The sequence below is a fragment of the Dactylosporangium thailandense genome (assembly GCF_059739745.1).
Genome location: NZ_AP029195.1, coordinates 4785829 through 4843499, shown reverse-complemented (window position 1 = coordinate 4843499; position 57671 = coordinate 4785829). Strand labels below are relative to the sequence as shown.

Sequence of the window (57671 nt, the reverse complement as noted above, 5' to 3'; positions counted from 1 at the left end):
CTGCGAGGCGGACAAGATGCCGAGCAGGTCGAGCGCTCCGGTGGTGACGGCGGCCCGTTGGTGCGGGACATCCCCGGCCCGGTTACCGCTCTGGTCAGCGCGCTGCGGGACGGTGGTGCCGGGTTGTGGACGCAGGGTCGGGTAGGCCCAGTCGAGTTGGTCGACTTTCGCGGTGGCGCCCCATGCGAGGTACTCCTGGCGCGCTTCGATGAGCAGGTCGTAGCCGGCGTGTTCGAGGCCGTGGGCGAGGTGGAACCGGGCCGCGCGTTCGGTGATCAGGGCCCGGTGCCATGGCCGCTGACGTTGGGCGGCCTCGCGCAGGGCGGCGTCGAAGGCGAGGGCGGCGGCGCGGAAGTCGCCGACGGCCCAGGCCCGTTCGGCCTCCAGCAGCCGCAGCAAATGCTGGAAGTTCTCCGGTGCGTCCGCGGCGCGGGCGGCCAGCCAGCGTGTCACCTCGTCCAGTTCGCACAGCGCAGCGCCGCGCTCGTCAGCGTGGCTGCCCCGGGCCTGCCCGGCAAGGGCCAGCCCGCGCAGCAGGTGGGCCAGGGCGGTCGGGTAGAGGCCCGGGGCGGTCGGCAGCAGCGGCATCGCCGCCGCGGTGTGCCGCGCCAGGGCGACCGGATCGTCGAAGATGGCGGCGGCGACCGCATGGTTGACATGCGCGTGGAACAGTGCGAACGCATCGTCGACGTGCCTGTCGGGCGCCGCCTCACCGGCTGCGGCTGCGGTTTCGCCGCGCAGCACATCGGCCAGCCACCGGTAGCTGTCGAGCCACTGGGCGGTTTGCTCGTCGCCGGTACGCCGCACGAAGGCCAGCCCCGCCTTCACCTCGGCGACGCAGACTTCCAGCGATGGCGCGCCGTCCAGCAGACCCATCACGGCCGGATAATAGGTGTAGCCGGCGCGGGTCAACTCGCCCGCCGCGATCAGCCCCTCCCGGGCCTGCCGAGCTGCTTGGACACTGTTTTCGATCGGCTCGAACCAGCAGCAGACAAGAGCGAACAGGAAGCGCGCCTGGGAGGTGTCGGGCTCGCAGCCGCGTGCCTCGCCCAGCGCCAGGATCCGGCGCAGCGCCCGGTGCCCGGCAGCAGCGTAGCCACCGCGCAGCACCACAATGTAGAAGGCGGCATGGCTGGCGGGGCCGACCAGGGTAGGACCCAGCCCGTGCTCGAGCCAGATCCGCAGCGCTTCCAGGCTCAGCCAGCTGAACGTGGCATAGTCAGCGGCGAAGTAGGCCGCCGGCAGGACCGCAGTGATCTGACGGGCCGTGGCGAGCAGCGTCGGGTCGGTGATCTCCGGGTGTGCCAGATCATCCGCGGCCTCGGTGTGGTCCAGCCACCCGGTCAGAAGCCGGTACAGAAGATCGAACTGATGGTCGACTTCGGCGGGGAGCCGGTCCGCCGCCGGTACGGTGATGCCAAGCCCGCGCAGCGACTCGACACCCAACCCGATCGCCTCCGCAAGACGATTCCGGTGGGCCAGGCTGAACACCTGCACGCACGTCGCGGCCGCACGGTCCACGGCATTGGTACACAGCCCCTCGATCGTGTGGTACTCCTCGTCCGCCTCGTCCAGGCGCCCAAGGCCGTACAGCGCGGCGTGGCGGCCGACGTGCACCTCGACAAGTGTGGCGGTCTCACCCGGGTCGATCAGCCGCAGCGCGGCCGCCAGCAGCGCGTCAACCAGCGCGTAGTCCCCGATCAACGCCGCCTGGCCGACGGCGCGCCGCAACAGCCCCACCACCCGACGCCGCTCCGCGGGTTCGTCGACCGCGTCGACCACCGCCAGGTACTGCTCCGCCGCGGCCGCGAACAACTCCGGCACCCCGGCCAGCCGCCGCGCCATCGCCAGCTGCAGGGTGCACCGCCGCTGGGGACCCACACCACGCAGAATCACCTCGCGGATCCGATCGTGGCGAAACCGTACCGCCTGGTGTATCCCGGACTCTGCCACCAGCAGGCCCTCGTCCAGGGCAGGCGCCAGCCGCCGTTCCACTACGCCCGCCCGCGCGCCGGTGGCGGTCTGCAGCACGCTCAACTCGGCTTGCCCGCCAAGACACGCCATCGCCTCCACCACCCGCCGCGACGGCGTCGGCAAGGCATCGACCCGCGCCCCAAGCAACCCGGCCACGTCGGACCGGCCAAGGTGAGCACGCACCTCCGCTGCGTCCCACTGCCACCCGGCCGCCGCCGTCAACACACCGTCGCGGCGCAGCGCGTTGAGCAGCTCCACCGTCTCGTACGGGTTGCCGGACGTGTGTGGGTTGATCACCTCGCCCAGGCCCGCCGCCTCGGCCTCGTCCACGTGCAGCATCTCCGCAACCATGGTGACGAGACCCGGGACGGGCAGGTTGGCCAGCCGCACGTGTCGCACGGGCTGGTCGCGCCACCGGGACAGCGGCGCCGCCAACGGATGCGCCGCGCTCACGTCCTCCTCGCGGTACGCACCCACCAGCAACAGGCCGCGAATTGGCTCCTTGCTCAGCACCAAGTCGACGAAACCCAGCGGCGTCCGGCCCGCCCACTGCAGGTCATCGACGAACACCACCAGAGGCCGCTCCGGCGAAGCGACCGCCCGTAGCACCTCCACCGGCACGCGTTGCGCCCGCGCCTGCGCGGTCAACGGATCCCCGGGATCGGGCGGCACCCCCAGCAACGCCGCGAACTCCGGCACCACCGCCGTCAGCAGACCCGCGTTCGGCCCAACCCCCTCCAAGATCCGCCCACGGACCTGGGCCAGCTCATCCTCCGGCTCGGCCAGCAACAACCGCCCCAACCCGCGAAACGCCAGATATACCGCGTTGAACTCCAGATCCCGCCGGTACTGGTCGAACTTGCCGGCGACGAACCAGCCATCCCGGCCCGTCACCACCGGCCGCAGCTCATCCACCAACGCCGTCTTACCGACCCCCGGCGCCCCGCTGACCAGCACCCCACGGCACCGGCCCGCCAGCGCATCTGCAAACGCCGCCTCCAGCGCCGCCACTTCCGCATCGCGTCCCACCAGCCGCGACGGCGGCAGCAGCCGCAGCGGCACATCGCGCTCGCCGACCCGCAGCCCAGCCGCCGCACGTGTTTGCGGGTCCCGCAACCGCTCCAGGTCGTAGACCACGCCTTCGGCCGTCTGATACCGGTTGTCCGGTTCCTTCTCCAGCAGATGCATGATGATCTCGGACAGCGGCGCGGGCACGACCGGGTTCACCTGCGCCGGCGGCACCGGCACCCGAGCCAAATGGTCATGCGTGAGCCGCAACGGATCGCCGGAGCCGAACGGCGGCGCACCCGTGGCCAGCTCGTACAGCGTCGCACCCAATGCGTACAGATCGGCCCGCTGATCCACCGACCGGCCGGTCCGTCCGGTCTGCTCCGGCGCCAAATACGCCAACGTCCCCACGATTTTGGTGTGATGCGTGAACTCGGGACGAAGCTCGGCCAGCGGCGTCGCCAACGCGAAATCCACCAGACACGGCGCGCCGTCACGGGAGATCACCACGTTCGCCGGCGTGATGTCCCGGTGCAGCACACCCCGCCGGTGCATCCCCGCCACCGCCCGGGCCAGCCCCACCGCCAGCCCGACCAGGTCGCCGACGGCCAGCGGCTTCGGCAACCCGGCCAGGCTCGCCTCACCGGCGTCCGCCAGCACGATCGACCCCGGGCGCCGCGGCGCCTCCACCAACTGCGCGACCCCTTCGACGCCGCGCAGCCGCTCGAGCATCGCCAACTCGTGTCGCACCCGCCGCTGGGCATCCGGTCCCAGCGGCTCCTTGCGGACGGCCGTGTGCCCATCGACACACAGCCGAGTGACGCGTGTGTGTTCACTCTCGTGCACCACGTCGCCCCGAACGAGCGAATCTCGCCGAGCCATTGTCCCAGCCGCCCCATTCGACAGCCCCGCACACCTGGTCGGAACCACCTTATGCCCTAGCTTTACCCTATTTGAGGGTAACGGCGAGGGCGCGCCGCTGACCGTGGCCGTCACCGGCTCAGGCCGGTTGGCCGAACCAGGTGCCCAGCGCACGCACCAACGTGGTGGCGTCGAGGTCCCGTCCGGTAGGCAAGGCCCAGGCCACACAGCCGTCGGGCTGGATTAGCAACTGGAGCAGCCCGGCGCCGGCCGGGCCATCGGCATGCCCAACACGAACTTCCCAACTCAGAGCCAGATCAACCCACCGCCAAACTACCTTGATCAACAGCTAACGAAAGACCGAGGCTAGTGGGAGGGGCTACGCCGGTCGTCCGGCAGCACTCCGCTCACGCACGGATGATGGAGCCGGCAGCGGGACACGCGGTTTCATGCGGCAGAGGTGTCCATCGAGACGGCGTCGTCAACGCCGATGCTGTGACCGGTTTTCGGTTTGGGGCGGGTTAGGACCAGCAGGACGAGCGCGGCCGTGAACAGCAGGGTGGCCGCGGCGTAGGTGATCGGGTCAGTGGCCGCGGTAGAGGGCGTCGATGTCGGCGGCGTACCGCTCGACCACGATGTTGCGTTTGATCTTGAGGGTGGGGGTGAGTTCTCCGTCGGCCTCGGTGAGTTCGCGAGGCAGGATCCGGAAGGTCTTGACCTGTTCCGCCTTCGACACTGCCCGGTTGGCGTGCCTGAGCGCGGGTTGGATCTCGCTGCGCAGCTGCGGGCTGTGTCGCAGCTCGGCGAGTGATGCCTCGGGCCGGCCGTGGGCGGAGCGCCAACGGGTCCACTCCTGTGGGTCGATGGTGACCAGGGCGGCCACGTACGGGCGGCCGTCGCCGACCAGCATGCACTGGCTGACCAGCGGGTGCGCCCGGACGGCATCCTCGATCGGCGCGGGGGTGACGTTCTTGCCCGCCGCGGTGACGAGGACCTCCTTCCTGCGGCCGGTGATCCGGAGGAACCCGTTCGGGTCGAGGCTGCCGAGGTCTCCGGTGCGCAGCCAGCCGTCGGCGGTGAATGTGGCGCGGGTGGCGTCCGGGTTGTTCCAGTAGCCCGGGAAGACCACGTCGCCGCGGGCCTGGATCTCCCCGTCGTCGGCGATGCGGATCTCCACCCCGGGCAGGGGGCGGCCGACGGTGCCGATGCGCTGCGCCGACGGTGTGTTCACCGTCAGCGCCGGGGAGGTTTCGGTCAGTCCGTAGCCCTCCAGGACGGTGATCCCCGCGCCGCGGAAGAAGTGCCCCAGCCGCTCACCGAGCGGCGCCCCGCCGACGATCGCTGTGCGACACCGTCCGCCGAGCGCCGCCCGGAGCTTGCGATACGCCACCACGTCGCACACGGCGTGGGCCAGCCGCAGCAGCGCGCTCGGGCCGCGTGAGGTGTCGAGGGCGTGGCTGTAGCGCACGGCCACCCGCTCGGCAGCGGTGAACAGCCGGCCGCGGCGGGCTTCGGCGGCTTGCTGCCGGGCCTGCGCGTGCATCTTCTCGAACACCCTGGGCACGGCAAGGATGAACGTCGGCCGGTGCCTGCCCAGCTGCTCCAGCACGCCGGCCATGTCGGCGCTGTGGACCATCGTTGCCCGCGCCTGCACCATCCCCACCTGGACCAGACGGGCGAACGCATGCGCGAGGGGCAGAAACAGCACCGTTGACGCCCCGGGGCGCAGCAGTTGCGGCAGTACCGCGAGCGCGCCGGCGGCGTCGCAGTGGATGTTGCGGTGCGTCAGCGTGCAGCCCTTCGGACGGCCGGTCGTGCCGCTGGTGTACACGATCGTGGCCACGTCGGCATCGGTCACCCGCTCGCGGCGCGTGTCGAGCTGTGCCTCCTCGAGGGTGCGGCCCCGTTCGGCCAGGCCGATCAGCTCTCCGGTGTCGATCTGCCAGGTCGTGCGCAGGGCCGGCAGGCGGCGCCGGAGGCCGGTGAGGGTCGTGGCGTGGTCATCGGTCTCCACGACGCATCCCACCGCGTCGGAGTCGGCCAGGATCGACTCGATCTGTTCGGGGCTGGAGGTGTCGTAGATCGGAACGGTCACCGCACCGATCGACCACAACGCGTAGTCCACGAGGGTCCACTCGTACCTCGTGCGGCTGATCAACGCAACCCGATCACCGTGCTCGACACCGGCGGCGACGAACCCACGGGCGACGGCGAGCACGTCATCGCGGAAGGCCGCACAGCTCACCGGCACTGCCGCGCCCCGCGCAGCGGGTGGTGCCGGCCAGGACCGGGGATCCGGATCGGGGCGCAGGAACTGCACCGCATCCGGGTCCTGACGGGCGTTGTCCCAGACGGCTTGCGCGAGTACGGGCACCTGCTCGCGGGTGACCACCGGCTCGACCGCCACGTACTGCACGCCGTACCTCCACTGTCGCCACGCCCGGCCCTGGTTCGGCTGTACGACCATGATGCCGCCGACAACGGCGTCGAACGGCGACGTTCCTCGCGAATGCCCAACTGGGGTGACACAGGCGAAGCGACGGTCACGGCTGCTCGCGTGACTGGGCATCGCGCCCACAGAGAGCGATGTCGGCGGAAGCGCGTCCGGCTACCGTGGTTGGCGTGTCTGGCGACGCCTTCCGGGCTGTACGTGACCGCGGGCCCCCAAGGTCGCCGCCGCCCATGACCCAGACGTTTCGGCCAATGGCGGCCGCTTCCATCTCGGCGTGTACGGTCGCAACATCACCGCTGGTGAAGACGATCGGCGCCGACGACCGCAGCGGGGGCAGTTCGCAGTGGGTGGGTCTTCATCGATGGACGCGGCGGCACCGTTCGTTACCGGTTGGCGGGTTGGTTCACGGGGGAGTGCGGTTGCCGGCCGGTGAGGACCCGGACGGCTTCGTGGGCTGCGACCGACCGTACGGTCTCGATGGATTGCTCGGAGTAGTAGGCGGCGTGCGGGGTGACGACGACGTTTGGCAGCGTGAGCAGCGCATTGTCCGGCCGCCAGTCGCGTTGCTTCGCCGGCTCCTCCTCCAGGTCGTCCAGGGCAGCGCCGGCGATGGTGCCGTGCTGGAGGGCGCTGGCGAGCGCCGCGTCCTCGATGATGGGTCCGCGGGCGGTGTTCACGAGAATCGCGGTCGGCTTCATGCGGGCGAGCGTCGTGGCGTCGAACAGGTGGCGGGTGTCCGGCGTCAGCGGTGCCTGGATGATCAGGTAGTCGGAGCCGGTGACGAGCTCGTCGAGGGTCACCGGATGCACGCCGTGGGCCCGGATGCGTTCGTCGTCGACGAACGGGTCGTGGCTGCGTAGCTCCACCCCGAACGGGCGGGCGCGGTCGGCGATGAGCTGGGCGATGGCGCCGAACCCGAGGATGCCGAACACGCGCCCGCGCAGCCGCCAGATCGGCTCACCGGTCTGCCATTGCCATTCCCCGATCCGGGTCGCGGTGTCGTACTCGCTGATCTTCCGGGCCGCGCACAGCCACAGTGCAATCGCGTGGTCGGCGACCTCCTCGGCGCACCAGTCGTTCGGCGCGTTCGTCACCTGGATGCCGTGTCGGGTCGCGGCGTCGACGTCGACGATGTCGACCCCGGTGCCGTAGCGGGCGATCACGCGGCACCGCGGGAGCCGGTCCATCGCCTTGGCGCCGATGTGGGCGTACTGCGTGAGGATGCCGTCGGCGTTCTGCCCGTGCTCGATCACCTCGTCCTCCGACTTGCACTGGTAGGCGTGCAGCGCGAACCCCGCCTCCTCGGCGATGGCCCGTTCGATGTCGACGTCACCGAAGTCGTAGTCGGCGATCATGATGGTTCCGCGGTCAGTGGGAGTCACGGGGGAGTCCCTTCGTGTGGACGACGTCCTGATACGTGACCGCCAGCTCCAGGCAGCTGCCGGTGTCCATCTGTCCCGTGTGCGCCCGGAACAGCTCCTGCCAGGGCGTCTGGTTGGTGAGCGGGGGCGGTTCGAGCGCGCGCCGGCGCTCGGCGATCTCTTCCTCGCTGAGCTCGACGTCGATGCGGTGCGCCCGCATGTCGAACCGGATGCGGTCCCCGGTGCGCAGGATCGCGAGGTTGCCGCCGACCGCGGCCTCCGGGCTTGCGTTCAGGATTGACGGGGCGTCGGCGGTGCCGCTCTGCCGGCCGTCGCCCATTGTCGGGACGGCCTCGATGCCGCGTAGGATCAGCGTGGCGGGTGGCTGCATGTTCACCACCTCGGCGGAGCCGGGAAACCCTATCGGCCCGGTGTTGCGGACGATCAGGACGCAGTCCTCGTCGATCTCGAGCGCGGGGTCGTCGATGCGCTTGTGGTAGTCCTCGGACCCGTCGAAGACGATGGCCCGCCACACGACCGGCCCCGCCTGGTAGCGGGCGAGGAGATCGTGCATCAGGACGGACATCTTCATCATGGCGGACCGGAAGAGGTTGCCGTGCAGGACCAGGAAGCCGCCGTGCAGCGCGAACGGCTTGTCGTAGTCGGCGATCACGCTCCGGTCCGCGCTCCCGGCGTCGCGCACATTGTCGGCGACGGTGCGGCCGCTGACGGTGATCGCGCCCGCGTGCAGCCGGCCGGCCTCAAGCAGCGCGTGCATCACGGCCGGCACGCCGCCGGCGCGGTGGAAGTCCTCGCCGAGGTACTCGCCGGAGGGCGCGCAGTTGGCGAGGATCGGCACGTCGCCGCCGACCTTCTCCCAGTCCGCGTCGGTCAGCTCCACGCCGACGTGCCTGGCGATGGCGATGAGGTGGATCGGGCAGTTGGTCGAGCCGGCGAGCGCGGCCGTGACGGTGATGGCGTTGTCGAACGCGTCCCTCGTCATGATGTCGCGCGGAGTGAGGCCCTCCCGCACCAGTTCGACCGCGCGCCGTCCGGTGTCGTAGGCGATCTGGCCCCGTTCGCGGTACGGCGCCGGTATCGCGGCGCAGCCCGGCAGCGACATCCCCAGCGCCTCGGCGATGCTGTTCATCGACAGGGCGGTGCCCATCGTGTTGCAGTGGCCGATGCTGGGCGCGGAGCGCGCGGCGCGGTCCATGAACTCGGCGTAGTCGATCACCCCGCGGGCGAGCAGCCGTTGCGACTGCCAGATGATGAGCCCCGACCCGGCCCGCTGGCCGTCGATGTAGCCGTTGAGCATTGGCCCGCCGGACAGCACGATCGCCGGCAGGTTGACCGTCGCGGCCGCCATCAGGCACGCCGGGGTGGTCTTGTCGCAGCCCGTGGTCAGCACGACGCCGTCCAGCGGATATCCGTACAGCACCTCGACGAGGCCGAGATAGGCGAGATTGCGATCGAGCGCCGCGGTGGGCCGCTTCCCCGTCTCCTGCAGCGGGTGCACGGGGAACTCCAGCGGAATGCCGCCCGCGTCGCGGATCCCGTCGCGGACCCGCCCGGCGAGCTCGATGTGGTGCCGGTTGCAGGGCACCAGGTCGTTGCCGGTCTGCGCGATGCCGACGACCGGCCGGCCGGACTGCAGCTCCTCCGGGGTCAGGCCGAAGTTCAGGTACCGCTCCAGGTACAGCGCCGTCATGTCCGGGCGCGCGGGGTTGCCCCACCATGCCTGGCTGCGCAGGCGCCCGTTGCCGTCAGCCGCCGTCATGAGGCGCCCTCCGATCGGACTGTCGCGGGCCCGGTCCGTCCGACCCGGCCGCGTACTCCTCCAGCGGCACCACGTCCTTGGCCCAGGCATCAAGCACCGGGGTGACGACACGCCAGGACTCCTCGGCCTCGTCGGCGCGGATCGACAACGTCGAGTTGCCGTTGAGGACGTCCAGCAGCAGCCGCGCATAGGGCGGCAGCGTGGCCGGTTCGAGGTGGGCGGCGAGTGTGAGCGGCACGAGCGCGTCGCCGCAGGCGCCGGTGCCTGTGAGATGCAGCCCGACAGTCTCGGGCTCCAGTCCGAACCGCAGCACGTTCGGCGGAGGCTCGACGCCGCCGAACGGCAGGTGCGGTACCGGCCGGAAGTGCACGGCGACCTCCCTTCGGTCGCGGCCCAGCGCCTTGCCTGTGCGCAGCCGGAAGACCGTTCCCGGCCACCGCCAGTTGTCGAGTTCCAGCCGCACCTCGGCGAACGTCTCGGTGCGATGCTGCGGGTCGACACCGTCCTCGTCGACGTACGCCGGGATCGTGCGGTCGCCGATCCGTCCGCCGGTGTAGCGCGCCCGGCGGCTGCGGTGCGCCGCATCCTCCAGGGTCAGCGGGCGGATGGAGCGCAGCACGTCAACCTTGCGATCGCGAAGGTCGCGGTCGCCGAGGCCGATCGGAGGCTCCATGGCGACGAGGCACAGCAGCTGCAGCAGGTGGTTTTGCAGCATGTCCTTCAGCGCCCCGACACCGTCGTAGTAGCTGGCCCGGCCCTCCAACGCCAGCGACTCGTCCCAGACGATGTCCACCGCCGCGATGTGCCTGCTGTTCCAGATCGGTTCCAGGACCCGGTTGGCGAGCCTGACACCGAGAAGGTTCTGCACGGTTGTCATGGCGAGGAAGTGGTCGACCCGGAAGATCGCCTGCTCCGGGTACAGCCCGGACAGCAACTGGTTGAGCTCGACCGCTCCGGCCAGGTCCTCACTGAACGGCTTCTCGAACACGACGGTGCTGCCCGGTGCCGTGCCGGCCCGGTGCAGCGCGGCGACCGCGGCGGGAAACAGCGACGGCGGCAGGGCGAGGTACGCGGCGACCGGGGCCCCGTCGCCGAGCACGGCGGCCAGGCTCGCCGGGTCGGTGACGTCCGCCCGGTGATACCCCGCCGCCGTGACCACCTCCCGCCGCGCGTCCGCCGGAAGGCCTGCCCCGTGGCGGTCGAGCTGGGCGGCCGCCCAGGCACGGAACTCGCCGTCGCTCCAGTCCTCACGGCCGGCGCCGACGAGCCGGAACCGGCCGTCGAGCCACCCGGCGGCCCGCAGGGACGCGAGCGCCGGCAGCAGGTACCGCGCGGTGAGATCGCCTGTTGCGCCGAGGATGACGAGTCGCTGGATCATGTCGCCGTCTCCGCTCCTGCTGCGGCCCGGGCCAGCGTGACACCGCTGGCGATGACACCGATGTGGCTGAACGCCTGGGGGAAGTTGCCGGTCAGCGCGCCGGTGGACGGATCGACCTGCTCGGACAGCAGACCGAGCGGGCTCGCCTTGGCGCACAGCGTGTCGTACAACTCTCGGGCCTCGTCGAGGCGTCCCTGACCGGCGAGGTTGTCGACCATCCAGAAGCTGCAGAGCAGGAACGCTCCCTCGTCGCCGGGGAGGCCGTCGGGTGACTCGTCGTGACGGTACCGGTGGAGCAGGCCGCCACCGGCGTCGAGGCGGTCGGCGATGGCTCTGGTGGTTGCCACCATGCGCGGGTGGTCCGCCGCCACCACGCGGCGCAGCGGCAACGCGAGCAGGCTGGCGTCCACGCCGCCGCCGTCGAGATGCTCGCCGAGTGTCTGGGCCTTCTCGTTCCACGCCTCGTCGAGGATGGCGCTGCGAATGCGGGTGGCCGTCGAGCGCCACCGCGGCGCAGGTCCGGGCAGGTCGAGCCGTTCCGCCATGGCCGCCGCCCGGTCGAGGGCGACGTGACACAGCGCGGCCGAGTAGGTGAACACCCGTCCTTCGCTGCGGATCTCCCAGATGCCCTGGTCGGGTTGCCGCCAGGCGTGTTCGGCGGTGTCGGCGAGTGTGGACAGTTCCGTCCAGAGGTCGGGGCCGATCCGGCCGCCGCTGCGGACCCACTGGTCGGCGCAGTCGAGCACCTCGCCGTACACGTCGTGCTGGCGCTGGTCGGCCGCGCCGTTGCCCCACCGCACTGGTGCCGAGTTGCGGTACCCGGCGAGGTCGGTGTCGATCCATTCGCCGGGCACCGGGCTACCGTCGAGGGTGTACATGATCCGCGGCGAGCGGCTCTGCTCGAAGGCGTCCAGGACCCAGCCGAGGAACGCGTCGGCCTCGTTGGCGAACCCGATGCGCCGCAACGCGAAGACGGCGAAGGCCGCATCGCGGATCCACGCGTACCGATAGTCCCAGTTGCGTGACCCGCCGACCGGCGCCGGCAGCGACGACGTCGGCGCGGCGGCCACCGAGCCGTTGACCCAGTGATCGCACAACTTCAGGGTGATCGCCGCTCGCCGTACCATCGGCTCCTGCGGCCCGGCGTATGCGAAGTTCGTCATCCACCGCTTCCACGCCGCGTCGGTCTCCCGCAGGTTCGCCTCCGCGTCGAGACGATGGTGGCGGTGGATGCGACCCCAGGACAGCATCAGGTCCAGGCGGTCGCCCTGGGCCAGGTCGTACGTGCTGTGCAAGCCGGTGAGCGGCAGGTTGGAGCGCAGATGCAGCCTGACGTTCGGGCGCGCGGATGCCTGGACCTCCAGGCCGTCGAAGGCGGCGCGGGCGCGTCCTCCACCCCGGGGCTCCATGCCCACCCGCAGCCGGACCTCCCCCGCCAGGACGACCACGGAGCGCACCAACTCGCCGCGGCCGGCGGGGCTGTCGTCGGTCAGGTCGGCGCCGGGACGCAACGTGAGTGCGTCGGTCAGGCGGACCACGCCGGTGGCGGTGCGCAGCTCGGTGACGAGTATCCCGGTGTCTTGCCCGTACCACTGCCGCGCCTCCAGCAGATCGTCCGGTGCCACGGTGAACTGCCCGCCCTTGGCGTGGTCGAGCAGGGCGCAGAACAGCGGCTCGTCGTCGAAGCCGGGCACGCACAGCCAGGGGATGCTGCCGTCGAGGCCGACCAGCGCCGCGGTCGCGCCGTCGCCGATCAGCCCGAGCTCCTCCAGCGGAAGGTATCCGTCCCGGCGCCGGATCGGGCGGAACGACGGTTCACGATCGAGCATGTCTCGCCCCCTTTCGGTGTGAGCTGCGTCAGAACGACACGAGTACCTTCACGACGTCGTCGAGTTTGCGGTCCGCGATGTCAAACGCGTGCTCCATCTCCTCGAAGGCGAAGGTGTGGCTGGTCATGTACGTGGGATCAACGCGTTTGGTCGCCAGTACCCGCAACAGCCGTTCCATGCGCAGCCGCCCGCCCGGGCACAGCCCGGTCGCGATGGTCTTGTCCGCCATGCCCACACCCCACTCGATGCGGGGGATGCGCACATAGTCGCCCTCGCCGAAGTACCCGATGTTCGAGATCGTCCCGCCCGGCTTCGTGACCTTCACCGCGGTCTGGAAGCTCACCTCGGCGCCGAGCGCCTCGATCGCCGTGTCGACGCCCTGCCCGCCGGTCAGCTCGAGAATCCGCTCGACAGGGTCCTCCGTTGCGAAGTCGACAATCTCGTCGGCGCCGTACCCGCGTGCGAGGCGCTGCCGACGCTGGACCGTCTCGACACCGACAATCAGCCCGGCGCCGCGTAACCGGGCCCCGGCGGTCGCCATGAGACCCACCGGTCCCTGCGCGAGGACGGCCACCGTCCCGCCAATCGGCACATTGCCGTTCTCCGCGCCCATGAAACCGGTCGAGAGCATGTCGGCGCAGTACACGGCCGCATCGTCCGAGACACCGTCCGGAATCTTCGCCATGTTGGCGTCGGCCTCGTTGACGTGGAAATACTCGGCGAACACGCCGTCTTTGGTGTTGGAGAACTTCCAGCCGCCCAGCGGCGCCCCCGACTGCGAAGCGTGCCCGCCCTGCGCTGCCGGATCTCCCCAGTCCGGGGTGATGGCACCGACAAGCACCCGGTCGCCGGGCCGGAAGCCTCGCACCTCACCGCCAACCTCGGCGACGACGCCGACCGCCTCGTGGCCCAGCGTCAGGTTCTCCCGCGGCCCGATCCCCCCGTGCACCGTGTGCGAGTCGGACGTGCAGATCAGCGCTTTGGTGGTCCGCACGACCGCGTCGCTCGGCCCAATCCGGGGCACCGGCTTGTCCAGGAAGCCGACCTCGCCGATCCGCCGCATCACGAAGGTTCGCATCGCAGCCCCCCGCAAGCCTCAACGTCAAGCACCGAGCCGCGGTACCCGCGGTCGCACCGCGCCTAACCTGTGGTGTCGGTCCGGATGCCTGCCAACCCGCGCTGTACAGGCCGCGGCTCAGGCATGACCCAGCGTGCTGCTGGCCGCGATGGGCCTGACGGTGAGGCCGCTCCACGCCGCAAACTGGTGCCCCATGCACCCTGACAAATTTGATTCCACATAATCGCCACCGTCATCGACCGGGTACTCCCGGCGCATCCTTGGCTACGCCATGGGCGCCCACCACGACGCCGCTCTGGAACCGCCGCCGACGCCATCCCATCTGCGACGGGCGCTCCTATCGACTACGAGCAAGCAATGGCCGAGCACTCCAGGCTCAAGCCGCATGACGGAGTCCTCCACGATTCCAGGGGATTGACGGATACCGATCACACCGGACGCGATGATTACGCGTCATGCTTGCTCGCTGAACACCCGACGCGGTCCGTCGGCTGCTCCCCGTAAACGTCCTTCCGTCGGTGACTGCGGCAGCATCTGCCTCGAGGACGGCGAGCCGCGTGAAGCGCTGCCCGAACAGCAGGACCAGCGCGGCCGCCAGGCGCGCGGGCGGGTCGTCGAGACGGTCCCGCATGAGCGTCCGGGCCAGACCCAGGCGCTGCTCGTCGTCCATCGCGATGCGGCGCTCCCGGCTGGTGCCGGGCGACACCTCCAAGTCGCGGGCCAGATAGCCGTGCACGGCGGCCCACAGCACGAACGCACGCAGGCCACGGCGTTGGCCGGGCAGTTCGGCGATCCAGGGGTCCAATTGGGCTTGCGTCACGTCGGACAGGGCGGAACCGTTGCCGGTGACCGTGGGAGATCAGCTGCCGGACGCACGGACGGATCGATGAACAAGTGTCCACCGTTCTCGCTCGCATCGCGCCCGCCGCCGACCGGGTGCGAGCCCTCGTCGATGGTGGCGATGTCGATGCGGGCCTCATGATGGTCCGCTGTTTCGACGATCCCGACGGCGGATACGGCGCGATGGGCTGGTGGCTGACTCGCGAACAGATCCAACTCCTCGCACGGATGGGCGCAACCGTCGAATCAGACGAATACGCAGGAGACTTCACGGCGCATTCGCCCCGGTGACGCACTCATCTGCCGCCGATCGCGAGCTCCAGTTCGGCGGGCCCGTTGCGCCAGTGCTGTGCGGGCTGAGGTGTCGGTGGCCACCGCGGCCTTGCTTCGGGGCGCACCGTGAAGTTCCATGATCGTGTAGCGGGCGACGAGACGTGGGTCCAGCTTGTGCTTCCCGGCATGCCTTCGCCGGAGGGCCTGCCTGATATCGATCTGTCGCTGTGGTCGCCGCCCGGCGAGCGCCGGCTGGGCCCGGGTGAGCTCGACGCGGTGTACGGCGAGGTCATGGAATCGAGCGGTCCCCTGTTCGTATGGGACAAGTGGGGCGTGGAGGTACTGATCGTGGCTGTCGGTGACAATTATTCGTACATTTCCATGTTGTATGGCGCGCGGTGGTACGAGCTTAAGGAGACCGGCGGCGAGGAGGGTGCGGCGGAGGTGGAAATTGCGCTGTGTGGCGTGGCGAGACCGTTGCCGAAGGCGTTGCTGGTGCCACGCGAACGCGGGCTTGAAGTCCTGTGGCGTGCGTCCGACTTCCCTCGGCTGCGGGCGGTCTACAGCTGGCGGGAATGAGGCCCGCCAGCACGACCAGAGACGCACGCTCATGGCTCCCCTCTAGGTCAAGGGGTTGGAGTGAGGAATGTTCTAGGCTTGGTGGTGGCGGGTTCGGTTTGTGACTTGTCCGAAGAGCCGGCTGTCGGGATTGGGCCGGTCGCGCTGGATTGCAGAGTCGTTCCCGGTTGTCCTGCTGGACCCGCCGCCTCGGTCGTCCGGGCGCGTGCGACGTCGTGGAGCATGCGCTTGAAGACGACGTCGGACAGGTGGCGTTTGAGCGCGCGGAGCGCTTCCATCGTGGTCTTGCCCTCGGCGGGGCGGCGCCGGTAGTAGGTGCGGCCGGGGGTGTCGTGGCGGAGTTGGACGATGGCCATGATGTGCAGGACCCGGTTGATGCGCCGGTTCCCGGCTCGGGACAGCCGGTGCCGTTTCTGGTCACCGGAGGAGGCGTCGATTGGGGCGGTGCCGTTCCACGACGCGAAGTGCCCGGCCGTGCGGAACCGGTCGATGTCACCGATGTCGCCGAGGAGACGGGCGGCGCTGGACGGGCCGATGCCGTTGAGCCCGGTCAGGGTGCTCCCGGCCGCGGCAACCAGGTCACGCAACTGTTTATCGGCGGCCTTGATCTTGCCGTCGATCGTGGTGAGCTCGTCGATGAGCTCGCGGGCCAGCCGGTGGCGGGTCTCAGCCACGATGCCGACCGGTTCCGGAGCGGTGCGCAGCAGGTAGCTGGCCTGGCCCCGGGTGAGGAACTTCTTCGCGCCGCCCGGCACGAGCTCGAGCAGGAACTGGTGAATACGGCTCACGGTCTCGGTGCGGGCGTAGCCGAGTTCGTCACGCCGGTCGACCAGCAACCGCAGCGCGACCGTGGCGTCGTCGGGCTGGACCTGGCGCAGGTCTGGGCTGCGCAGGCCGGCCACAGCCACGCTGTGCGCGTCGACCGGGTCGGTCTTGCGGCCCTGACCGGTGTCGAACACCCGCACGCGTGCCGACAGCTTCGGCGGCACGTCCAGCACGGTCTCACCGTCGGCGACCAGGCGTTGGGCGATGTGCCGGCCAATCCCGGCGCAGCCTTCCACCGCCCATGTCCGGTCCGGGAACCGGCGACCAGCTGCCAGCATCTGCGCGTAGCCGCCGGTGTCAGTGGCGTATCGGCCCTGCGCCAGGATTTTCTCGCGTTCGTTGATGACCTCGATCGTGGCGGACCGCTTGTGCGGGTCCATCCCGATCACCACACGACTCATCCGCTGTCTCTCCTCGTTCGTGCACTGTGGACGATCGGCGAGGAGGGCAACGCTACTTTGAGCTGGGCATACCCCTCTTGAGCCACTCCAGGCCACGGTGACCGGCGGGTGCAAGCCATGAGAGAGTCACACCCACGTGCAGTGGACAGCCGCTTGTGAGAGCCACCCGCCGATCACCTCGACCCAGCCTGGCCGGGCACAGGTCGTAGATCAAATTAGATAGGTAGCCGCTGACCTTGCACGTAGGTCGGCGGAGCCTGTGACGCAGCGTGCCGGCTCGTAGTCGGCGGTCGCATGTCCTGCCGATGTGCGGCTCAACGTCGCGTCGCCCGTACAGGCGCGGCGACCAGATCCTGGTCGTTGACCACGAACGATAATGTCCGGCGTGACGCCCTTAGAATTTTGCGACCGGTCAGGCACGGTCGCGCCCCGGGGTCTGCGCCCACTGCGGATCGTCGTCGCGGTGACACTCGTGGTCGTTCTCGTCGCGGTTGGCGGCTTCCTCTGGGTTGCTGCGCAGACACCGACAGGCGGTTCTCCCTGGAATGTGCTTGGGTTCGGTTCGTTCCGCACCATCGGGGCTGTCATGCTCAATCCGGGCGAATACTGGCCCGCGTTGGACCCGTTGGCGGACCCGGCTTCGGATGTCCGCGAGTGCGCGGGGGACGGAGAGTTCACCGACCTGCATGCCGGCGCTCGAGTCGCCGCGCTTGACGGAGCTGGCGCCGTGCTCGCGGTCGCTGAGCTGGGCCGCGGTTCGCTCGTGTCCGAGACGTGCATGCTGTATTTCGAGTTGTTAGCCGTGCCGGCCGGGCACGCTCTCTACGGCATCCAGATCGGCGACAGGCCGCCGTACGAGTACACCGAAGAGTCCATGCACCGCCCGAAGGGCATCGGATTCGCATCCGAGTAGGTTCGGGCGTGGCCGAGTGGCGGGTTCCTTGGTGAGACAGGTCGTCACCGAACAGCTCGTCGAGGGTCGCCGGCCGGCCGGTCATCGCCTCCGGTTGCTGGAACGTCTCGGTAGGACGGCCTATCAGTCGAGCGGGTCCCAGTGTCCGGCGTACCGCAGCAGCGAGCGCGCCAGGTCCGGATGTGCGGCCGCCCAGGCGGTGTCGAACAGGAACCATTGCTGGTAGCCGAACGGCTCGTTGCAGTGCATCGCCAGCTGGGCGAGGTGCTCGGCGACCTGGAGCAGGGACGCGCCGGGGTTTCGCTCATGGGTGCACTCGCCAACCTCGATCAGTTCGACAGCCTCACGGTGTACGGCGGCGTGCGCGTCCGGCATGCCCCGCGGCCACGGGGTGTCGTTGAGGTTGAAGCCCGGCCAGTGGTTGCACCGCTGCAGCGCCGGCTCGACGGTGGTTTCGTCCGGCGCGACGAGCGCCCGCAGCACGAGCAGTTCCTCCGGCCAGTCTTCGCCGGGGTCGGCGGTGCGCAGGTGACCGGCCACGCCCGGCAGGTCGACGCCGGGGAACGCGAGCGGCGCCATGCGGGCCAGGGTCCTGCCGTCGTAGTGAGTGAGGAACACCGCGTACGTCGTGGCGTCGCTGTGACCGGCCGGTGTCGCGACGGTCACCGGGCAGCCCGGGTCGAACGCCGCCGGCGCGCCCGCGTCGCCGGGCAGCGGCCAGGAGTGCAGCAGGTAGGCGAGCCGGTCGCCGCGGGCTGCCACCACCACCTCGTCGTCGAGGAAGAAGTAGGCCAGTTCGACCTCGTCGTCGTCGTCACGCACGCGCAGACTGTGCTCGTCGAGCCGGACGTCGTCGGTGCCGCCTTCGACGTACCGCTGAGCGCGCAGCAGCGTGCCCAGCTCGCCGACCGTCTGCGGCGGGGGCTGTCCGTTCGCGCGCGCAGCCTCGAAGATCGAGCCGAGGCCGTACACGTGGCCGCCGAGCTCCGCGTCGATCCAGTCCCACGGGTCGTCGCAGTCCCAGCCCCGCCGGAACCAGCCCAACACGCTGGCGTCGGGGATCTGCCGGACCCGCAGGCTCAGCGGACCCTCGTAATGCGTCCGGTAGACGAAGAGCACGCCCGCGACAGTACGTCACGGCCTGGTAGAAGGTGACGGGGGAAATCCAGTACGTTGCGCCGCCGATCGAGCGTCACGGCCGTCAAAGCCGCTTGATCGGGTGCACGGACATGCCGCTGATCGAGTATTGCGTTGCTTCATGCCGGATGAGGGAGGTCGGGCTTCCGGTCGTGGTCGATGGTGTAGTGGAGGTGCAGCACGCGGTCGCCTTGGACGATCATGTCCGGGTCGTTGAGGAGGACGGTGCCGGTGTGGCTGCCGAAGAACCGTTTTCCCCCACCCATGACCACGGGGGCGACGTCCATCGCAACTTCGTCGACGAGGCCCGCCGAGAACGCTTGTCCGCCGACGTCGCCGGCGGTCACGCAGACCAGACCGTCACCAGCGATTTCCTTGGCCAGAGCGATGCCGGCCTGGACCGATCCGGCGGCCCGGAACGGTGCTGCAGGAAACCTGGCAAGCCACTCGGCGGGCAGCGGCCGGTGCGTGACGACGATGACGACGTCCCCGGCGGCGGGCACGCCCGACCAGCCGTCGGTCATGTCGAACAGATGCCGGCCGATTACGGTGACCTTGACTGCCTCCCAGAAGGCCTTCACGTAGTCGGCGGAAGCGCCGCTGACGCGGAACGCCCACTGACTGTTTGCCTGGACCGTAACGTCCCCGTTGCCGTACCAGTCGAACAGCGGCCCGACCGCATCGCCGGAATCGGCGATGTAGCCGTCCACCGAAACCACGGCTTGCAGGACAACCTTGGCCATCTCACTCGCTCCCTCAGCTACCGGCCGGCACGGCTCCTGCCGACCGGCACCACTCGTACAGTGAAGACGTCGGAGCCGCTGCTTGTATCCGGACACACCCGCGATCCAGGCCTCCACAGTCCTCGCCCTGGACCCATCGGTCGCCGACCAGCGATCTTGACATCCTCATCTGCCGCAGTGCGCTCGTCCTGTAGTGAAGCAATTGCCGATCGGCCGCCGGATGCGGCGATGTCGGGACATGGGTCGGCAAGACCGCGCGAGCGTGAGGCCTTGAGGATGGGATGATCGTCAACGTGCTGTCGCTGCCTCAACCCGACGACCTGAGCTCGCTCGTCCTGCGAACCGACTTTACGGACGACGCCGCCTGGACAGAGATCCAGACCGTCACCGGCGCCGGTGGCGCGACCTACGTCAGCGACACCCGCTACCTCGGCGTCACCATCCAGGACTTGGTCGAGGCCGACGCCGCCGCGGCGGAAGACGCCAAACTGACCTACCTCTTCATTGCGGACGCAACCACCATGACCGACCCCGAGCGCCCACTGCTCGCTGTCGATCTGTACGACGAGCCCGGTCGGACGTTCCGCGTGCCGCCCCGATGGTATGCCGACGTCTCGGCCAACCTCAGCATCGCGAACATGGACTTCAACGAGTTCGCCGACGCGGCCGACGAGTCCGGTACCTATCGCGGCTTCGACGGCGTGTAGCCCGATACCCAGAGTCATGTGCGCGGATCTGCCGCTGCGGGAGTGCGGCGCCGGCGGCCGTTCGTCGTTGACGATGACTGGGCCTGCCTTGGCTGGGGCTTCTTGTCGGTCCGTTGAACCAACAGTTGACCATTCGACCGATTTTGATCGTGGTTGCGTGTACTCGCAGGCCGTCGACGACGAGTCGCTCAATCGAGCGATCGCCAGGAGATGCCTCGCCCATCGAGCACTCCCGCCGTCTGACGGAAGACTTGAAGAGCCGGCAGGCGCCACAGCAAGACGGAGCGGCCAGCCTCCTGCGCGAGACGTCGAGGCTGCTACAGCTCCCCGAAATCCAACAGCGGGAGGACGAGGTCCCAGAGGCCCTGCGCCCATTCACCGGTCATGAACACGGGCTGGGTCAGCACCTGATGACCCGTGTGCTGAACGCGCATGAGAAGCCCTAAGTCGGGTGAACCGATGCGACCTTCGTACGTGTACGCCAGCAGCAGCCCGCGGGGCTCGGCGTGACCGTATGCCAGGGTCAGGGTGTACTGCCTTGTGTCAACCGAGTTCACCGGTCGACCGGCAAGTGCGCGATTCGGTTCGAATCAGCCTGTGACCCTGCAGCCGGCCTCCTCCGTGGGTGATGCCGCCGGCATCGCCCTCCGACCGGCTCTCCCGCGTTGCTCCCCGGCCCGGCCGCTGGGGCATGTCCTCGTTCACCTGAACGGTAGTGGGCTCGCGGCGTGTCCCGTCCCGGACGCCGGTGCCTGCAGGGCACCGCGCACCGCATCAAGGCGTTGCGCGAGGCCAGGCGCCGATTCCGCCAGCATGGCCAGGTCGGTTCGTAGCTGCAATAGCTGTGTCCACATGACCGACCGGCCCTGCTCGTGCCACGCCGCGGCGACCCCGGGTGTGCCCACGGCCTGTCCCCGGGCGAACTTGTCCGCCATCTCGGTGCTGCTCCGCCAGATCCGCACCTCCGCCGCGTAACCGTCAGCGTGGCGCCATACGCAGAGCGCCGTCCATCCGGACGACCTCACCGTTGAGGTAGTCATGCTCGAGGAGGAAGAGCGCAAGATCGGCGTACTCGTCGGGTCGCGCGAGGCGCTGAGGGAAGGGAACGCCGGCGGCGAGCCCCGCGCGGAACTCTTCGGATACGGTCGCCAGCATCGGCGTCTCCACGATCCCGGGTGCGATGGTGTTGACGCGGATTCCATACTGCGCAAGGTCGCGAGCCGCGGGCAGGGCCAAACCCACCACGCCTCCCTTGGAGGACGCGTATGCAGCCTGGCCGACCTGGCCCTCGTATGCCGCGATGCTGGCGGTGTTGACGATCGCACCGCGCTGTCCGTGCTCAAGGGGTTCGGCGGTAGCGATCTGCGCCGCGGCCAGCGCGAGAACGTTGAAGGTCCCGACGAGATTGACCTGGATGACCCGGGCATAGAGGGCGAGGTCATGGGGTCCCTTCTTGCCCAGGATGCGCATCGAGGGTGCGATGCCGGCGCAGTTGACGGCGGCGCGGAGGGGGAAGTCTGTCGATGCGGCGGTGGCGACAGCGGCGGCGACCTGGTCGGCGTCGGTCACGTCGACCCTCACGTAGGTGACACCGTCGATCTCGGCGGCCCGCTCGATCGCCGAGGGGAGGTCGAAGCCGAACACCTGCACCTTTCGGCTGGCCAGGGCGTGCGCCGTGGCCGCGCCTAGGCCCGAGGCTGCGCCGGTGACGATCGCCGCGGTGTTCTCAAGCCGCACCTTTGGATCTCCTTTCGTCCTTCGTGGGCGAGCCGCGTCACGAGTGCTTAACTAGGCTAAGTGTATCCTGGTCACCGTGGCGGGCGATCCCATGGTTGTCAAGGTGCGTGTCGCGTCGGTGGCACCTGCAACCGGATTCGGTGAAGGCGGGCCTTGACAGTGTGTGACGCGCGTCGCAATCATGCGAGTTGCTACATCACGCTAACTAACGCGTGACCCGCGCACCGGAGTGCTGTTGTAGGGCGGGAGGACGACTACATGCTCAAGGGCAAGATCGCATTGGTCACCGGTGCGGCGTCGGGAATCGGTGCCGCGGTATGCGCGCTCTTTGCCGGCGAGGGAGCGCGGGTCGCCGCGATCGACCACTCCGCGGGGGTCGGGGACGAGGCCGGCGCAGCGGCGCTCCGTCTGTGCGTCGACGTGGCCGATGCCGACGCTGTTCGCACTGCGTTCGCTGATGTCGAGCGGGAGCTGGGTCCGATCGACATGGTTGTCCACGCCGCCGGCGTGGACGACCCCGCCATCAAGGACCTCGCGTTTCACCAGACCTCGGTTCGGGAGCCAGTGCTGACGCTGCCCGCGGTCAGTGGTGAGCAGTGGCGCCGCATGCAGGCCGTGAACCTGGATGGCACCTTCTTCGTCCTGCAGGCTGCGGCCGAGTTGATGATTCCCCGCCAGGGCGGCGCGATCGTTCTGATCGGGTCTGAGGCCGCCGTTCACGGCCTCGCCGGGCTGCCCCACTACAGCGCGTCCAAGGGTGGGGTGCACGCCCTTATGCGTTCGGCTGCCAAGGAGTTGGCGCCGCAGGGAATCCGCCTGAACGCGATCGCGCCAGGCGTCATCGACACCCCGATGAGCAGGCGCTCGCACGCGATCTTCCAGGGGACTGTGCCGGCGCCACTCGGACGGCTGGGGGAGCCGGTGGAGATCGCCAGCGTGGCGCTGTTCCTTGTGAGTGACCTGGCGTCGTACGTAGTGGGAGAGGTGATCAACGTCGATGGCGGCCGGCTCGCCTGTTGAGGTCGGACGCGGTCTCGCGGCGCCGTCCTTGACACGACTCGCCGGCCGTGTCACGGTGAAGGTCATTATTTAGGGACGCTAAGTGATTGCTGAGGCGGCTGTTCCCATGAAGCTGAGGTTGTCGCCTGAGGATGCGGCCTTCCGCGCCGAGCTGCGCGAGTTCTTCAACACCCAGGTGCCGCAACACATCCGGGAGACGGTGGCGGCGCGCGAGGAGCTCACCAAGGAGCAGATGGTCGAGTCGATGCGAACGCTCGACGCGGCCGGCATCGCCGTTCCCAACTGGCCTGTCGAATGGGGCGGCAAGGACTGGACTGCGCTCCAGCGGCACATCTGGCACGAGGAGATGCAGCTGGCCTGCGTCCCACCGCCGATCACCTTCAACGCCTCCATGGTCGGCCCGGTCATCGCCGCGTTCGGATCGCAGGCGATCAAGGAGCGTTTCCTCCCGCCCACCCGGAACGCGGACATCTGGTGGTCGCAGGGCTTCTCCGAGCCCGATGCCGGATCGGACCTCGCGAGCCTGCGCACCTCGGCCGTGCGCGACGGCGACCACTATGTCGTCAACGGCCAGAAGATCTGGACCTCCTACGCCCAGTACGGCGACTGGATCTTCACCCTGGTGCGCACCGACCCCGCGGCACCCCGCAGGCAGGCCGGCATCTCCTTCCTCCTTATCGACATGACGACGCCGGGCGTCACCGTCCGGCCGATCCAGCTCATCGACGGCGGGTTCCTCGTCAACGAGGTCTTCTTCGAGGACGTCCGGGTTCCTGTCGACAACCTGGTGGGTCAGGAGAACCACGGGTGGGACTACGCCAAGTTCCTTCTCGGCAACGAACGCGTGGGGATCGCCGGCGTGGGCGGGACCAAATGGCTGCTGGCGAAGGCCAAGGACTGGGCCGGAGAGCGACTGCGCCAGGACCGGCTCCTCGCGGCCGAATTCGCCCGGCTGGAGAACGACCTCCTGGCGATCGAGCTGACGTCGATCCGGGTGGCCGCCGACTCCGCTGACGGCAGAGCCCAGCCCGCCTCGTCCGTCCTCAAGCTGGCAGGGTCCGAGCTGCAGCAGGCGGTCACCGAGCTCGTGCTCAACCTCGCGGGCGAGCAGGGGCTCTCCGGCGACCCGGCCGCAGGAGCGCCTGCGTGGACGCGCCCAGCCGCCGCGACCTACCTCCATCTGCGGGCCGCCAGCATTTATGGCGGCTCCAACGAGGTGCAACGACAGATCATCGCCAGCACGATCCTGGGGCTCTAGGACATGGACTTCGACTACACCGACGAGCAGCGCGCGATCCGCGAGGCGGTACGCAGCCTGCTGGGCAAGACCTACGCCACGATCGATGGTCGTCGCCACGCCACGGCCGACGACCCCGGCTTCGACGAGGCCGTGTGGGCCCGGCTCGCCGAGATGGGAGTACTCGGTCTGCCTTTCCCTGAAGCGGCCGGCGGCATCGGCGCCGGGCCTGTCGAGGTCGGGCTGGTGGCGGAGGAGATTGGGCGCGTGCTGGCTCCCGAGCCCTTCGTCGAGGCCGTCGTGCTGTGCGGCGGACTCCTCGTGCGGGCCGGCGCCGACGTCTCCAGGATCGCGGACGGCACTGTGCTGCCGGCGTACGTCGGCGGCCCGGGGGTCACCGCTCGGCGCGCCGGCGGCGCCTGGGTGCTCGACGGCAGCGTCTCGCCGGTGCTCAACGGCGCGCGGGCGGACCTGCTCGTCGTGGTCGCTGACGTCGACGGGACGCCGGCTCTCTTCACGACGAAAGAGGGCGAGCGGACGTCGTTCAGCACCTACGACGGCGGGCGAGCCGCCAGGGTGTCCTTCGACGGGGTGGCCGCGGAGCCCCTCGGTGATCCGGCGGCAGACGCCACCGACCTGGTCAACTACGCGCGGGCGCTTGCACAGGTGGCGTACGCCCACGAGGCACTCGGCGCCATGGAGCGCGCGCTGGAGATCACCCGCGACTACCTGCGCAGCCGCCACCAGTTCGGGAAGCCGCTGAACGCGTTCCAGAACCTCGCGTTCCGCGCCTCCGACATGTACGTCTCACTCGAGCTCGCCCGCAGCACGGTGTTGTGGGCGTCGATGGTGCTCGAGGACGGCGACGAGATCGAAGGCATCGAGGCTGCGTCGCGAGCCAAGCTCCGGGTTGCCGAGTCCGGTCGTCATATCGGCCAGGAGGCGATTCAGCTGCACGGTGGGATCGGCCTGACCATGGAGTACCAGGTCGGCCACTACGCGCTGCGGCTCACCACCATCGAGCACCTGCTGGGCGACCGGCGTCACCACCTCGCACGCCTGGCGGCGACCGTCGGCAACCACGCAGCCGTCGATCCTCTCCGGTAGGGCGATCTTCCACCGCTGTGCTCGTCAGCGGATCTGCCGCCGACGATGAACGCGGCCTTGTCGATCGCGGCGCTCTCGCTGCCCTGCGAAGGAAAGGGTGGCGCATTTGATTAACCATGCTAACTTATTGTGAGATGAAAGGAGGGGTCTATGGCGACGTCGGTCACGACACACGAAGCCCGGCTCACCCACGACGGCGCGGCTCCGATCACCGCCGGCTCGTTCGCGGTGGTCGAACGGGAGCTGCCGAGACCGGCAGACGGCGAGATCATTGTCGATGTCCGGTACGCCTCCCTGGATCCTTCGCAGCGGATCCGCCTCCGGTCGGAGGGTGCCGGCTTCGTCCCGCCCGCGGGCATTGTCGGCACCGTTTCGGAGTCCCGGAGTGACGACTTCGCCGTGGGGGACACCGTGATCGCGCCCGGCGCTTGGGCCACGAAGGTATGCATCCCGGCCACGGTGGCTGAGCGGTATGAGGCGCCGGTGGGTGTCGCACTCCATCACGCCGTCGGTCTGCTCGGACTGACCGGCCTGACAGCCTACTTCGGCGTGACGCGGGTGCTGCGCCCGCGTGCGGGCGAGAAGATCGTCGTGACCGGTGCCTTCGGTGGCGTGGGCCAGGTCGCCGCACAGCTGATCGCCGCGAGCGGCGCCGACGTCCTCGGCGTCGTGGGCGGTCCTGAGAAGGTGGATGGCCTGAAGCGGCGCGGCATCACCGCGGTCGACCACCGCAGCGCGGACTGGCCGGCCGAGATCGATCGCTGGGCGCCGGACGGGCTGCACGCGGTCTTCGACAACGTGTGGGGTGAGGCTTCCGCGCGACTCGTCGAGCGACTGCAACCGCTCGGCCGCGTTGCCCTGTGCGGGCAGATGTCCGGCATCGGTGGGGCCGTGATCGCGCCGTTGCCCCTGGACAACTGGTTCAGGCTGGTGACCCGGTCGCTGACCATCCAGGGTTTCCGGGCCGTCGACTTCGCCTCGGACAACGCTGCCGCGCGCCGTGCGCTCACGGACATGATCGTGTCGGGAACGCTCGACCACGAGATCCACCTGGCGTCCGGCTGGGCGGCCGCGGGACCGGCATTCGCCGACCTGCTCGCCGGTCGGGTCGTCGGCAAGCTCGTAGTAGAGGTGCAGGCGTGAACACTCTGAAGGACGACGTACTCGCGCTGCTGGCCGGAGACGGCCGGAAGCTCGCGGATCCGTATCCGACCTGGAACAGGCTCCGGGAGGAGATCCCGGTCTGGAAACAGGGCGACGTGGTGATTCTGAGCCGGCATGAGCAGGTGCACGAGCTGCTCGGCGACAACAACATTCTCTACAGCCGGCAGGGCACGAAGACGTCCGCACGTTACGAACGCGCGAAGCGGGAGTTCAGCCCCCACGGCAGTGCCGCCTTCGGTCGCGTTCTCGACCACGAGTTCCATCAACTGGTGCGGATGGACCCGCCGGACCATCCACGAGTCCGGCGGGCGGTCCAGCCGCCGTTCTCGGCGCGCAACCTGGCCCGCGAAATGCAGGACAAGGTGGATGAACGGGTCGAGCGCAATTTGGCCTCACTGGCGGAGGGCGGCGGTGAGGCCGACTTCAAGAAGTTCGCCTATTCCCTGCCTCTGCAGGTCCTCGGTGACCTCTTGGGCATCCCGATCGACGACCTCGACATGGTCCATTCCTGGGCCCAGAAAATCGCCGAGAACAAGTTCAACGCCGACTCCGAGAAGGCGGCGATCGAGGCCGATGAAGCCTATCGACAGCTGATGGCCTACATCGATGTGCTCGTCGCGCGCCAGCAGACGAGCGGCTCCGAGACCGGCCTGGTCGCCGCGCTGCTGGATTCGGAGAAGAACGGCACGGTCTCCCACGAGGAGGCGATGGCGATGATGGCGTTGATGATCTTCGCCGGCCACGAGACGACCAGCAACCTGCTTGCCATCGGCCTCCTTGAGCTGCTGCGCCACCCGGATCAGTGGGACCGGCTCGTGGCGGAGCCGCAGCGTGTCCCGGCGGCGGTGGAGGAGCTGCTGCGGTTCGTCACGCCGGCGCACTTCCTTCCGTATGTCGCGAAGGAGAGCCGGGAAATCGACGGCGTGCCGGTCGAGGCCGGCGACACCGTCATCGGCGTTCTCGCCGCGGCGAACCGGGATCCTGCGGTCTTCGAGCGCGCAGACGAGCTGGAAATCGAGCGCCCGAACAGTCGCGCGCACGTATCCCTCGGCCTCGGACCGCATTTCTGCTTGGGGGCCGGTCTGGCCCGGATGGAAGCGACAGCGCTCTTTGGCGCCATCGTGTGCAGGTTTCCCAACGCAAGACTGGTCGAAGCCGACCTCCGCTGGGGCGGCCGTTCGCTTCGAACGCCCCTTGCTCTGCCAATCCGGCTCCTGGGCTGAGGACGTGGCTTGACTGTGGCGGAGCACACTCCTATCGTGATATTTTACAATGCTAAATGAATGATCCGGGAGGTTCCGTTGCGATACGTCATCACGGGTGCAGGCAGTGGAATCGGGCGCGCGGTGGCGACCCTGGCGGCGCGAGCAGCCGAGAGCGACGGAGCCGGCCAGGTGCGGCTGGCGCTTCTGGACCGCGACGCAGAGTCCATCGAGTCGGTCGCCTCGCAGCTGCAGGGGATCGGGGCCGAGTGCCTGCCGCAGGTCGTCGACCTGAGCGATCCGGCGGCCGTCCGCAAGGCGGTGGAAGAGGCGGTCTCGGTCTTCGGCGGTCTCGACACCCTCGTGAGCAACGCCGGTATCAGCTCGGCCGACCCGCTCGAGGATCTCAGCCTCGAGACCTATCAGCGGACCTTCGACGTCAACACCCGCGCGACCTTCGTGCTGGCACAAGCGGCCTTCCCGGCGCTGCGTGACTCGCGCGGTTCGATCGTCGCGACGGCATCGATCTCCGCGACCCACCCGACGCCGCCGCTGGGTATGTACAGCGCCAGCAAGGCAGCCCTGAAAGTGATGATTCAGCAGATGGCCGTCGAATGGGGCCGCTACGGCATCCGCGCCAACTGTGTCTCGCCGGGCCCGACGGACACGGGCCTCACGCGCCGGTCGTTCGGCGACCTCGAGGATGCTGCCGCCAGGGCCAACCGACGCTACCGCGAGGCCGTCTCGCCGATGCGGAAGATCGGACACGCCGAGGACATCGCCCGGGCCGTGCTCTTCCTCGCCGGCCCGCAGGCCGGGCACATCACCGGCGTCGACCTGCCCGTGGACGGCGGACTCTCGCTGACCGTCATGCCGCTCACCGGGGGTACGTCTGGATACCGACTCGACGAGATCGCACAGGAGGCGACGACTCGATGAGCAACACCGCCGCTCAGACGCTGCCCGGGTTCCTCTCGCCCGAGGTCGCTGCCGACCCCGATGCGTTTTACCGCCGGCTTCGGGCCGAGGACCCAGTCCACTGGGATGACGGCTACCAGGGCTACCTGATCGCCAAGCACTCGGACGTCGGGTTCGCCTACCGAAACCCGTTGTTCTCCACCCAGAACTACGAAGTCAGCCTGCAGCCCGTGTTCGGGCGGTCGATGCTGCAGATGGACGGCGCGGAACACAGCCGCAAGCGGGCTCTGGTGACGCCGTACTTCCGTGGCAAGGGACTGGAGAAGTGGGCGCCCGTCATCGCGCGCAACGTGGCGACGATCCTGGACCGCTCCGTCGCATCGGCATCCGAACACATCACGCGCGGCTTCAAGCCGGGCAACACGGTCGACCTGCTGGCCGATTTCGGCTACTACCTGCCGGTCTACGTGATCACCGACATGCTCGGGCTGCCGCACAGTGACTATGACAAGTTCTTCAACTGGTACAGCCGTCATGTCGCATTCCTCGGCAACATCGCCCGCGACCCGGAGATCGACGAAAGTGGTCGTCAAGCGACCGAGGAGCTGTGGGACTATCTCGCCCCGGTGGTCGAAGACCGACGCTCGAACCTCGGCGACGACCTCATCTCCGGCCTGATCACTGCCGAGATCGACGGCGAGCGCCTCGAGGACGCCGAGATCCTCACGCACATCACGCAGCTGCTCAACGCCGGCTCGGAGACCACCGGCAAGGCGCTGGCCAGCATGTTCGCCTACCTCCTGGGCGAGCGTGGACTGTTCGAGGAGGTGCGGGACGACCGCTCGCAGGTCATCCCGGCCATCAGTGAGACGCTCCGAATCAGTCCGCCGTCGCAGATGAACGGTCGCAAGATCACCCAGGAGGTCGAGATCCATGGGATGCGCCTTCCCGCCGGTACTCTGGTGATGCTGCTCATGGCCTCGGCGAACCGTGACGAGGATCGGTTCGCCGACCCGGACACGTTCAACTACCACCGGACCGACCTCGCCCACGAGAAGACCTTCACGGCGGCCGGTGACACGTTCGCCTTCGGCTCCGGGCGGCACTTCTGCCTCGGCGCGATGCTGGCCAAGTCCGAGCTCGAGATGGCGTCGAACGTGCTCCTGGACCGGTTCCCGGACATGCGGCTGGCGGACGGGTTCAAGCCCAAGTGGTCGGGGCTGAAGATGCGGTCGGTCGACAGCCTGAAGGTGACGCTCTGAGCGATCGGTCGTTGCGGCCAGGAGTGCGCGGGCGGGCATTATCGGCGCTCCTGGTGTGCACCGCCCTCGTGTCGGCAGCGGTGGTCACCCTCGGCGCCCCGTTGGTTCCGCAGGTGCAAGAGACCTTCGGCGTCGGTACCGAGGCATCCCAGTGGTCGTACACGATCACCCTGCTCGTAGGTGCCACGCTGACGCCCCTGCTCGGCCGGCTGGCGGACGGGCGCCGCCGCCGGCCGGCGATGCTGGTGGTCTGCGCACTGGTCACGCTCGGATGTGCGGTCTCCGCCTTCGGGACACACTTCGGGATCTTCCTCGCCGGCCGGGCGCTGCAAGGCATCGCGGTGGCACTGGTCGCAATGACCATCGCCTGTGCCCGGGACCTGGTCACCGGTACGGCGACCGTGCGGCTGGTGGCGCTGCTGTCCATCACCACCGCCCTCGGTGCCGGGGCGGCCTACCCGGTCACGACCTTCACGGCGGACCATTTCGGCCTGCGCGCGGCCTACGGCGGTGCCGCGGTACTTGCGCTGCTCGTCACGCTGGCCGTCGCCGCCGGGTTGCCGGCGACGGTACCGGTGGACCGCGTCTCTCAGCTGGATGTGCGCGGCGCGGTTGTCCTGATCGCCGCCACGGCGTCCGCACTGCTCGCGATCAGCCAGGGCAACTCCTGGGGCTGGACCAGTGCCAGCGTGCTGGTCCTCGGAGCGCTCGCCCTCGTCCTGCTGCTCTTGTGGATCCGGCTCGAGCTCCGGGTGGCCCACCCGCTGGTGGAGCTGCGTCTGTTCACCCGGCGCAACGTGCTCGCGGCGCATCTCACAGGCCTGCTGATGGGGGTGAGCCTGTACAACACGCCGGTGCTCATCACGCGCATCGGCCTCGCGCCCGCGAGTACGCAGTTCGGGGTGGGGCTCACGCTGAGCGCGATCGGCGTGGTGATGATCCCGATCGCCATCTGCAACTACCTGAGCAGCCGTACCGCGACGACGGTGGCGCGACTATGGGGCCGACGGGTCGCACTTGCGTCCGGGGGTGTCGTCGGAGCCTTGGGACCTCTGGTGCTGATCAAGGTCGACGGGCACCTCTCGCTGCTGGTGGCATCGGTGGTGTTGACGTCCTCTGGGGCAGGGGCGACATTCGGGATTCTGCCGGGACTCGTCGTCGACTCGGTCGAGCCGGGCGAGACGGGCAGTGCCACGAGCGTCAACATCCTCCTGCGAGCAGTCGGCGGGGCCGTCGGCAGTGCTGTCACCGCCGCGCTGATCGGAGCGGCCGCGGGCCCGGCCGGCGAGGCAACCATGACCGGGCTGACCTGGGCCGCCTTGGCCTGTGCCGCCACCTGCGCGGCCTCGGTCGTGGTCAGCTGCTGCGTGCCGAGTCGTCGCGTCCGCAGCGATCAGCGGCTAGCGGCCGTCGAACCAGTCCCACTCCCAGGGACGGATTGACAGCATCGGGGTACTCAGCAGGACGTGCTCGGCATCGCCGGGCACGCTGGCCCGCCCGATCCAGCCGGGCTGTTCGTCCTCGATGCGGGCGCTGGTCTCCAGCACGTCGCCGTCGAGGTAGAGGATGCGAACGATCAGGTCGCTCTCGCCGCCCGTGGCTGGTGACCCGAACCCACCTGTACCCTCCGCGAACCGGTACGTCGCCGCACCCGCAACGCCGGGAATCGCAAGGATCGCCGGGACCAGGTCGCGGTCGAGGGCCGCGAAGTAGGCGGCGCCGGCGGGCACCGAGGGTGCGGCAGTCCGCGACAGCGTGAGGTGGACGCCCCGATGCGGCCGGTGCGGTATGGCAGCCGGGGCGACGAGGACGCGTGCGGCCGAATATTCCTCGACGGGGTGGAAGAAGCCCACCGGGCGCCGCTCGGTCCAGGCCAGCTCCGGGCGTCGCCCCCACCACAGCGCCCGCTGGTTGAGGTCGGTCCAGGCCTGCAGCGCCGGCTCCAGCGGGGCTCGGAAGCCGTAGGCGATGGCGTACTGGACCGGCGCGAAGGCGGTGTCGCCGACATGGCCGGCCGCCGCGCAGCCGGGTGTGCGGACCCATCGGTTCCCCCAGGCGACGCCGGGAAGGAGCTCGTTCTCCGGCAGATGGTCGAGCTGGTGCCATGCGTTGTACTCACCGTGCCGGGACATGTCGCTCAGGTACGTGAAGCTGAGGAAGAGTCGCTCCGTGCTCATGCCGTCCCGTCCTTGACCTGCAGCCACTCGCGGACGACCGCGTCGTTGTCGGCGCCCAGCCGGGGCGCTGGAGCGGGTGTGCCCTGCCCCCATCCGGGCGATCGAGTGACGGGACCCGGAACCGGGAAGGAACCGACGCCCGGCTGGTCGACTTGATGGAAGAGGTCGTTGGCGGTCACGATCGGGTCGCTCACGAACTCGGCGATCGTGCGATAGTCGCCCCAGAGCACGTGGCCGGCGTCAAGCGCGGCGACGACCTCGGCGTGGGTGTGGGCGGAGAACCATGGCGCGAGGATCGCCGAGATGAGGTCGCGGTGCTCGAATCGTGCCGCCTCCTCGCCGAAGTCCACATGGAGCGTCGTCTGCAGGTTCTGGAGAACGTCGTACGTCCCGGTCAGCTGGACCAGCTTGTCCCAGTGGCGAGCCGTGAGTGCGACGACCATGACTCGCCGGCCGTCACCGGTCGCGAAGTCGCACCCGTAGCTGCCATAGAGATAGTTGCCGTCGCGGAGCCGTCCCGCTCCGTTCACCACCGCGTCGGCGACGAAGCCGAGGTTGGCCATGGTCGCGGCGGCGACGTCTGCGAGGTTGACCTCGACGAGCCGGCCGCGGCCTGTGGAGACGCGTTCTGCGTGCGCCGCCAGGAGCGCCAAGGCCACGTGCAAGCCGGTGAGAAGGTCCCACGCGGGCAGCACGTGGTTGACCGGGAGCGCTGAGTCCACCGGCCCGGTCAACCACGGCAGGCCCACCTCCGAGTTGATCGTGTAGTCGACGGCCGGGCGCCCGTCGCCGCGGCCGGCGATGTGGGCGACGATGACGTTGGGTCGGACCTGCTTGAGCCTCTCGTAACTGAGCCACTCCTGCCCGACGGCATTGGTGACCAGCAGACCGTGGCCGCTCCCGGGCGCCGCCAGGAGCGAACGCACCAGGTCCCGTCCTGACTCCGACCTCAGATCGGCCTCGACGGAACGTTTGCCCTTGTTCAGGCCGGCCCAGTACAGGCTCGTCCCGTCGACGCTTCGCGGGAGGCGCCGGGTGTCGGTCGCACCGCCGAGTGGATCCACGCGCACGACGTCCGCCCCGAGTTGGGCCAGCGCCAGCGTCGCCGAAGGCCCGGCGACATACGTCGACAGGTCGAGGACGTGAAGGCCGGACAGCGGGCCGCTCATGCGAACGGAGAGGCGTAGGCGATACCCTTCGCGGCCGCCGCCTCGGCGATCCAGCCGTCGATCTGGTTGGCCACCTCGTGCGAGACGAGCTCGATCCACATTCCGGGCGACTCCGGGTTGTAGTGGAAGGTCGCACGGCCGATCCCGCCGTCCTCGGCGACGCCGTTCAGCTCGCGCCGGTAGCCCTTGGCCTCGAGCATCGCCGCGGCAGCGCGCAGGTCATCGGTGTAGTAGCCGAGGTGGTGGACCCTCCGCCCACCCGTCACGTTGAGGTAGGGAGCCGGGTTGATCTGCTCGAGCAGCTCGATGAAGTGCGGGCCCTGCAGCGAGTAGGTAAACCGGACCTCACGCCCGACGATGCCGTCGGGGCATTCGAGCGGCACGGTGGAGCTCAGCGGCGGCGCCCAGTCCAGGCGCAGGGCGTCGCCCATGGCGGCCATCGCGTTGTCGAGGCTGTCCACGATGATGCCGGTGTGGTAGAGCCGAAGCAGCGGCTCGGTGGTCATAGCAAGGCCCCTCTCTGTGGTTCGGTGACGAACATTACACCATGCTAAGTAATCGTGCGAGGGTCGACGCCAACCGACGCGGAGGGCCTTGACAGAAGGCGTCGTGTGACCTCAGTCTCATACAAGTTAGCAATGTGAAGGATTTCGAACGGGTCACTCCTGAGGCAACGAGGAGAGCGCATGGTCTCGCTGGTCGTGACCAGCTTGTCGCAGGCGGCGGTGCTGATTCCGCTGGTCCTGGCGGTCAGCCTGGTGTTCCGCGTGAGCGGAGTCGTCAACTTCGGCGCGGGGAGCTTCTGCGTCTTCGCCGGCACTGCGTGTGCGTCCTGGGGCGCGAGCAACGCCGCTGTCGGTGTCATCCTCACGATCGTGGCCGGCGGCATCCTGGGCGCTCTGTGCTACGCGATCGCGATCGTGCCTGCGCAGCGCAAGGGAGTGCCGGTCATCGGCCTCACCCTGGCAACGCTCGGCTTCGGCCTGCTCCTCAACTTCTTGACCCGGACCTGGTTCGGCGGAAAGCCCTCGATCGTGCAGCCCTGGATCCGTGGGTCCGTCTCGATCGGCAGTTACGAGACCTCGAAGCAGCGGCTGCTGGTCATCGGCTTGTCGATCCTGCTCCTTCTGGTGATGTGGTTCCTGTTCGACAGGACGCTGATCGGGCACAACCTCGCGGCCGTCTCGTTCGACCACGAACTGGCGCAGGTCTACGGCGTCCGCACGATGCGGTTCGAGCTGCTCGCGTGGGTCGTTTCGGGCGCCTGCCTGGTCATCGGAGGCATCTTCCAGGCGTCTATCGCCAGTGTCTCGGTGGACGTGGCACCGACCCTTCTCGTCCTCAGCCTCGTCGGTGCCGTGATCGGCGGGCTCGGAAGCCTCTTCGGCGCGGTGGGCGGTGCCGTCGTGGCCGGCTTCGTGATGACGCTGACCGACCAGCACATTGCTGCCGGCTACCACCTGACCTCACTCCTCGTGATCCTGTCCCTGGTGCTGCTCGTGCGGCCGACGGGACTGTTCACCTTCCGCGGAACGGCAGAGCGCGTATGAGCATCATCGGACTGGACAAGGCCACTGGGCGCAAGGCGGGCGGCGCCTCTCACAAGGCCGGCGGACTGAGCCAGGCACTGACTTCGGCGTGGGCCAAGCATGTCGCCGGGCCGCTGGTCCTGGTGATCATCGGGCTCATCGCCAGTGGCAACGACTACTTCGTCCACCTGGCGACCGCTGCCGTCATCGCCTACATCCTCACGGCCGCGTTCAACATCGTGTATGGCTACGCGGGCATCTTCAACCTCTCGATTGTCATCACCTACGGCCTCGGTGCGTTCACCAGCGTCTACCTCGAGGTCCAGTTCGGGATGCCCTTCTGGCCGGCGCTGGCGATCTCGATCGCGGTCACCACCGCACTGTCCGTCCTGGTGGCGGTTCCGACGAGGGGCCTCAACGAACTGTTTCTCGCCATCCAGACGCTGGCGTTCGCGCTTGCGCTCGCCGAGGTCACGGCGAACTGGGAGAAGTTCAGTGGCGGCACGATCGGCATCTACGCGATCCCGTTGCCGACGTTGTTCGGATACGAGCTCACCGGAGGCTTCCTGTCGTACTACTGGCTGGCCGCCTTCTTCGCGTGGCTGACGTACGAGCTCGTGCTGCGCATCCACCGCTCAGCGATGCGGCGCAAGCTGACCGCGCTGCGCGAGGGCCCACGCGTTCTCGCCGCGGTGGGTGTCTCACCCGACTCGACCCGGCTCGTTGCGTTTGCGCTCTCAGGTGCGCTCGCCGGGCTGGCCGGCGTCCTCTTCGCCCACTTCCAGCTGGTGATCGACCTCGAAACCTTCAGCTTCACCCGCCTGGTCGCGCTGTTGCTCGCCGCGATCCTCGGCGGCGCCGGCTATCTCCTCGGTCCCGTCTTCGGCGTCATCGCCATCCTGTTGATGGACGAGCTCTCGCTTGCCACCAGCCAAGCCCAGGACCTGGTCTACGGCGTGGGCATTCTGGTGCTCGTCGTCCTTACCCGCGGCGGCATCGCCGGCTGGCTGGACAACTTCATGAAGTGGATTGCTCGGCGACGGCGACCGGACTCGTTCGAGTCCACCGGTGAGCTCGAGCTGGATGATCCAGGTGGAGATGGCGACGTCCTCACCGAGACCATGACACGCAACCTCGCCGAGTCGGTCAAGGCCGTACATCGGGACTTGCGCGTAGAGGTGCGTGGCATGTCGGTCGCCTTCGGCGGCAACACGGCGGTCAACGACGTCTCGATCTCCTTCGCAACCGGTGAGGTCGTCGGGCTCATCGGCCCGAACGGCGCCGGCAAGACGACCCTGCTGAACGCGATCACCGGGGACGTCCGGGCGACCGGCTCGATCCGTCTCGGTGACGAAGAGATTCTCGGTACGCCTCCGCAGAAGCTCGTCCAGTCGGGAATCGGCCGGACGTTCCAGAGCCCGAAGATCATCCCCGAGCTGACACTGCTGGAGAACGTCATGCTCGCCGGGGACGGCATCGGCAAGGTCGGGTGGTTCCGGCAGTCGTTGCTGAGTCCGGCCGCTCGAAAGCAGGCGGTCGCCGGCCGCGACCGGGCGATGACGTTGCTCACCGACCTCGCCCTCGCCGACCGCGCCCACAGCCTTGCCGGAGACCAGCCGTACGGCGTGCTCCGTCTGGTGGAGATCGCGCGCAACCTGATGCTCGACCCCGCATTCCTGCTGCTCGATGAGCCTGGTGCCGGTCTGACCGAGTTCGAGCGCGAGGAAGTCGCCGCGACCGTTCGGGCGCTCGGTGCCCGCGATCTCGGCGTGGTCCTGGTCGACCACAACCTGCCGCTCATCACCGGCGCCTGTGATCGCATCTACGTCCTGGACCACGGCCAGGTCATCGCCGAAGGCCCGCCCAACGAGGTCTTCGGGCAGCAAGAGGTCATCTCCGCCTACCTGGGGGTCCCCGGATGAGCACGCCGCTTCTCGACGTACGCAACCTGACGGTCGGCTACGGCGACCATCAGCCCGTCCTGCACGACGTTTCCTTCGCGCTCAACGAGGGCGAGCTGCTCGGCCTGGTCGGGATGAACGGCGCCGGGAAGACGACCCTGATGCGTGCCCTCAGCGGTGGGCTCAAGCCGCGGTCGGGAGAGGTCTCGTTCCGCGGCACCCGGATGAACGGGTCGTCGACCGCCGCCAGCGTGCGCAAGGGGATCGTGATCCTGCCGGAGGGGCATCGGGTGCTTCGTCCGCTCACGGTCGAGGAGAACCTGCAGATCTCCGCGATGCGGCTGAGCCGGCGCGCCGTGCGACGCCAGATCGCCGAAGTGCAGGACCTGGTGTACGGGCTTTTCCCGATCCTTGCGGAGCGACGCACCCAGCTAGCCGGTCTGCTGTCCGGGGGAGAGCAGCAGATGCTCTCCTTGGCCCGCGCCATCATCCAGCGGCCCAAGCTTCTGCTGCTCGACGAGCCGTCGCTGGGTCTCGCACCCGTCGTGGTCGAGAAGATCTACTCATCGCTGCGGTCGCTCCAGGCTGCGGGCATCTCCATGCTGGTTGTCGAGCAGAACAGCGATCGGGTGGCCAGCGCCTGCGAGCGGATGATCGTCCTTCGCGACGGCCGGATCGCCGCCACGGGAACGCCGTCCTCACTTGAGGGCGCCGAGCTCCATGCCGCCTACTTCGGATAGCGGCTGACGCCCCCTCTCGGCTTGTCCCTTGGCGATGGCCTCGGTCGCAAGGGCGAGCGCCGATGCTTCCTGCCCGACGTGTTCAACCCTGTGTGCGAAGACTTGGTCGCCTGCGCGGGACCGGCATGGCCGGCTGCGGATGCTGCAGGAGCGGTCCCTGGCTGCCCCCTGCGGGCGGGTTCGCTGCCCGCGACCGCGGGATCAAGATGCGTTCCCCCGGCCGAGTTCCGCGCTGTCCTCTGACAGGACGCGGCGGACGGGGCGTCGGCCGAAATCGAGTCCAGTACTTGCCTGACCTCACGAGATATAGAATACTTCACGATGCTAAACAACTTGCCTGACGCTCGAGGAGTTACGCCTCATGCTCACCGTTGACTACGCAGCACGACGCTCGGTTGTCGAGCCGGGCCGGCTGCGCCGCTTCTTCGGCGCTCGCAGCATCGCGGTTGTGGGTGCATCGCCGAGCTCCAGCTGGGCCCGGAATCTCCTCAACGCGATCGAGCTGGGTGGTGGCGTGAAGGACGTGCGCTTCGTCCACCCCAAGTACGAGGAGATCTTCGGGCAGCCGACCGTCCCGACCCTGCGCGACCTCGACGAGCCGGTCGACATGGCCTACATCATGGTGGGCCCGAACCGCGTCGATCCGATCATCGAGGACGCCGCCGCCGCCGGCATCAAGAACGCCGTCGTCCTCGCGTCCGGCTACGGGGAGACCGGAGCCGACGGACGTGATCGGCAGCGCCGGCTGGCGCAGCGCGCGGTCGAGCTCGACCTGACCGTCATGGGCCCGAACACCATCGGGTTCATCAACGCCGTGGATGGCGTGGCGCCTTGGGCCGTTGCCACGCAGTCCGCACCCGTGCCGGGCCCGGTCGGCGCCGTGTTCGAGAGCGGCTCGATGGCGCGGGCGACGTACCAGTTCGCGCAGGCGCACGGCGTCGGGTCGACCCTGTGGGCGTCAGTCGGCAACTCGGCCGTGCTGACCAGTCTCGACGTTCTGGACTACCTGATCGGGGACGAGAACACGCGCGCCATCGCGCTGTTCCTTGAGACCGTGCGCGAGCCGGACCGCCTCTTCGAGCTTGGCGCGAAGGCGCTGCGGGCCGGCAAGCCGATCGTCGTCTACAAGGCCGGCCGCAGCGAAGAAGGCATGCGCTCGGCCATGGCCCACACCGGCGCGATGGCCACCAACGACGCCGTCGTGGACGCGGCGCTCCGGCAGGCCGGCATGGTCCGCGTCGAGAGCGTCGAGGAGCTGGTCGCAACCGCCGGGGTGTTCGGCTACAGCCCGCGCCTGCCGGAAGGTCGCCGCATGGGCGTCGTGACCTCCTCGGGCGGTGGTTGCAACATCATTGCCGACCTCGCCTCGCTCAACAGCCTCGCGCTGCCGGACTGGCAGGAGGACACCCGGTCCAAGCTCGCCGTGCACCTGCCCGAGTTCGCTTCGATCCTCAACCCGCTCGACACCACCGGCTTCGGCCACGCGCGAGCCAGACCGCGTCCGACCAAAGCTGAGGACGACCTGATGGAGATCGCTGTCGACGACGCCGGCATTGACTTCATGTTCTCGATGATGACGCCACTGCCGGACGAGCGCCCGGAGGACCCGACGTTCATCGAGAGCCGGATGAAGATCATCGGCGAGATCGTGGCCGCGGCACCGGTGCCGGTCTTCCTCTCTTCGAACACCTGCCTCGACGTCTCGCCGTACGCCCAGTCACTGCTCTCCGCGAACAACCTCTTCCTGCTGCCCGGCGTCGAGCTCGCGGTCACCTCGCTCGGCCATGTGGTGCGGTGGGTCGAGCAACGCAACTCGCTGCTGGTGAGCACGACCGAAGAACTGCCCTCCGCCGCCGTCGCCGACGGCCCGAAGGCCCGGACCTGGGCCGAGGACGAGGGGCGTGCCCTGCTCGAGGCCACCGGCGTCCCGATCGTCCCGGCCTACCTGGTGGGATCCGCGGCCGAGGCCGCCGACGCGGCGGTGAAGCTCGGCGGCGCCGTGGCGATGAAGATCTGCTCGCGGGCAATCGCGCACAAGTCCGACGTCGGCGGAGTCGTCCTGGGCGTTGAAGGCGCCGATGCCGCGGCGACGACGTACGACTCGATCATGGCAACGGTGGCGCGCAACGTTCCCGACGCCGACCTGCGCGGCGTGCTCGTCTCGCCGATGCGGGCGCCCGGCCAGGAGTTGCTGGTCGGGATCACCCAGGATCCGACCTTCGGGCCGGTGCTGGCCGTGGGCCTCGGAGGCATCTGGGTGGAGGTTCTGAAGGACACCAGCCTACGGGTGCTGCCGGTCAGCGCCCGCGAGGTGCGGCGGATGCTCGAGGAGCTCAAGGGCGCTGAACTGCTGCGCGGCGCCCGCGGAACTCAGCCGGCCGACCTCGACGCGCTGAGCGGGGCCATCGTGGCGATCAGCCGGGCCGCCCTGTCCGTCGGGCCGGATCTGGACACCCTGGAAATCAACCCGCTGCGCATCACGGGGAGCCGCGTGGAGGCGCTTGACGTGCTCGTTACGACCACCGTGGGGGAGGACGCATGAGCGACCCCGAAGTTCGGCCCGGCGCGCTCGACGGAGTCAAGGTTCTCGACCTGACGCGCTTCCTGCAGGGTCCGTATGCGACCCGCATTCTCGCCGACCTCGGCGCAGAGGTCATCAAGGTCGAACGGCCGGGAGGTGAGTGGGACCGGCGGCTCCGCCAGGCACCTGACGGGTACGCGGGCTTCTTCACGGGTCTCAACCGCGGCAAGAAGTCGATCGCCGTCGACATCACGCACCCGGAGGGTCGCGACATCGTGAAAGCCCTCGCCCGGGAGTGCGATGTCGTCGTGGAGAACTTCCGGCTCGGCGTGATGGAGAAGCTGGGCCTGGGCTACGACATTCTGCGCGAGGAAAACCCGCAGCTCATCTACGCCGCCGCGTCGGGGTACGGCCCACTGGGCCCGCGCAGCAACGAGCCCATGTTCGACATGGTCGCCCAGGCCGTCTCGGGCCTGTCGGACTTCGTGCGTACCCCGGACGGGGCACCGCGACTGGCCAGTCGCGGAATGGCCGACTCGGCCGGCGCGGTCTTCCTGGCCATGGGCATCCTGACCGCCCTGCTCGCCAAGGAGAGGACCGGACGTGGCCAGCGAGTCGACGGCTCGCTCGTCGGATCCTGCCTGGCCATGCACACGGCCGAGGTCACCATCGCGCTGCACGGCGACGAAGTGAAGCGGACCCAGGGCCGAGTGACGTCGACCTCGGGCGCCTTCCGCTGCAAGGACGACCGCTGGGTCGTCATCGGCGCCACGGATCAGAAGGTGTGGAACGGGCTGACCACGGCCCTCGACCGGCTCGACCTGCGCGACGACCCGCGATTCGCCAAGAGCCGGATCCGTGAGCAGCATCGCGACATCCTCGAGCCCATCCTCGAGGCGACCTTCCTGACCGCAGACCGGGACGCGTGGGTCGAACGGATGCGGGACAACGGCGTACCCGTAGCCCCGGTCAACACGTTCGTCGAGGCCGCCCGCGATCCTGACGTCCTGGCGAACGGCTTCGTCGTCGAGCAACCGGACGCGACATGGGGGACGATCCGTACGGTCGGCAGCCCGTTCCTGCTCAGCGGGACCCCCGCAAGGGTCGGCGGCTGGACCCCGGAGCTCGGCGCCGATACCACCGGTGTGCTCAAGGACCTCGGTATTTCCCCCGATCGAATCGATGGACTGGTGGCCCAGGGTGTGGTCGAGCAGGCCCAGGTCGCGCACGTAGCGGAAGAGGTGGGCAAGGCGTGAGGTACGGAACTCCAGAGAGCATCGCGGCCGCGGCCGGGCAGGTGCTGTACGAAGTCGATGCAGCCTCCGGCATCGCTTACCTGACACTCAACCGCCCCGAGAAGCACAATGCCATGAGCGTCCCGATGCGGGACCGCATCATCGACCTGATGGCCCAGGCCGGTGGTGACCCGCAGGTGCGCGTCGTCGTGATCCGCGGCAACGGCAAGTCGTTCTGCAGCGGCAACGAGATCAACGAGCAGTGGGGCCAGAAACGACCGCACGAGCGGCGTCGCACGCTGACGGTCGGGTACCGGTACGGCGCGGACATGGCGTGGGGCCGGCTCGGATTCAGCCAGGCGATCTCGCGCTCGCCGAAGGTTACGGTCGCACAGCTGCACGGCTACTGCGCCGCGGCCGCCTACTTCATGATTGCCTGCAAGGTCGACGTCGTGACGGCCGCCGAGGACGCGCGGATCGGCGCACTCGAGGCTCGGTTCCTGGGCCCGGCCGGCGCGGTCGCCAGCGTGCACATCAACCGGATCCTGGGCATGAAGGCGGCCCGGCGCACCGGGTTCACCGCGATGCCGTTGAGCGGGACCGAGGCGCACCGTCTTGGTCTTGTCGACACGGTCGCGCCGGCGGCCGGGCTCGCCGAGACCACCCATGCGATCGCGGCCGACCTCGCGGCCCGTCCACCCGGCCACCTGCTCTACCTGAAGTCGAGGCTTCGCGCCGCGGAGGGCGCGATGGACACCAGCGTTCCCTCGATCACCGGGCTGCTGGTGTCGCACTTCCTGCAACCGGGTCCGGACGAGATGGACTTCTGGAAGACCGCGAAGGAGGTCGGCGTCGGTGGTGCGCTCGACGCTGACAAGAAGCGAAAGGGCGCGGCGGACCCTCGCGCGGGGGTGAAGGCATGAGCCCGGTCGACCTTCGTGTAACCGGCGGCCGCGCGTACGTCGAAGTGGACAGCTTCGCCCCGCTGACATCACACGATCCTGCGTTCGCAGACGACCTTGCGGCGGCCGTCATCGAGGCGTCGGACCATGATCACGTCAAGGCGATCGTGCTGCGTGCCACGGGACCAGACTTCGCGCCGGCGGTGCCGACCGGGTTCCCGTCGGCGGCCGAGGCGCCCACCACGTGGCACCAGGCCTTCGCTGCGTCGACCGCGGTGTACCAGGCGACCTGCTTTGCCAAGAAGGTCGTCGTCGCCGAGGTGCACGGTGCGTGTCACGGAGCGGGCAGCGCGCTCCTGCTCTGCACCGACCTCGCCGTGGCGAGCGAGGACGCCGAGTTCGGCTCACCGTTCCTGGATGTACCCGAGTCGAACTTCGTCCTCGCGGCACTCACGATCCGGCTCAATCGAGCCAAGTCGTGGCTGCTCCGGGGAACCACCTACGACGCCGCCACCGCCGGGCGGATCGGGCTTGTCAATCGGGTTGTCCCGGCGCCGCAGCTCCAGACCGAGGTGGAGCGGATGACCGGCGCGGTTCTCGGTATGCCGTTGGACGGCGTGACGATGTCGAAGATGCTGCAACAGGCCGTCTACGACGCACACGGGGTGGGGCGGGAGTTCGATCTGGCCGACCACTACGCGATCCACCGCACGGCGGTCGGGTCCGGTCACACGGAGCAGGATGCATGAGCGGAGGAGGATGCATGAGCGAGGGCACGGTCGAGCTCAGCAAGGACCACGAAGACCACATCGCCACCGTCACCATCCGGCGGTCCCCGGCGGGCAACCTCATGACCCGTGCCATGGCTTCGCAGTTCGCGGCCCATCTCGCGAACGTCGACGAGGACGACGACGTGAAGGTGGTGCTGATTCGTGGTGAAGGCGACGACCTGTGTGCCGGCTGGGATCCCGCCGAGGCCTGGAGCCAGTATGTCGAAGCACCCGGCGGAGCGGTCCGCAAGCACCCGAGCCAACGGGCGCGGCTGATCGCCCTGGACGACGCGTGGTGGGGCAGCTCGGGTCTGTACCAAAGGCTGCTGCACTGCCGGAAGGTGACCATCGTCGAGGCTCGTGGTCGGTGCTGGGATACCGGGCTCTACTTGGTGCTGTGCGCGGATCTGGTGGTCGCCGGCGAGGACGCGACCTTCGGCTCTCCCCGGTGGCACAACGTCGGGGTGGACGGCGACATGTCGTTGCTGTTCGCCACTGTCGGCCTCAAGCGCGCCAAGGAGCTCATGTACTGCAACGTCGCCTGGTCGGCGCCGACGGCCCTCGACTACGGCCTGGTCGATCGCGTCGATGAGGCGGCCCCGCGCGGGGCGTCGGAGCTGGCCGCCACGTGCGCGTCGATCATGCGCGACGGCATCGTCACGGAGAAGTACGCGGTCTTCGCCTCGCTGGAGAAGCTTGGTATCGGGCTCTCGTTCGCGGCGACCACGGTCGTCGGCGCCTCGCTGAGCAACATTCACTTCCAGCCGGACGAGTTCAACTTTCTGCGTCAGGTGCGTGGTGAGGGCCCAGAGGGGGCCTTGGGACGTTCGCGCAAGGACGTCGAGATCCGCTGATCGCCACTTCGAACCCCGCGTTTGCCCTCAGGGCTGGCGCGGGAGCTCGGGATCGCAAAGCCGCTCAAGGGCAGGCAGTGCGGCGAGCAGGCTGTGCAGCTCCGTGTCGTTGAGTCGTCCGAGGTGCTCCTGGAGCCAGAGCTCGCGGCTCTTCAGCGCCTTCTCGCGCTCCTCGAGGCCGCTGGGCGTCAGCTCGATCAGGGCGGCACGGCGGTCGGCGGGATCCGCGGTGCGTGAGACGTAGCCAAGCTCGATCAGGCGGTTGAGCGATCGGGTCACCGACGGCGGGGAGACTCCCTCCGATGCTGCGAGCTCGCCGGCGGAGACAGGCTGGCTGCGCCCGATGTTGAAGAGCAGTGAGATGAGGGCGTAGCTCAGGCCTTCGTCGTTCTGCTGCCGCAGGACGCGTCCGAGGCGGCCAAGCGTCATCCGCAGGCGGGTCAGGTCCTCGCGCCGGATGGCGTGCTTGTGCCTGACGCCGCCGGCAGAGTCGCTGGTGGTCGTGGTCATCCTTACCCCGATCTGGGCCTTCACCCGGTTAATTTCGCCCGGTTAAGTATGCGCCTATCAGGCCTCCCGACGCCACGTGCTCAGGTGGCCGGGTGTCGCGGCCGTGCCGGGGCGCTCCTGGTTGGTCGAAGTGTCCGCGTACCTGTGCATTCGTTCGCCGGACAGCCTTGCAGATGCCTGACCCAGCGATTAGTTTTGCTTCACATGGCTAGATAAATTGTTGCGACCGTCACATGATGGTCTCGTATCCCTGAGGAGAGATAGTGAAGGACTTCAGGCCGGAGCTGACCTACACCAGCTTCGCGGATCACATGCACAAGGCCAAGACGCCCCTGCAGCGCAAGCATCTCGAGACGGTCGTCTCCCACTCCAAGGGCGAGGTGCTGGCGGACCTGGACATGGTGCTGCCGACGCTGTCGGATGATCCGCAGTACCACGAGTACGGCGTCTTCGGCAACGTCAAGGGTGACACCGGGCCGAAGGGCCTGGACGAGGTTCGCGCCAACTACACCGAGATGGTGAACAACGGCTCGTATGTCATCGAGTCGAAGAAGACCCGCGTGGTGGTCGGCGACTACGACATCGTCACCGAGGGCACCTTCCGGCAGATCCTGACCGCCGAGGTCGCGCGGAAGATGGGCTTCGTCGATGACAGCTCGCCCGCGAGCCCTTTCTACGTGCTGTCGGCCCGGACCGTCGTCTTCTGGGAGTTCAACGAGGACGACAGGGCCACCGGCGAGGACCGCTACGTCCTGGACCACCACATCGTCCCGCTGGCCGAGGAGGACCTGCCGGACAACTACCCCGCCAAGTTCCGGACCAAGCCGCGGGTCGAGGGCTGAGCGCCATGACGGCCAGCATCCAGGGTCGGTCCCTCGAGGAGCGGATCGACGAGATCGAGAGCCGGGCCGCGATCGCCGACATCATCGCCGGCTACTGCGAGGGCACCGACCGCCGCAATATCGACCGGTTCATGAGCATCTGGCACGACGACGCCGAGTACCTGATCCCGGGCGGGCGCGGCGACTTCCACGGCACGGAGGAGATCCGTCGTTCGCAGGAGGTCATCGGCAAGGTGTGGAAGGAGACCTACCACTGGACCACCAACCACACGGCCCACTTCGAGAACCCTGATCGTGCGATCGGTCGCAGCGACGCCATCGCGGTGTGCGTGCACCCGTCCGGCCAGATCAGCTGGGTCAGCTGCACATACCACGACGTCTACGAGCGTCGCTCGGGCGCCTGGAAGCTTGCTCGACGCCTGGTCGAGCGCTACTTCGTGAGCGCTCCGCAGGACGTCGAACTGCTTCCCCCCTTCTGAGTCGCCGGCCCGATGGCATCATCGGACCTCGAAGGTCGTGGGGACGTCCAGGTCCGCACGGACGTCATAGGTCGCCACCCCGTCGACGCGCTGGCCGGGCTCCTGGATGTCCGGCCGGCGTCGCCGGAGCGAGTCCCACCCATGTGGCACATCACCCAGCTGCTTGAGGCCGTTCCGCAGCATCTGATCGGGGCCGACGGCCACCCGCTGGTCGGGCTGCCGACACCGCCGGCCGCCGGCGCACGTCGCATGTTCGCCGGCGGCCGGGTGTGGCACCGCAGGCCACTCGTCGTCGGCCGGGAGGCCACCCGAACCTCCCGGATCCTCACCTCGCGGGAGAGGGAGGGTCGAAGCGGGCACCTCCGTTTCGTCACAGTGCGTCACGAGTACGTCCAGGACGATGAGCTGGCGGTGCGGGACGACCACGAGATCGTCTATCGGCCCGAGCGACCGGCTTCGGCTCCGCTGATCGGGTGCACGGGTGGGCCGGGAGACTCTGGCGCAGCCGGCCGAGGTACCTCGCTCAGGGTTGACCCGGTCATGCTCTTCCGGTTCTCGGCGCTCACCTACAACGCTCATCGGATCCACTACGACCGCGACCACGCGCGTACCGAGGGCTTCGACGATCTGGTGATCCATGGTCCCTTGCAGGCGGTCTTGATGGCCGAGGACCTCCGGACGCGCGGATGCGAGCTGCTGGGCAAGGTCTTTTCCTACCGGCTGCTCGCGCCAGCGGTCGGATCGCAGACGATCTGGGCCCGCCGTCCGGGCGACGGGGGACAGGCGGACGTCGAGGTCGCTACCGGTGAGGGAGGGGTCTCGGCCTCCGGCGCTCTTGCAGAACCCGACCAGTCCGATCTGCTGGGCCTCCAACCGGCGTGAAGGAGACATGATGAGTGCTGGGCGAGTGCTGGTCGCTGGTGCCAGCGGGCTCATAGGAACCGCGGCGGTCGCCGCCTTCGCCGCCGAAGGGTGGCACGTGGTCGCGTTCTCGCGACGCGCTCCCGAGGTGGACCGGTCGGTGCGGTTCGAGCACGTTCCGGTGGACCTGACGAATGAGGCCGCGACCCGGGACGCCGTTGCTGCCCTTGATCCACGGCCGACCCATCTCGTCTACGCGGCGGCGTACGAGAAGCCGGAGCTCGTCGCCGGCTGGTCCGACCCCGAGCAGATGGCGACCAACCGGGCAATGCTCGGGAACGTCCTCGCTCCGCTGACCGCCGGCGGCGGGCTGCGGCACGTCACCGTGATGCAGGGAACGAAGGCGTATGGCGCCCACCTGCACCCGATCCCGATCCCGGCGCGGGAGCGGGCGCCACGCGACGCGCATGAGAACTTCTACTGGCACCAGGAGGACCTGCTCCGGGAGCTGGCCGATCGCCACGCGTTCGACTGGACCATCTTCCGGCCCGTGCAGGTCGTCGGACCGGCGTACGGCGTTGCCTACTGCACGCCTCCGGTGATCGGTGCGTTCGCCGCGCTCAGTGCTGCGACAGGAATCCCGTTCGGCTTCCCGGGCGGCGCGATCCATCCGGTCCGCCAGGTCGTGGACGCGCGGGTGGTGGCGGGCGCGCTGGTATGGGCGGCGACCTCGCCGGCGGCCTGGGGCGAGCATTTCAACCTGACGAACGGGGAGGTGTTCTCCTGGCAGGAGCTCTGGCCGGCCCTGTCCGGCGCGATGGGAGTGCCGTGCGCGGAGCCCCGGCCGATGAGCCTGGCCGAGGAGCTTCCCCGCCTGGCCGGCGCCTGGGAGGACATCGTCGCCAAGCACCGGCTTCGGCCACTCTCGCTGCTTGACGTCCTCGGCCAGTCCCACCAGTACGCCGACTACACCTTCGGCTACGGCCTGACGACGACGCCACCACCAGCGCTGGTAAGCACGGTCAAGGTCAAGCAGGCGGGCTACACCCGGGTCTGCGACACCGAGGTAACCTTCCGTGACGCACTGAGGACGCTCGTGGAGCGCCGGGTGCTGCCCGATCTGACCGGCTCCGCCGGATGATCGGCTCAGCGCGCTCTCTGCTCTTCGTGCCGGGCTCCCGTCCGGACCGATTCGAATCGGCAGCGCGGTCCGGCGCCGACCTCGTAGTCATCGACCTCGAGGACGCGGTCGCTCCAGAAGCCCGACCCGCGGCCAGGGCCTCGACCAGGCAATGGCTTGCCCGGTCCCCGGCGGTCGTCCGTGTGAACGGCGCCGAGATCGACGACCATCAGGCCGATCTCGCGGCGCTCGCCGGGACCGCGAAACTGGTCGCCGTCATGCTGGCGAAGGCTGAGACCGCCGACCAGATCGGCCACGTCCACCACCGGCTCGGCGTACCCGTGCTGCCGTTGGTGGAGACACCCAATGCCCTCGAGGGGATCCGGGCGCTGGCCCGGCACGCCGCGGTCCCACGTCTCGTCCTCGGGACTCTCGACCTCGCCGCAGCGCTCGGCGCGCAACCGACCTGGGATTTGCTGCTCGCGATCCGGACGCAGCTCGTGATCGCCTCCGCCGCGGCGGGGATCGCCTCGCCGGTCGACGGCGTGACCGTCGCGCTCGACGACGACGAAACCGTGCGCTCCGACGTCCGCCGGGCGGCCGAGATCGGGCTGCACGGCAAGCTGTGCCTGCACCCCCGGCAGGTGCCGCTCGTGCACGAGGCGCTCCGTCCAACCGCCGATGAGCTTGCCTGGGCCAACGGGGTCCTGGCGGCCGGCGGTGCGGTCGCGCGCTTCGAGGGCCAGCTCGTGGATCCGCCCGTACGTGTACGCGCCCGCGCGATCCTCGCACGGGCCGGTCAGCGTGAGGAGTAGTCAGGTGCCATCGTCGTCGAGCTTCGCTCACGGCCCGCGGCTGGTCCTGGCCTGGGGCACCGTACGCAACGCCTCGTTCCCCGACCGCGTCGCCGCGGCCCGGCAGGCCGGGTACGACGGGATCGGCCTCGCCATTCCCTACTACCAGGCCCTGGTGGCGGACGGATGGAAGGATCGTGACCTTGCCGCGGTCCTTGCCGAATGGGACGTGCGGATCAACGAGGTGGAGGTCCTGTTCGGTTTCCATGGTGTACCGGGACCGGCCGGCATCCCGAGCCGTCCGGGTCTGGTCTACGCCGACCCGGAGATCGAGAGGATCGCATTCCACCTGGCGGACACGTTCGGTGTGCCGTTCGCGCAGACGGTCGGCACCTTCGACGCCCGGCCGGTCGGACCGGAGGTGGCCGAAGCCTTCGCGAGCCTGTGCGACCGGGCGGCCGGCCACGGGCTGAGGGTGGCGTTGGAGTTCGTTCCGTACAGCAGAATCCCGGACCTCGCGACCGGGCTGGCCGTCGTGACCGACGCGAACCGCGACAACGGCGGGCTGTGCATCGACAGCTGGCACTTCTTCCGTGGCCGGCCGGACCTCGAGCTGCTGCGGACGGTGCCGGCCGGGCGGGTGTTTATGGTGCAGTTCAACGACGGGCCGATCCCGCCCGTCAACCCCGACCGGATGGTCGACGCCGTCCACCACCGAGTCCTGCCGGGAGACGGTGACTTCGACCTGCGTTCGTTCGTGGCGGCCCTCGACCGGCCGGGAGTCGATGCGCCGTTCTCGATCGAGGTCTACTCCGACGAGCTCTGGCAACGGCCGACCTCGGATGCGGCGCGACTTGCGGCGGAAGGCACGCGTGCAGTCGTTGCGTCGGCGGTGTGGCCGGCCTGAATGTGACCGTTGACGCCTATTGCTTCGCCAGGTTAAGTTTGCATGGCTAAGTAATTGTTGGGAGTGGGAGCGGATGATCCCTTACCGTGTCGCAGTCGTCGGGTCGGGCCCGGCGGGCGTCTATGCGGCCGAGGCCCTCGTGCGCAGCCGCATCGACGTGTCAGTTGACATCTACGATCGTCTGCCCACGCCGTATGGCCTCGTCCGGTACGGCGTCGCGCCCGACCACCCGAGGATCAAGTCGATCATCGTCGCGCTCCAGAAGGTGCTCGAGCGTCCTCAGGTCCGGTTCCTTGGCGACGTCCACGTCGGCGTCGATGTGACGACCGACGAGCTCGGCGAGCTCTACGACGCCGTGGTCTTTGCAACCGGCGCCTCCGTCGGCCGCCGGCTCTCCATCCCGGGTGAGGACCTCGCCGGGGTCTGCTCAGCCACGGACTTCGTTGCCTGGTACAGCGGCCACCCCGACCATGCTCAGGCCGCGGAGTCGTTCCCCTTGGCCGCGGAGTCGGTTGTCGTGATCGGCGCCGGCAACGTCGCTCTGGACGTGGCGCGCCTGTTGGCGAAGTCGGCAGAGGACCTGGCGCAGACCGACATGCCGCCGCATGTCCTGGACCGGCTCGCAGACAGCAGTGTCCGCGACGTGCACCTGGTCTGCCGCCGCGGACCTGAGCACGCGAAGTTCACCGCGAAGGAACTGCGCGAGCTGCTCGAGCTCGACCACGTCGCCACCAAGCTCGATGCGGGCCTGCTGCCTGCGGGGTCGGAGGACCCGATGACGGCGGCGAACCTCAAGGCCTTCGCTGACCTCGCCACGCGCGAGGTGGTGGATGGTCAGCGGACCCTGCATTTCCACTTCTGGTCCCGCCCGGTCGAGTTTCTCGAAGCGGGTGGCGCCGTCGCCGCCGTACGCCTGGAGAAGATGCGGGAGGTCGACGATGCGGTGGTTCCGACCGGAGAGGTCACCGAACTCAAGGCCGGCATGGTCGTCAGGTCGGTCGGCTACCACAGCACGCCGGTCGGCACGCTGCCGTTCGACGAAGACCTCGGCCGCGTCCCGCACGACGCGGGTCGGGTACTCGGCCCCGACGGCCGGGCCCTCAACGGTCACTACGTCGCCGGTTGGGTCAAGCGTGGACCGTCCGGGGTCGTCGGGACGAACCGGGCCTGCGCCGCCGACACGGTCGTCAGCATCCTTGCCGACCTGGAGGGCCGGCCGCCACGCGGTGTCGCGCCCGACGAGGTCGACCGTGTGCTCGCCGAGCGCGGCGTCAGGCCGGTCACGTACGACGGCTGGCTGTCGATCGACTCGGAGGAGCTGAGCCGCGGTCAGGTGCTCGGCCGCGCGCGCACCAAGATTCCCGACTGGGCAACCCTGCGTCGCGTCGGCGTGCCGGGCGTCAGGCGTACATCACCACGTTCCTCCCACTAGGAAGTCAGCATCCACATGGCCTACGTCATCTACGGCGACTGCATCGACGTCCTCGACCGCAGCTGCGTCGAGGTCTGCCCGGTCGACTGCATCTACGAGGGCGCCCGCAAGGCGTACATCCACCCCGACGAGTGTGTGGACTGCGGTGCCTGCGAGCCGGTCTGTCCGGTCACGGCAATCAAGTACCACGACGACGTCCCCGAGAGCCAGGCGGCGTTCATCGAGGACAACGCCCGCTTCTTCCTGGAGCCCCTCCCGGGTCGCGACGAGGCGTTGGGCCACCCCGGCGGATCGAACGACCTCGGACCCACTGGCGTCGACACCCCTCTGGTGTCAAGCTCCCCGGCGTCGTCGCGCGGCGCCTGATCCCATCCACCCCTGGAGGCCGATCCCGCTATGAAGAGCCTGAAGGAAGCCCGCGACCAAGACCCGTACCCCTTCTTCGCCGATCGGCTCGCCCGCGGCCCCGTGCACTGGGACGAGGGCATGAACGCCTGGATCGTCGTCGGCTACGAGGAGTGCCGGTACATCCAGCTCAATGAGGACGTCTTCGCCCATCCGTACTTCGAGCTGAAGGGTGCGGCGGACGTCTACGGCGGGCCGAAGGGCGTGCTGCTCCTCCAGGGAGAGCAGCACCACGCCGTCCACAACTTCCTGCTGCAGCACTTCACGCCGGTGACGGTCCGCAGGTACCGAACGGACTTCATCGCCGAACTCGTGAGCACCCGGCTCGACGCGATCGAGGGTCGCACGCACATCGACCTGGCCGCCGAGTTCGCCTCGGTCGTCCCCAGCGACGTCATCGCCGCGCTCCTCGGCCTGGACTGGCACGACGAGGAGCTGATGGCCAAGTGCCGCCGCTGGAACTCCACGATGTTCCGGTGGACGGAGACCTTCGGCGAGGACGACGAGGCGTACGCCGAGGCCGCCGCCGCGGCTGCTTCCCTCAACGAGGTACTCCTTCCGGTCATCCGGGCCCGCCGGGACGAGCCCCGCGACGACCTGATCTCGGTGCTGTGGGAGCAGGGGCAGGGCGTGCTGGAGGAGTGGGGCGAAGCGGAGATCCTCGCCCAGGCGCGAGTGCTGTTCTTCGCCGGCACCGACACCACCGCGCACTTCCTCAAGAACGCCATCTACACCCTGCTGAACTACCCCGAGCTCCAGGATCGGATCCGCGGGGACGAGCGTCAGATCGTGGCCTTCGGCGAGGAGGTGCTGCGCTACCTCGCTCCGGTGCAGTTCCGGGTGCGCGTGGCAACGCAGGACGTCGAGGTGGCGGGCCACTTGATCCGCAAGGGCGATCGGGTCCACCCGGTCAACGGTGCCGCGAACCGTGACCCGCGGCAGTTCCACGACCCCGAGACCGTCGATCTCGATCGCCGCAACCTCAAGACGCACGTCGCGTTCAACGTCGGTCCACGGTACTGCGTCGGTGCCGCCCTCTCCCGCGGCGAGGAAGTCGAGGTGATCTCGCAGCTGCTCAAGCGCTACGCCTCCCTCCGCTGGGACGGCGACGCCGAGCCGGCGACCTACCGCGGCTACATGCCGCGCTCGTTCAGCCCCCTGAACGTCGTGGTCGAGCCCGCACTGGAGACGGCGTCCTGACCGCCCTTGCCGGCGCGGCGCCGTCCAGCGCGGAGCAGCACGCCGCTTGGGCCGCCCGCCAACTCCCCGATGCGGAACGGGTCCGCGCCGGCATCTGGTCGATCCCGGTTCCGATGCCCGACAGTCCGTTGCGCTACGTGAACTGTTACGTGGTGGAGACCCGCGCTGGGCTGGTCATGGTGGACCCGGGCTGGCCGGCCGACGTGGGCTGGCAGGCGCTCCGGGACGGCATCACCCGCTCGGGCCTCGACCTGGCCGACGTGACGGGGGTCGTGGTTACTCACGCCCACACCGACCACCATGGTCTCGCCGTCCGGGTGCGGGAAGCGTCGGGATGCTGGGTCGGCGTCCACCGTGCCGACGCCGACCTGCTCGACCAGCTGCGCGACGGGAGGGCCGTCGAGCGTCGCAACTGGATGTGGCCGGCCGAGTGCGGCATACCGGAGACGGAGCGTGCGGCACTTCGGTTCGACCCGTTTTACTCGCGGCGTATCTCGGTCCTGGAGCCCGACTACCGGCTCGACGCCGCGGACGTGGCCCGGCTGACGGGAGGCCGAATCGAGGCGCTCTGGACGCCCGGGCACACCCCGGGTCACCTGTGCCTGCGCGTGCCGGGGGATCGGGTGGTGCTGACCGGGGACCATGTCCTTCCGCGCATCACGCCGACGATCGGCACGTACAGCTGCGACGGGCGCGATGCCCTGGACGAGTACCTGCGGTCGCTGACCGAGGTCGCGGACTGGGCGGGGGATGTGGACGTCGAGGTGCTTCCCGGGCACGAGTACCGCTTCCGGGACCTGCCGGCGCGGGTCGAGGCGATGCGTCGTCACCACGAGGCGCGACTCGCCGAGATCGAGGCGGTCCTCGTCGAGGCCGACGATGCGGTCACCGTCTGGCACGTTGCACGCCGGCTGACCTGGTCGCGTTCGTGGGAGGAGACCACCGGCCAGCGCAGGCGACTGGCGCTGGCCGAAACCCTGGCCCACCTGGTCCGGCTTCGATCGCAGCGCCGGGTTCGTGTTCGACCGGGGACCCCAGTGCTGTGGTCGCCGGAACCCGGTTACCGGCACAGCGGGTGACCGGCCTACAGCAGGAGGAGAGACATGTCCGAGAACGACCAGGCCATCGTCACTGCGGACGCGGACGTCTGCGTAGGTTCTGGGAACTGCATCATCGTGGCGCCCTCAGTCTTCGACCTGGACGACGAGGGTGCCGTGGTCGTCCTGCGGGATCGGGTGAGCGCCGGCGACCGCGACGCGGCTGTCGCGGCCGCGGCCGGGTGCCCGGCCGCGGCCATCATCGTCGGAGGCTGACGGGTGTGACAGCAACGGTGGCCGTTCCCCAGGGGCCGGCCACCGTTTTGCCGAGCTGATTGAGCCCGGTCAGGCCTGGGCCATGCGACCCGACCTCGCGTTTGCCTCGGCGAAGTCCACGAGGATGGTGTCCTCGGCCGAGCCGAGCCGTTCGCGCTGGGCGATGATGTCACCCAGTCGCAGTGCCTTGGTGCCGGTGATCTCGTCCGCCGGCGTCCACTCCCGCATGCGGGACACGGTCGGGCCGTGGACGACGAAGACCTGGCCCGTGATCCCGCGGGAGTACTCCGAGCCGAGGAAGGTCGTCAGGGCGGCCACGCTCTCGGGGTCCCATTCGTCGACCGATCCCTCGGCCGGCTCCATGCCCTCCACGACGCCTTCTGTCATGCCGGTCCGTGCGCGAGGGCAGATCGAATTGGCTCGCACGCCGTAGCGTGCGAGCTCGCGCGCCGCGACCTGGGTGAGAGCGACGATGCCGGCCTTGGCCGCCGAGTAGTTGACCTGCCCGAAGTTGCCGTAGAGCCCGGCCTCCGAGGAGGTCGTCACCACCGTTGCGTCGACCGGCTTCCCGGACTCCTGGTGCAGCGCCTTCCAATGCACTGCCGCGAAGTGCAGAGGGCCGGCGTGCCCCTTGAGGTGGACGGCCATCACCGCGTCCCACTCGGCCTCGGAGATGTTGACGATGGTGCGATCCCGGATGATCCCGGCATTGCAGACCAGGGCGTCGAGCTTGCCGTTCACGTTGACAGCCTGGCTGATCAGCCGCTCGGCGCCGTCCCAGGTGGAGATGTCGTCCGTGTTGGGCTCGGCGCTCCCCCCGGCCGCGCGAATCTCCTCGACGGCGTCGTCGGCGACGGGCCGGCCGTCCGGCGTTTTACCCACGTCGTTCACGACCACATGGGCGCCCGCCCGGGCGAGCGCCCTCGCCTCGGCGCGTCCGATGCCCTGGCCGGCGCCGGTGACGACGGCGACCTTCCCCTTCAGTTCATCCATGACTGTCCTTCTTCCCGGTGCTCGCGCGGCTCAGTCCGCGGGTACTCCGCGTGGGGTCACCGGCACTGAAACACATCTGCTTAGCCATGTAAAGGGACGCTCGGGTCGTTGCGCCAGGTCATTGCCGATGTTATACATGGCTAACTAATGAGTGACGTGCGTCATGTCCTCGTAACCGAGACCGCCCTGCCGTCCCACACCCCTCGCGACGAGAGGAATGAGCATGCCTACTCCCGCGCCGACGACAAAGGCCGACCGCGAGGCCTACTACCGCGACCATGGGTACTGGACGTCCGAACGCCTCGGGTGGTGGGTGTTCGACGTTGCCGAGCGCACTCCGGATCGCGAGTTCCTCGTGATCGGCGACCTTCGCCTGACCTACGGCGAGTTCGCTGCCTGGGCCGATGTGCTTGCCGCGCACCTGGTCGAAGCAGGGGTCGTCCGTGGCGACCGCGTCCTCATCCAGCTGCCGAACCTGGCCGAAGCGCTGCTGGGCCAGGTGGCGGCCTTCCGCATCGGTGCGGTGAACGTGCCGGTCGTGCCGATCTACCGCGAGCACGAGATGGCACACATCGTGAACGACTGCAAGCCACGCGCGGTGATCTCGATCGCCGAGAATCGGGGCCGGCGTCCTGCCGACGAGCTCGACGGCATCCTCGATGGCGCGTCGTGGGGACCGGTGGCGCGTTTCTGCGTCGGCCTGAGCGAAGCGCGTCCCGGCTGGCGCTCCTTCCCGCAGCGGGATGCCCCGCGGCCCCCGGTCTCCCTCCCGGACCCGCTCGAGCCCGAGAAGTGCGGCCTGATGCTGTACACGTCAGGGACGACTTCGGCGCCGAAGGGAGTTGAGCTCACGGGTCGGGGGTTCGTGTCGAACGCGCGCAGCATCCGCCACACGATGTCGCTGGGCGCGAACGATGTGTTCTTCTGCGCCTCGCCGCTCTCGCACCTCGCTGGCTTCGTCGCCGGCGTCGTCTGGCCGGCGTCCATGGGCGCCAAGATCGTCGTGATGCCGACCTGGAACGGGGCCGAGGCGGCGCGCATCATCGAGCGCGAGCGTTGCACCTTCACCACCGCCGCCTCGGTCTTCCTCCACGACCTGGTCGCGGCTCATCGCGAAGGCATCGGGACCGAGCACCCCATCACCGTTTTCATGTCCGGGGGTGCCTCGACCGCGCCCGACCTGATCCGGGCGGCAGGGGAGGTCGGGATTACGGCGCTGCGCGGCTACGGCATGACTGAGACCGGTGGGGGAGTCTCGTGGGTAGCGCCGACCGAGCCGCTCGACATCAGGGCCGAGTACGACGGTGCTGTCGTTCCCGGCAGCGAGATCCAGGCAGTTGACTCGGATCGTCGGCTGCTCCCCCCGGGCGAGGAGGGCGAACTGCGGATCCGCGGCCCGCAGGCTCTCATCGGCTACACCGATCCTGGACTCACCCGGGAGCAGATGGATGACGAGGGCTGGTTCTACACCGGCGACCTCGGGCGGGTCGACGAGCACGGCCGTGTGCGCATCACGGGTCGCACCAAGGACATCATCAACCGCGCGGGCGAGAAGTTCTCCGCGCGCGACATCGAGGAGTTCATCCAGCGGCACGCCGCCATCGAGATGGCGGCCGTCGTCGGACTGCCCGATGAGCGGCTCGGTGAGGTCGTCGGAGCATTCGTCACCTTGGCTGCCGGCCGCGAGTGGCCTGGCGACGCCGAGATGGCGGCGTACCTGGATCAGGCCAAGCTCGCCAAGCAGAAGATCCCGACCTTGTGGCGCGTGCTCCCGGAACTGCCGCGGACCGCCTCGGGAAAGGTTCAGAAGCACGAACTGCGCAACCTGCCCTGATGCGTCACGACCGTGGAGCCGGTTGGCTGCGTGCCGAATCCGTGCCGGCGGCACGCCCGTCCGCCGTACTCCATAACCACAAGAGGAGCTGACCTGTGACACGTCCTGACCGAACCCCGGTCATCGCTGGCATCGGATTGTCCGACGGTCCCAAGGCGCCCCACCTCGACGCGCTTGGGCATCAGGGCCAGGCCATGCAACGAGCGTTGGCCGACTCCGGGCTCAGCAAGCATGACATCGACGGGTTTGGGTGTGCTGAGGCCTGGATTCCTGGTGTCCCAGGCGTGGACCTGCCGGAGACCGCGGAGTACCTCGGCCTCGATCCGCAATGGATCGAGGGCACGTACACCGGCGGATCGGCCTACGAGTTCCAGGTACAGCACGCCGAGGCCGCGATCAGATCCGGCATGGCGAACACGATCCTGCTGACCTACGGCAGCGACCTGCTCACGCGGATGGGGCGAAGCCTTGGTACGGCATACGGCCGCAAGCCGGTCGGCGGTGCGGCCTACGAGGAGCCCTACGGCAAGACGACCGTCGCGGCGTATGCGATGGCCGCTCAGCGCCACATGTACGAGTACGGCACCACTCCGGAGCAGCTTGCGAGTGTCGCCGTCGCGGTCCGCGAGCACGCCGCCCACAATCCGCAGGCCATCTATCGCAAACCGCTGACGGTCGATGACGTCCTGAACTCGCGCATGATCGCCGATCCCCTGCATCTTTTCGACTGTTGCGCGGTCACCGACGGCGGTGGGGCGGTCATCGTGACCACCGAGGAGCGCGCTCGCGACCTCAAGCAGCCGTTCATCTCGATCTTGGGGACGGCGGCCCGTCAGAATCACTGGAATATCTCCCAGGCGCCGGACGTGACCACGACGGCCGGGACGCGATCGGGGCCGGATGCGTTCGCGCGGGCGGGGTTGAGCCCCAACGACGTAGACATGGCCATGCTCTACGACAGTTTCACCATCACGGTCATCCTGCTGCTGGAGAGCCTCGGCTTCTGCAAGCCGGGCGAGGGGGGACCGTTCGCCGAGGAGGGCAACCTGCGTCTGGGGGGCCGGTTGCCGATCAACACGGATGGTGGTGGCCTGTCGGCCTGTCACCCAGGGCTTCGCGGCATCTTCCTGCTGATCGAGGCCGTCCGGCAGCTCCGCGGGCAGGCCGGCGCGGTGCAGGTCCCGGACTGCGAGGTGGCGCTTGCCGCCGGGTCCGGTGGTTGGTTCTCGACGATCGGGGTCACGATCCTCGGAAAGAACAGGTGAGACAGATGGCATCCGAGAACATCCGCGGCCAGCAGCACACCCTCGAGATCGTCGACGTCGCCGACACGTGGGTGAAGCCGGTCCCCGAGCTCGACCCCGTCAGCATCACCTACTTCCGGGCGGCCTACGACG

The 57671-nt window shown here is 68.9% G+C and carries 53 protein-coding genes (2 of these 53 only partly in view); 34 read left to right on the top strand and 19 right to left on the bottom strand.

Annotated elements, in window-relative coordinates:
* The 9 genes from AC6JBM_RS20990 to AC6JBM_RS20950 form a co-directional block, all read right to left on the bottom strand.
* Positions 1-3864 carry the 5' portion of an AAA family ATPase gene (locus tag AC6JBM_RS20990; protein WP_497985265.1) on the bottom strand. The gene continues 1077 nt to the left of window position 1, outside the view, so 3864 of the gene's 4941 nt are visible here — the first part of the coding sequence; it begins with the start codon at positions 3862-3864; its stop codon lies beyond the left edge, outside the window.
* A gap of 118 nt (positions 3865-3982) precedes the next feature.
* On the bottom strand, positions 3983-4189 hold the full coding sequence (locus AC6JBM_RS20985) for an aromatic-ring hydroxylase C-terminal domain-containing protein (protein WP_497985264.1): 207 nt from the start codon (positions 4187-4189) through the stop codon (positions 3983-3985).
* 237 nt (positions 4190-4426) lie between these two features.
* Positions 4427-6259 carry an AMP-dependent synthetase/ligase gene (locus AC6JBM_RS20980; RefSeq protein ID WP_497985263.1) on the bottom strand — a complete coding sequence of 611 codons (1833 nt, stop codon included), beginning with the start codon at positions 6257-6259 and terminating at the stop codon, positions 4427-4429.
* 419 nt (positions 6260-6678) lie between these two features.
* Entirely contained in the window at positions 6679-7677 is a 999-nt protein-coding gene (locus AC6JBM_RS20975; RefSeq protein ID WP_497985262.1) for a C-terminal binding protein, read from the bottom strand.
* Positions 7664-9436 (bottom strand): IlvD/Edd family dehydratase, encoded by a 1773-nt coding sequence (locus AC6JBM_RS20970; RefSeq protein ID WP_497985261.1) that lies wholly within the window; start codon positions 9434-9436, stop codon positions 7664-7666. Before AC6JBM_RS20970 ends, AC6JBM_RS20975 begins: the two co-directional genes overlap by 14 nt.
* Positions 9423-10814: a glucose-6-phosphate dehydrogenase gene (locus AC6JBM_RS20965; RefSeq protein ID WP_497985260.1), complete on the bottom strand. Its 1392-nt coding sequence runs from the start codon at positions 10812-10814 to the stop codon at positions 9423-9425. The genes AC6JBM_RS20970 and AC6JBM_RS20965 overlap by 14 nt, the downstream gene beginning before the upstream one ends.
* Entirely contained in the window at positions 10811-12643 is a 1833-nt protein-coding gene (locus tag AC6JBM_RS20960; RefSeq protein WP_497985259.1) for a glycoside hydrolase family 15 protein, read from the bottom strand. The genes AC6JBM_RS20965 and AC6JBM_RS20960 overlap by 4 nt, the downstream gene beginning before the upstream one ends.
* Before the next feature lie 28 nt (positions 12644-12671).
* Complete coding sequence (locus AC6JBM_RS20955) at positions 12672-13721, bottom strand: NAD(P)-dependent alcohol dehydrogenase (protein WP_497985258.1); 1050 nt, start codon at positions 13719-13721, stop codon at positions 12672-12674.
* A gap of 376 nt (positions 13722-14097) precedes the next feature.
* The gene (locus AC6JBM_RS20950) at positions 14098-14541 is read right to left on the bottom strand and encodes a hypothetical protein (RefSeq protein ID WP_497985257.1); all 444 of its coding nucleotides are present in this window, start codon (positions 14539-14541) and stop codon (positions 14098-14100) included.
* A 38-nt stretch (positions 14542-14579) separates the two neighbouring features.
* Between AC6JBM_RS20950 and AC6JBM_RS20945 the strand changes: the two genes are divergently transcribed.
* Positions 14580-14852, top strand: a complete 273-nt coding sequence (locus AC6JBM_RS20945; protein ID WP_497986502.1) for a DUF4279 domain-containing protein — start codon at positions 14580-14582, stop codon at positions 14850-14852.
* Positions 14853-14960: 108 nt separating this feature from the next.
* On the top strand, positions 14961-15413 hold the full coding sequence (locus AC6JBM_RS20940; RefSeq protein ID WP_497985256.1) for a hypothetical protein: 453 nt from the start codon (positions 14961-14963) through the stop codon (positions 15411-15413).
* Between the two features lie 47 nt (positions 15414-15460).
* Here AC6JBM_RS20940 and AC6JBM_RS20935 read toward each other — a convergent pair whose 3' ends face one another.
* Entirely contained in the window at positions 15461-16639 is a 1179-nt protein-coding gene (locus AC6JBM_RS20935) for an IS110 family RNA-guided transposase (protein ID WP_497985255.1), read from the bottom strand.
* A gap of 463 nt (positions 16640-17102) precedes the next feature.
* On the opposite strand from AC6JBM_RS20935, the gene AC6JBM_RS20930 reads away from it, so the two are divergent.
* The gene (locus AC6JBM_RS20930; RefSeq protein ID WP_497985254.1) at positions 17103-17552 is read left to right on the top strand and encodes a hypothetical protein; all 450 of its coding nucleotides are present in this window, start codon (positions 17103-17105) and stop codon (positions 17550-17552) included.
* A 123-nt stretch (positions 17553-17675) separates the two neighbouring features.
* Here AC6JBM_RS20930 and AC6JBM_RS20925 read toward each other — a convergent pair whose 3' ends face one another.
* Together AC6JBM_RS20925 and AC6JBM_RS20920 are read right to left on the bottom strand one after the other, a co-directional pair.
* Positions 17676-18671 (bottom strand): hypothetical protein, encoded by a 996-nt coding sequence (locus AC6JBM_RS20925; protein ID WP_497985253.1) that lies wholly within the window; start codon positions 18669-18671, stop codon positions 17676-17678.
* A gap of 137 nt (positions 18672-18808) precedes the next feature.
* Positions 18809-19432, bottom strand: coding sequence for a dihydrofolate reductase family protein (locus AC6JBM_RS20920; protein WP_497985252.1), 624 nt, complete (start codon positions 19430-19432; stop codon positions 18809-18811).
* Between the two features lie 281 nt (positions 19433-19713).
* Here AC6JBM_RS20920 and AC6JBM_RS20915 point away from each other — a divergent pair, with 281 nt between their 5' ends.
* Complete coding sequence (locus tag AC6JBM_RS20915) at positions 19714-20139, top strand: DUF6924 domain-containing protein (protein WP_497985251.1); 426 nt, start codon at positions 19714-19716, stop codon at positions 20137-20139.
* 317 nt (positions 20140-20456) lie between these two features.
* Here AC6JBM_RS20915 and AC6JBM_RS20910 read toward each other — a convergent pair whose 3' ends face one another.
* Both AC6JBM_RS20910 and AC6JBM_RS20905 read right to left on the bottom strand, forming a co-directional pair.
* Positions 20457-20696: a hypothetical protein gene (locus tag AC6JBM_RS20910; protein WP_497985250.1), complete on the bottom strand. Its 240-nt coding sequence runs from the start codon at positions 20694-20696 to the stop codon at positions 20457-20459.
* Positions 20697-21117: 421 nt separating this feature from the next.
* Complete coding sequence (locus tag AC6JBM_RS20905) at positions 21118-21876, bottom strand: SDR family oxidoreductase (RefSeq protein WP_497985249.1); 759 nt, start codon at positions 21874-21876, stop codon at positions 21118-21120.
* Between the two features lie 258 nt (positions 21877-22134).
* Here AC6JBM_RS20905 and AC6JBM_RS20900 point away from each other — a divergent pair, with 258 nt between their 5' ends.
* The 8 genes from AC6JBM_RS20900 to AC6JBM_RS20865 all read left to right on the top strand — a co-directional run bounded on the left by AC6JBM_RS20900 (position 22135) and on the right by AC6JBM_RS20865 (position 31228).
* Entirely contained in the window at positions 22135-22896 is a 762-nt protein-coding gene (locus AC6JBM_RS20900) for an SDR family NAD(P)-dependent oxidoreductase (RefSeq protein WP_497985248.1), read from the top strand.
* A gap of 82 nt (positions 22897-22978) precedes the next feature.
* Positions 22979-24154: an acyl-CoA dehydrogenase family protein gene (locus tag AC6JBM_RS20895; protein WP_497985247.1), complete on the top strand. Its 1176-nt coding sequence runs from the start codon at positions 22979-22981 to the stop codon at positions 24152-24154.
* A gap of 3 nt (positions 24155-24157) precedes the next feature.
* A complete protein-coding gene (locus AC6JBM_RS20890; protein WP_497985246.1) occupies positions 24158-25240 on the top strand; it encodes an acyl-CoA dehydrogenase family protein in 1083 nt (360 codons plus the stop codon).
* 150 nt (positions 25241-25390) lie between these two features.
* A complete protein-coding gene (locus AC6JBM_RS20885; RefSeq protein ID WP_497985245.1) occupies positions 25391-26383 on the top strand; it encodes a zinc-binding dehydrogenase in 993 nt (330 codons plus the stop codon).
* Entirely contained in the window at positions 26380-27627 is a 1248-nt protein-coding gene (locus AC6JBM_RS20880; RefSeq protein ID WP_497985244.1) for a cytochrome P450, read from the top strand. The genes AC6JBM_RS20885 and AC6JBM_RS20880 overlap by 4 nt, the downstream gene beginning before the upstream one ends.
* Before the next feature lie 60 nt (positions 27628-27687).
* Positions 27688-28545 carry an SDR family NAD(P)-dependent oxidoreductase gene (locus tag AC6JBM_RS20875; RefSeq protein WP_350624574.1) on the top strand — a complete coding sequence of 286 codons (858 nt, stop codon included), beginning with the start codon at positions 27688-27690 and terminating at the stop codon, positions 28543-28545.
* Positions 28542-29786: a cytochrome P450 gene (locus AC6JBM_RS20870; protein ID WP_497985243.1), complete on the top strand. Its 1245-nt coding sequence runs from the start codon at positions 28542-28544 to the stop codon at positions 29784-29786. The genes AC6JBM_RS20875 and AC6JBM_RS20870 overlap by 4 nt, the downstream gene beginning before the upstream one ends.
* 53 nt (positions 29787-29839) lie before the next feature.
* Positions 29840-31228 carry an MFS transporter gene (locus AC6JBM_RS20865; protein ID WP_497985242.1) on the top strand — a complete coding sequence of 463 codons (1389 nt, stop codon included), beginning with the start codon at positions 29840-29842 and terminating at the stop codon, positions 31226-31228.
* Here AC6JBM_RS20865 and AC6JBM_RS20860 read toward each other — a convergent pair.
* From AC6JBM_RS20860 to AC6JBM_RS20850, 3 genes are read right to left on the bottom strand one after another with little or no spacing between them, the layout of a single operon-like run.
* On the bottom strand, positions 31187-31963 hold the full coding sequence (locus tag AC6JBM_RS20860; RefSeq protein WP_497985241.1) for a hypothetical protein: 777 nt from the start codon (positions 31961-31963) through the stop codon (positions 31187-31189). The two genes, AC6JBM_RS20865 and AC6JBM_RS20860, sit on opposite strands and share 42 nt — an antisense overlap.
* On the bottom strand, positions 31960-33132 hold the full coding sequence (locus AC6JBM_RS20855) for a CoA transferase (RefSeq protein ID WP_497985240.1): 1173 nt from the start codon (positions 33130-33132) through the stop codon (positions 31960-31962). The genes AC6JBM_RS20860 and AC6JBM_RS20855 overlap by 4 nt, the downstream gene beginning before the upstream one ends.
* Positions 33129-33638: a VOC family protein gene (locus AC6JBM_RS20850; RefSeq protein WP_350624582.1), complete on the bottom strand. Its 510-nt coding sequence runs from the start codon at positions 33636-33638 to the stop codon at positions 33129-33131. The genes AC6JBM_RS20855 and AC6JBM_RS20850 overlap by 4 nt, the downstream gene beginning before the upstream one ends.
* A gap of 180 nt (positions 33639-33818) precedes the next feature.
* On the opposite strand from AC6JBM_RS20850, the gene AC6JBM_RS20845 reads away from it, so the two are divergent.
* The 8 genes from AC6JBM_RS20845 to AC6JBM_RS20810 all read left to right on the top strand — a co-directional run bounded on the left by AC6JBM_RS20845 (position 33819) and on the right by AC6JBM_RS20810 (position 43584).
* A complete protein-coding gene (locus tag AC6JBM_RS20845) occupies positions 33819-34682 on the top strand; it encodes a branched-chain amino acid ABC transporter permease (protein WP_497985239.1) in 864 nt (287 codons plus the stop codon).
* Positions 34679-36583 carry a branched-chain amino acid ABC transporter ATP-binding protein/permease gene (locus AC6JBM_RS20840; RefSeq protein WP_497985238.1) on the top strand — a complete coding sequence of 635 codons (1905 nt, stop codon included), beginning with the start codon at positions 34679-34681 and terminating at the stop codon, positions 36581-36583. Before AC6JBM_RS20845 ends, AC6JBM_RS20840 begins: the two co-directional genes overlap by 4 nt.
* Positions 36580-37302, top strand: coding sequence for an ABC transporter ATP-binding protein (locus AC6JBM_RS20835; RefSeq protein ID WP_497985237.1), 723 nt, complete (start codon positions 36580-36582; stop codon positions 37300-37302). Before AC6JBM_RS20840 ends, AC6JBM_RS20835 begins: the two co-directional genes overlap by 4 nt.
* 361 nt (positions 37303-37663) lie before the next feature.
* Complete coding sequence (locus AC6JBM_RS20830; protein ID WP_497985236.1) at positions 37664-39844, top strand: acetate--CoA ligase family protein; 2181 nt, start codon at positions 37664-37666, stop codon at positions 39842-39844.
* Positions 39841-41079, top strand: coding sequence for a CaiB/BaiF CoA transferase family protein (locus tag AC6JBM_RS20825; RefSeq protein ID WP_497985235.1), 1239 nt, complete (start codon positions 39841-39843; stop codon positions 41077-41079). Before AC6JBM_RS20830 ends, AC6JBM_RS20825 begins: the two co-directional genes overlap by 4 nt.
* The gene (locus AC6JBM_RS20820) at positions 41076-41981 is read left to right on the top strand and encodes an enoyl-CoA hydratase/isomerase family protein (protein ID WP_497985234.1); all 906 of its coding nucleotides are present in this window, start codon (positions 41076-41078) and stop codon (positions 41979-41981) included. Before AC6JBM_RS20825 ends, AC6JBM_RS20820 begins: the two co-directional genes overlap by 4 nt.
* Positions 41978-42709, top strand: a complete 732-nt coding sequence (locus AC6JBM_RS20815) for an enoyl-CoA hydratase/isomerase family protein (protein ID WP_497985233.1) — start codon at positions 41978-41980, stop codon at positions 42707-42709. Before AC6JBM_RS20820 ends, AC6JBM_RS20815 begins: the two co-directional genes overlap by 4 nt.
* 14 nt (positions 42710-42723) lie before the next feature.
* Positions 42724-43584: an enoyl-CoA hydratase/isomerase family protein gene (locus AC6JBM_RS20810; RefSeq protein WP_497985232.1), complete on the top strand. Its 861-nt coding sequence runs from the start codon at positions 42724-42726 to the stop codon at positions 43582-43584.
* A 27-nt stretch (positions 43585-43611) separates the two neighbouring features.
* On the opposite strand, the gene AC6JBM_RS20805 is transcribed toward AC6JBM_RS20810, so the two are convergent.
* A complete protein-coding gene (locus AC6JBM_RS20805) occupies positions 43612-44094 on the bottom strand; it encodes a MarR family winged helix-turn-helix transcriptional regulator (RefSeq protein WP_350624600.1) in 483 nt (160 codons plus the stop codon).
* A 263-nt stretch (positions 44095-44357) separates the two neighbouring features.
* Between AC6JBM_RS20805 and AC6JBM_RS20800 the strand changes: the two genes are divergently transcribed.
* The 11 genes from AC6JBM_RS20800 (at position 44358) to AC6JBM_RS20750 (ending at position 53447) form a co-directional block, all read left to right on the top strand.
* Complete coding sequence (locus AC6JBM_RS20800) at positions 44358-44936, top strand: hypothetical protein (protein ID WP_350624602.1); 579 nt, start codon at positions 44358-44360, stop codon at positions 44934-44936.
* Positions 44937-44941: 5 nt separating this feature from the next.
* Entirely contained in the window at positions 44942-45415 is a 474-nt protein-coding gene (locus tag AC6JBM_RS20795; RefSeq protein WP_497985231.1) for a nuclear transport factor 2 family protein, read from the top strand.
* Between the two features lie 141 nt (positions 45416-45556).
* Positions 45557-46297: an FAS1-like dehydratase domain-containing protein gene (locus AC6JBM_RS20790; RefSeq protein ID WP_497985230.1), complete on the top strand. Its 741-nt coding sequence runs from the start codon at positions 45557-45559 to the stop codon at positions 46295-46297.
* Positions 46298-46307: 10 nt separating this feature from the next.
* Positions 46308-47417, top strand: a complete 1110-nt coding sequence (locus tag AC6JBM_RS20785) for an NAD-dependent epimerase/dehydratase family protein (protein ID WP_497985229.1) — start codon at positions 46308-46310, stop codon at positions 47415-47417.
* Positions 47414-48211 carry an HpcH/HpaI aldolase/citrate lyase family protein gene (locus tag AC6JBM_RS20780; RefSeq protein ID WP_497985228.1) on the top strand — a complete coding sequence of 266 codons (798 nt, stop codon included), beginning with the start codon at positions 47414-47416 and terminating at the stop codon, positions 48209-48211. The genes AC6JBM_RS20785 and AC6JBM_RS20780 overlap by 4 nt, the downstream gene beginning before the upstream one ends.
* Positions 48162-49097, top strand: coding sequence for a sugar phosphate isomerase/epimerase family protein (locus AC6JBM_RS20775; protein ID WP_497985227.1), 936 nt, complete (start codon positions 48162-48164; stop codon positions 49095-49097). Before AC6JBM_RS20780 ends, AC6JBM_RS20775 begins: the two co-directional genes overlap by 50 nt.
* Positions 49098-49170: 73 nt before the next feature.
* Positions 49171-50529 (top strand): FAD-dependent oxidoreductase, encoded by a 1359-nt coding sequence (locus tag AC6JBM_RS20770; protein WP_497985226.1) that lies wholly within the window; start codon positions 49171-49173, stop codon positions 50527-50529.
* Positions 50530-50544: 15 nt separating this feature from the next.
* A complete protein-coding gene (gene fdxA / locus AC6JBM_RS20765; RefSeq protein ID WP_350624614.1) occupies positions 50545-50895 on the top strand; it encodes a ferredoxin in 351 nt (116 codons plus the stop codon).
* Positions 50896-50925: 30 nt separating this feature from the next.
* Positions 50926-52134, top strand: coding sequence for a cytochrome P450 (locus AC6JBM_RS20760; protein ID WP_350624616.1), 1209 nt, complete (start codon positions 50926-50928; stop codon positions 52132-52134).
* Between the two features lie 137 nt (positions 52135-52271).
* Positions 52272-53213: an MBL fold metallo-hydrolase gene (locus AC6JBM_RS20755; protein WP_497985225.1), complete on the top strand. Its 942-nt coding sequence runs from the start codon at positions 52272-52274 to the stop codon at positions 53211-53213.
* A 24-nt stretch (positions 53214-53237) separates the two neighbouring features.
* On the top strand, positions 53238-53447 hold the full coding sequence (locus AC6JBM_RS20750) for a ferredoxin (protein WP_497985224.1): 210 nt from the start codon (positions 53238-53240) through the stop codon (positions 53445-53447).
* A 69-nt stretch (positions 53448-53516) separates the two neighbouring features.
* On the opposite strand, the gene AC6JBM_RS20745 is transcribed toward AC6JBM_RS20750, so the two are convergent.
* On the bottom strand, positions 53517-54440 hold the full coding sequence (locus AC6JBM_RS20745) for an SDR family NAD(P)-dependent oxidoreductase (RefSeq protein WP_497985223.1): 924 nt from the start codon (positions 54438-54440) through the stop codon (positions 53517-53519).
* A 223-nt stretch (positions 54441-54663) separates the two neighbouring features.
* Between AC6JBM_RS20745 and AC6JBM_RS20740 the strand changes: the two genes are divergently transcribed.
* From AC6JBM_RS20740 to AC6JBM_RS20730, 3 genes are all read left to right on the top strand, one after another.
* On the top strand, positions 54664-56274 hold the full coding sequence (locus AC6JBM_RS20740; RefSeq protein ID WP_497985222.1) for a class I adenylate-forming enzyme family protein: 1611 nt from the start codon (positions 54664-54666) through the stop codon (positions 56272-56274).
* 95 nt (positions 56275-56369) lie between these two features.
* Complete coding sequence (locus tag AC6JBM_RS20735) at positions 56370-57539, top strand: acetyl-CoA acetyltransferase (RefSeq protein ID WP_497985221.1); 1170 nt, start codon at positions 56370-56372, stop codon at positions 57537-57539.
* Positions 57540-57544: 5 nt separating this feature from the next.
* Positions 57545-57671: the beginning of a Zn-ribbon domain-containing OB-fold protein gene (locus tag AC6JBM_RS20730; protein WP_350624628.1), read on the top strand. Its footprint extends 344 nt past the window's final position; only the first 127 of its 471 coding nucleotides appear in the window; the start codon lies at positions 57545-57547; its stop codon lies off the right edge, out of view.

Bases quoted from the DNA above. Each gene is read 5' to 3' on its own strand.
- AC6JBM_RS20965 (WP_497985260.1), bottom strand. From the start codon at position 10,814: ATGATCCAGCGACTCGTCATCCTCGGCGCAACAGGCGATCTCACCGCG.
- AC6JBM_RS20855 (WP_497985240.1), bottom strand. From the start codon at position 33,132: ATGAGCGGCCCGCTGTCCGGCCTTCACGTCCTCGACCTGTCGACGTAT.
- AC6JBM_RS20770 (WP_497985226.1), top strand. From the start codon at position 49,171: ATGATCCCTTACCGTGTCGCAGTCGTCGGGTCGGGCCCGGCGGGCGTC.
- AC6JBM_RS20935 (WP_497985255.1), bottom strand. From the start codon at position 16,639: ATGAGTCGTGTGGTGATCGGGATGGACCCGCACAAGCGGTCCGCCACG.
- AC6JBM_RS20790 (WP_497985230.1), top strand. From the start codon at position 45,557: ATGTGGCACATCACCCAGCTGCTTGAGGCCGTTCCGCAGCATCTGATC.
- AC6JBM_RS20760 (WP_350624616.1), top strand. From the start codon at position 50,926: ATGAAGAGCCTGAAGGAAGCCCGCGACCAAGACCCGTACCCCTTCTTC.
- AC6JBM_RS20915 (WP_497985251.1), top strand. From the start codon at position 19,714: ATGATCGTCAACGTGCTGTCGCTGCCTCAACCCGACGACCTGAGCTCG.
- AC6JBM_RS20785 (WP_497985229.1), top strand. From the start codon at position 46,308: ATGAGTGCTGGGCGAGTGCTGGTCGCTGGTGCCAGCGGGCTCATAGGA.
- AC6JBM_RS20745 (WP_497985223.1), bottom strand. From the start codon at position 54,440: ATGGATGAACTGAAGGGGAAGGTCGCCGTCGTCACCGGCGCCGGCCAG.
- AC6JBM_RS20815 (WP_497985233.1), top strand. From the start codon at position 41,978: ATGAGCCCGGTCGACCTTCGTGTAACCGGCGGCCGCGCGTACGTCGAA.
- AC6JBM_RS20875 (WP_350624574.1), top strand. From the start codon at position 27,688: ATGATCCGGGAGGTTCCGTTGCGATACGTCATCACGGGTGCAGGCAGT.
- AC6JBM_RS20860 (WP_497985241.1), bottom strand. From the start codon at position 31,963: ATGAGCACGGAGCGACTCTTCCTCAGCTTCACGTACCTGAGCGACATG.
- AC6JBM_RS20850 (WP_350624582.1), bottom strand. From the start codon at position 33,638: ATGACCACCGAGCCGCTGCTTCGGCTCTACCACACCGGCATCATCGTG.
- AC6JBM_RS20970 (WP_497985261.1), bottom strand. From the start codon at position 9,436: ATGACGGCGGCTGACGGCAACGGGCGCCTGCGCAGCCAGGCATGGTGG.
- AC6JBM_RS20840 (WP_497985238.1), top strand. From the start codon at position 34,679: ATGAGCATCATCGGACTGGACAAGGCCACTGGGCGCAAGGCGGGCGGC.
- AC6JBM_RS20870 (WP_497985243.1), top strand. From the start codon at position 28,542: ATGAGCAACACCGCCGCTCAGACGCTGCCCGGGTTCCTCTCGCCCGAG.
- AC6JBM_RS20780 (WP_497985228.1), top strand. From the start codon at position 47,414: ATGATCGGCTCAGCGCGCTCTCTGCTCTTCGTGCCGGGCTCCCGTCCG.
- AC6JBM_RS20960 (WP_497985259.1), bottom strand. From the start codon at position 12,643: ATGCTCGATCGTGAACCGTCGTTCCGCCCGATCCGGCGCCGGGACGGA.
- AC6JBM_RS20920 (WP_497985252.1), bottom strand. From the start codon at position 19,432: ATGGCCAAGGTTGTCCTGCAAGCCGTGGTTTCGGTGGACGGCTACATC.
- fdxA (WP_350624614.1), top strand. From the start codon at position 50,545: ATGGCCTACGTCATCTACGGCGACTGCATCGACGTCCTCGACCGCAGC.
- AC6JBM_RS20885 (WP_497985245.1), top strand. From the start codon at position 25,391: ATGGCGACGTCGGTCACGACACACGAAGCCCGGCTCACCCACGACGGC.
- AC6JBM_RS20890 (WP_497985246.1), top strand. From the start codon at position 24,158: ATGGACTTCGACTACACCGACGAGCAGCGCGCGATCCGCGAGGCGGTA.
- AC6JBM_RS20955 (WP_497985258.1), bottom strand. From the start codon at position 13,721: ATGCGAACCTTCGTGATGCGGCGGATCGGCGAGGTCGGCTTCCTGGAC.
- AC6JBM_RS20845 (WP_497985239.1), top strand. From the start codon at position 33,819: ATGGTCTCGCTGGTCGTGACCAGCTTGTCGCAGGCGGCGGTGCTGATT.
- AC6JBM_RS20830 (WP_497985236.1), top strand. From the start codon at position 37,664: ATGCTCACCGTTGACTACGCAGCACGACGCTCGGTTGTCGAGCCGGGC.
- AC6JBM_RS20740 (WP_497985222.1), top strand. From the start codon at position 54,664: ATGCCTACTCCCGCGCCGACGACAAAGGCCGACCGCGAGGCCTACTAC.
- AC6JBM_RS20825 (WP_497985235.1), top strand. From the start codon at position 39,841: ATGAGCGACCCCGAAGTTCGGCCCGGCGCGCTCGACGGAGTCAAGGTT.
- AC6JBM_RS20805 (WP_350624600.1), bottom strand. From the start codon at position 44,094: ATGACCACGACCACCAGCGACTCTGCCGGCGGCGTCAGGCACAAGCAC.
- AC6JBM_RS20900 (WP_497985248.1), top strand. From the start codon at position 22,135: ATGCTCAAGGGCAAGATCGCATTGGTCACCGGTGCGGCGTCGGGAATC.
- AC6JBM_RS20750 (WP_497985224.1), top strand. From the start codon at position 53,238: ATGTCCGAGAACGACCAGGCCATCGTCACTGCGGACGCGGACGTCTGC.
- AC6JBM_RS20795 (WP_497985231.1), top strand. From the start codon at position 44,942: ATGACGGCCAGCATCCAGGGTCGGTCCCTCGAGGAGCGGATCGACGAG.
- AC6JBM_RS20835 (WP_497985237.1), top strand. From the start codon at position 36,580: ATGAGCACGCCGCTTCTCGACGTACGCAACCTGACGGTCGGCTACGGC.
- AC6JBM_RS20810 (WP_497985232.1), top strand. From the start codon at position 42,724: ATGAGCGAGGGCACGGTCGAGCTCAGCAAGGACCACGAAGACCACATC.